At 60.7% G+C, this 57,104-nt stretch carries 52 protein-coding genes and 1 tRNA gene (1 of these 53 running past the window's edge); 29 read left to right on the top strand and 24 right to left on the bottom strand.

Going from position 1 to position 57,104, the window contains the following annotated elements:
- The 3 genes from HK26_RS02795 to HK26_RS02805 form a co-directional block, all read left to right on the top strand.
- A partial coding sequence (locus HK26_RS02795; protein ID WP_143296279.1) for a hypothetical protein occupies positions 1-959 on the top strand: 959 nt, incomplete at its 5' end.
- The gene (locus HK26_RS02800; RefSeq protein ID WP_086638408.1) at positions 959-2,455 is read left to right on the top strand and encodes an NADH-quinone oxidoreductase subunit D-related protein; all 1,497 of its coding nucleotides are present in this window, start codon (positions 959-961) and stop codon (positions 2,453-2,455) included. The genes HK26_RS02795 and HK26_RS02800, both read left to right, overlap by 1 nt.
- Before the next feature lie 36 nt (positions 2,456-2,491).
- Complete coding sequence (locus tag HK26_RS02805; protein ID WP_025827236.1) at positions 2,492-2,989, top strand: NADH-quinone oxidoreductase subunit B family protein; 498 nt, start codon at positions 2,492-2,494, stop codon at positions 2,987-2,989.
- Here the strand turns inward: HK26_RS02805 and HK26_RS02810 are convergent.
- The 6 genes from HK26_RS02810 to aroB all read right to left on the bottom strand — a co-directional run bounded on the left by HK26_RS02810 (position 2,978) and on the right by aroB (position 11,636).
- A complete protein-coding gene (locus HK26_RS02810; protein ID WP_086638409.1) occupies positions 2,978-3,862 on the bottom strand; it encodes a CDP-alcohol phosphatidyltransferase family protein in 885 nt (294 codons plus the stop codon). The two genes, HK26_RS02805 and HK26_RS02810, sit on opposite strands and share 12 nt — an antisense overlap.
- A 7-nt stretch (positions 3,863-3,869) precedes the next feature.
- The gene (locus HK26_RS02815; RefSeq protein WP_025827232.1) at positions 3,870-4,559 is read right to left on the bottom strand and encodes a phosphatidylserine decarboxylase; all 690 of its coding nucleotides are present in this window, start codon (positions 4,557-4,559) and stop codon (positions 3,870-3,872) included.
- Between the two features lie 92 nt (positions 4,560-4,651).
- Positions 4,652-7,297 (bottom strand): alanine--tRNA ligase, encoded by a 2,646-nt coding sequence (alaS, locus tag HK26_RS02820; protein ID WP_086638410.1) that lies wholly within the window; start codon positions 7,295-7,297, stop codon positions 4,652-4,654.
- A gap of 152 nt (positions 7,298-7,449) precedes the next feature.
- On the bottom strand, positions 7,450-7,947 hold the full coding sequence (locus HK26_RS02825) for a GtrA family protein (protein WP_086638411.1): 498 nt from the start codon (positions 7,945-7,947) through the stop codon (positions 7,450-7,452).
- Positions 7,948-8,439: 492 nt separating this feature from the next.
- Positions 8,440-9,552 carry an OmpA family protein gene (locus HK26_RS02830; RefSeq protein WP_086638412.1) on the bottom strand — a complete coding sequence of 371 codons (1,113 nt, stop codon included), beginning with the start codon at positions 9,550-9,552 and terminating at the stop codon, positions 8,440-8,442.
- Between the two features lie 353 nt (positions 9,553-9,905).
- A complete protein-coding gene (aroB, locus tag HK26_RS02835) occupies positions 9,906-11,636 on the bottom strand; it encodes a 3-dehydroquinate synthase (protein WP_086638699.1) in 1,731 nt (576 codons plus the stop codon).
- Positions 11,637-11,701: 65 nt separating this feature from the next.
- On the opposite strand from aroB, the gene HK26_RS02840 reads away from it, so the two are divergent.
- The 3 genes from HK26_RS02840 (at position 11,702) to HK26_RS02850 (ending at position 13,929) form a co-directional block, all read left to right on the top strand.
- On the top strand, positions 11,702-11,962 hold the full coding sequence (locus HK26_RS02840) for a hypothetical protein (protein ID WP_086638700.1): 261 nt from the start codon (positions 11,702-11,704) through the stop codon (positions 11,960-11,962).
- Entirely contained in the window at positions 11,959-12,891 is a 933-nt protein-coding gene (locus HK26_RS02845; protein ID WP_086638413.1) for a tyrosine recombinase, read from the top strand. Before HK26_RS02840 ends, HK26_RS02845 begins: the two co-directional genes overlap by 4 nt.
- An 81-nt stretch (positions 12,892-12,972) precedes the next feature.
- Entirely contained in the window at positions 12,973-13,929 is a 957-nt protein-coding gene (locus tag HK26_RS02850) for an acetyl-CoA carboxylase carboxyltransferase subunit alpha (RefSeq protein WP_086638701.1), read from the top strand.
- 56 nt (positions 13,930-13,985) lie between these two features.
- On the opposite strand, the gene HK26_RS02855 is transcribed toward HK26_RS02850, so the two are convergent.
- Entirely contained in the window at positions 13,986-14,741 is a 756-nt protein-coding gene (locus HK26_RS02855) for a competence/damage-inducible protein A (RefSeq protein WP_086638414.1), read from the bottom strand.
- 157 nt (positions 14,742-14,898) lie between these two features.
- Between HK26_RS02855 and HK26_RS02860 the strand changes: the two genes are divergently transcribed.
- From HK26_RS02860 to HK26_RS02870, 3 genes are read left to right on the top strand one after another with little or no spacing between them, the layout of a single operon-like run.
- Entirely contained in the window at positions 14,899-16,518 is a 1,620-nt protein-coding gene (locus tag HK26_RS02860) for a lysine--tRNA ligase (protein ID WP_086638702.1), read from the top strand.
- A gap of 17 nt (positions 16,519-16,535) precedes the next feature.
- On the top strand, positions 16,536-18,602 hold the full coding sequence (locus HK26_RS02865; RefSeq protein WP_257640833.1) for a lysylphosphatidylglycerol synthase domain-containing protein: 2,067 nt from the start codon (positions 16,536-16,538) through the stop codon (positions 18,600-18,602).
- A 46-nt stretch (positions 18,603-18,648) separates the two neighbouring features.
- The gene (locus tag HK26_RS02870; protein ID WP_086638415.1) at positions 18,649-19,389 is read left to right on the top strand and encodes a MarC family protein; all 741 of its coding nucleotides are present in this window, start codon (positions 18,649-18,651) and stop codon (positions 19,387-19,389) included.
- 51 nt (positions 19,390-19,440) lie between these two features.
- Here HK26_RS02870 and HK26_RS02875 read toward each other — a convergent pair whose 3' ends face one another.
- Positions 19,441-20,262 (bottom strand): 23S rRNA (adenine(2030)-N(6))-methyltransferase RlmJ, encoded by an 822-nt coding sequence (locus HK26_RS02875; protein WP_086638416.1) that lies wholly within the window; start codon positions 20,260-20,262, stop codon positions 19,441-19,443.
- On the bottom strand, positions 20,259-21,365 hold the full coding sequence (tsaD, locus tag HK26_RS02880) for a tRNA (adenosine(37)-N6)-threonylcarbamoyltransferase complex transferase subunit TsaD (protein WP_086638417.1): 1,107 nt from the start codon (positions 21,363-21,365) through the stop codon (positions 20,259-20,261). Before tsaD ends, HK26_RS02875 begins: the two co-directional genes overlap by 4 nt.
- Positions 21,366-21,511: 146 nt before the next feature.
- Between tsaD and hemC the strand changes: the two genes are divergently transcribed.
- Both hemC and HK26_RS02890 read left to right on the top strand, forming a co-directional pair.
- Positions 21,512-22,588, top strand: a complete 1,077-nt coding sequence (hemC, locus tag HK26_RS02885; RefSeq protein ID WP_086638418.1) for a hydroxymethylbilane synthase — start codon at positions 21,512-21,514, stop codon at positions 22,586-22,588.
- 15 nt (positions 22,589-22,603) lie between these two features.
- Entirely contained in the window at positions 22,604-23,326 is a 723-nt protein-coding gene (locus HK26_RS02890; RefSeq protein WP_086638419.1) for a uroporphyrinogen-III synthase, read from the top strand.
- Between the two features lie 63 nt (positions 23,327-23,389).
- Here the strand turns inward: HK26_RS02890 and secB are convergent, their stop codons facing one another.
- Positions 23,390-23,887, bottom strand: a complete 498-nt coding sequence (gene secB / locus HK26_RS02895) for a protein-export chaperone SecB (protein WP_086638420.1) — start codon at positions 23,885-23,887, stop codon at positions 23,390-23,392.
- 333 nt (positions 23,888-24,220) lie between these two features.
- Between secB and HK26_RS02900 the strand changes: the two genes are divergently transcribed.
- From HK26_RS02900 to HK26_RS02915, 4 genes are all read left to right on the top strand, one after another.
- Entirely contained in the window at positions 24,221-24,901 is a 681-nt protein-coding gene (locus tag HK26_RS02900; RefSeq protein WP_086638421.1) for a Tim44/TimA family putative adaptor protein, read from the top strand.
- Positions 24,898-25,752, top strand: coding sequence for a DNA-methyltransferase (locus HK26_RS02905; protein WP_086638422.1), 855 nt, complete (start codon positions 24,898-24,900; stop codon positions 25,750-25,752). Before HK26_RS02900 ends, HK26_RS02905 begins: the two co-directional genes overlap by 4 nt.
- A gap of 122 nt (positions 25,753-25,874) precedes the next feature.
- Positions 25,875-27,293, top strand: a complete 1,419-nt coding sequence (locus HK26_RS02910) for a cytochrome-c peroxidase (RefSeq protein ID WP_086638423.1) — start codon at positions 25,875-25,877, stop codon at positions 27,291-27,293.
- Between the two features lie 161 nt (positions 27,294-27,454).
- Positions 27,455-28,078: a Smr/MutS family protein gene (locus HK26_RS02915; protein ID WP_086638424.1), complete on the top strand. Its 624-nt coding sequence runs from the start codon at positions 27,455-27,457 to the stop codon at positions 28,076-28,078.
- Here the strand turns inward: HK26_RS02915 and HK26_RS02920 are convergent.
- Entirely contained in the window at positions 28,058-29,200 is a 1,143-nt protein-coding gene (locus HK26_RS02920; protein ID WP_143296280.1) for a hypothetical protein, read from the bottom strand. The two genes, HK26_RS02915 and HK26_RS02920, sit on opposite strands and share 21 nt — an antisense overlap.
- 100 nt (positions 29,201-29,300) lie before the next feature.
- Positions 29,301-30,215 (bottom strand): oxygen-dependent coproporphyrinogen oxidase, encoded by a 915-nt coding sequence (hemF, locus tag HK26_RS02925; RefSeq protein ID WP_086638426.1) that lies wholly within the window; start codon positions 30,213-30,215, stop codon positions 29,301-29,303.
- 165 nt (positions 30,216-30,380) lie between these two features.
- Here hemF and HK26_RS02930 point away from each other — a divergent pair, with 165 nt between their 5' ends.
- Genes HK26_RS02930 through HK26_RS02940 form a run of 3 tightly spaced genes read left to right on the top strand, consistent with a single transcriptional unit; the run spans position 30,381 to position 33,191 of the window.
- Positions 30,381-31,559, top strand: coding sequence for a cytochrome b (locus HK26_RS02930; RefSeq protein ID WP_086638427.1), 1,179 nt, complete (start codon positions 30,381-30,383; stop codon positions 31,557-31,559).
- Positions 31,556-32,317 (top strand): cytochrome c1, encoded by a 762-nt coding sequence (locus tag HK26_RS02935; RefSeq protein WP_086638428.1) that lies wholly within the window; start codon positions 31,556-31,558, stop codon positions 32,315-32,317. Before HK26_RS02930 ends, HK26_RS02935 begins: the two co-directional genes overlap by 4 nt.
- A complete protein-coding gene (locus HK26_RS02940) occupies positions 32,304-33,191 on the top strand; it encodes an S-methyl-5'-thioadenosine phosphorylase (RefSeq protein WP_025827611.1) in 888 nt (295 codons plus the stop codon). Before HK26_RS02935 ends, HK26_RS02940 begins: the two co-directional genes overlap by 14 nt.
- A 203-nt stretch (positions 33,192-33,394) precedes the next feature.
- Here HK26_RS02940 and HK26_RS02945 read toward each other — a convergent pair.
- Positions 33,395-33,480 (bottom strand) — tRNA-Tyr (locus tag HK26_RS02945).
- 213 nt (positions 33,481-33,693) lie between these two features.
- On the opposite strand from HK26_RS02945, the gene panB reads away from it, so the two are divergent.
- Positions 33,694-34,512 (top strand): 3-methyl-2-oxobutanoate hydroxymethyltransferase, encoded by an 819-nt coding sequence (gene panB, locus HK26_RS02950; RefSeq protein WP_086638429.1) that lies wholly within the window; start codon positions 33,694-33,696, stop codon positions 34,510-34,512.
- A gap of 118 nt (positions 34,513-34,630) precedes the next feature.
- Here panB and HK26_RS02955 read toward each other — a convergent pair whose 3' ends face one another.
- Positions 34,631-35,722, bottom strand: a complete 1,092-nt coding sequence (locus HK26_RS02955; RefSeq protein ID WP_086638430.1) for an NADH:flavin oxidoreductase/NADH oxidase — start codon at positions 35,720-35,722, stop codon at positions 34,631-34,633.
- A 95-nt stretch (positions 35,723-35,817) separates the two neighbouring features.
- On the opposite strand from HK26_RS02955, the gene HK26_RS02960 reads away from it, so the two are divergent.
- Positions 35,818-36,138, top strand: a complete 321-nt coding sequence (locus HK26_RS02960; protein WP_025827618.1) for an ArsR/SmtB family transcription factor — start codon at positions 35,818-35,820, stop codon at positions 36,136-36,138.
- Positions 36,139-36,148: 10 nt separating this feature from the next.
- Here HK26_RS02960 and HK26_RS02965 read toward each other — a convergent pair whose 3' ends face one another.
- The 5 genes from HK26_RS02965 to argH all read right to left on the bottom strand — a co-directional run bounded on the left by HK26_RS02965 (position 36,149) and on the right by argH (position 43,193).
- Positions 36,149-37,132: a zinc-dependent alcohol dehydrogenase family protein gene (locus HK26_RS02965; RefSeq protein ID WP_086638431.1), complete on the bottom strand. Its 984-nt coding sequence runs from the start codon at positions 37,130-37,132 to the stop codon at positions 36,149-36,151.
- A 194-nt stretch (positions 37,133-37,326) separates the two neighbouring features.
- On the bottom strand, positions 37,327-40,131 hold the full coding sequence (locus HK26_RS02970) for a DUF4175 domain-containing protein (protein ID WP_086638432.1): 2,805 nt from the start codon (positions 40,129-40,131) through the stop codon (positions 37,327-37,329).
- Positions 40,132-40,134: 3 nt separating this feature from the next.
- Positions 40,135-41,478: a diaminopimelate decarboxylase gene (gene lysA, locus HK26_RS02975; protein WP_086638433.1), complete on the bottom strand. Its 1,344-nt coding sequence runs from the start codon at positions 41,476-41,478 to the stop codon at positions 40,135-40,137.
- Positions 41,479-41,595: 117 nt separating this feature from the next.
- Positions 41,596-41,736, bottom strand: a complete 141-nt coding sequence (locus tag HK26_RS13400) for a hypothetical protein (protein WP_180539284.1) — start codon at positions 41,734-41,736, stop codon at positions 41,596-41,598.
- Positions 41,737-41,741: 5 nt separating this feature from the next.
- Positions 41,742-43,193 carry an argininosuccinate lyase gene (argH, locus tag HK26_RS02980; RefSeq protein WP_086638434.1) on the bottom strand — a complete coding sequence of 484 codons (1,452 nt, stop codon included), beginning with the start codon at positions 43,191-43,193 and terminating at the stop codon, positions 41,742-41,744.
- A gap of 245 nt (positions 43,194-43,438) precedes the next feature.
- Between argH and HK26_RS02985 the strand changes: the two genes are divergently transcribed.
- From HK26_RS02985 to HK26_RS03010, 6 genes are all read left to right on the top strand, one after another.
- Positions 43,439-43,747 carry a hypothetical protein gene (locus HK26_RS02985; protein ID WP_086638704.1) on the top strand — a complete coding sequence of 103 codons (309 nt, stop codon included), beginning with the start codon at positions 43,439-43,441 and terminating at the stop codon, positions 43,745-43,747.
- Between the two features lie 88 nt (positions 43,748-43,835).
- On the top strand, positions 43,836-44,606 hold the full coding sequence (locus HK26_RS02990; protein ID WP_086638435.1) for an N-formylglutamate amidohydrolase: 771 nt from the start codon (positions 43,836-43,838) through the stop codon (positions 44,604-44,606).
- Positions 44,603-45,472: a shikimate dehydrogenase gene (locus HK26_RS02995; protein WP_086638436.1), complete on the top strand. Its 870-nt coding sequence runs from the start codon at positions 44,603-44,605 to the stop codon at positions 45,470-45,472. Before HK26_RS02990 ends, HK26_RS02995 begins: the two co-directional genes overlap by 4 nt.
- Positions 45,473-45,510: 38 nt before the next feature.
- A complete protein-coding gene (gene coaE, locus HK26_RS03000; RefSeq protein WP_086638437.1) occupies positions 45,511-46,098 on the top strand; it encodes a dephospho-CoA kinase in 588 nt (195 codons plus the stop codon).
- Positions 46,095-46,769, top strand: a complete 675-nt coding sequence (gene dnaQ, locus HK26_RS03005; protein ID WP_086638438.1) for a DNA polymerase III subunit epsilon — start codon at positions 46,095-46,097, stop codon at positions 46,767-46,769. The genes coaE and dnaQ overlap by 4 nt, the downstream gene beginning before the upstream one ends.
- Positions 46,770-46,867: 98 nt before the next feature.
- Complete coding sequence (locus tag HK26_RS03010; protein ID WP_086638705.1) at positions 46,868-47,356, top strand: hypothetical protein; 489 nt, start codon at positions 46,868-46,870, stop codon at positions 47,354-47,356.
- Between the two features lie 299 nt (positions 47,357-47,655).
- Here HK26_RS03010 and HK26_RS03015 read toward each other — a convergent pair whose 3' ends face one another.
- The 5 genes from HK26_RS03015 to purM form a co-directional block, all read right to left on the bottom strand.
- Complete coding sequence (locus tag HK26_RS03015) at positions 47,656-49,542, bottom strand: heparinase II/III family protein (RefSeq protein ID WP_086638439.1); 1,887 nt, start codon at positions 49,540-49,542, stop codon at positions 47,656-47,658.
- Positions 49,543-49,641: 99 nt separating this feature from the next.
- Positions 49,642-50,304, bottom strand: coding sequence for a ribulose-phosphate 3-epimerase (rpe, locus tag HK26_RS03020; protein WP_086638440.1), 663 nt, complete (start codon positions 50,302-50,304; stop codon positions 49,642-49,644).
- Between the two features lie 94 nt (positions 50,305-50,398).
- Positions 50,399-51,721 carry an RsmB/NOP family class I SAM-dependent RNA methyltransferase gene (locus HK26_RS03025; protein ID WP_086638706.1) on the bottom strand — a complete coding sequence of 441 codons (1,323 nt, stop codon included), beginning with the start codon at positions 51,719-51,721 and terminating at the stop codon, positions 50,399-50,401.
- Between the two features lie 40 nt (positions 51,722-51,761).
- Entirely contained in the window at positions 51,762-52,385 is a 624-nt protein-coding gene (gene purN / locus HK26_RS03030) for a phosphoribosylglycinamide formyltransferase (RefSeq protein ID WP_086638441.1), read from the bottom strand.
- Positions 52,382-53,464: a phosphoribosylformylglycinamidine cyclo-ligase gene (purM, locus tag HK26_RS03035; RefSeq protein WP_086638442.1), complete on the bottom strand. Its 1,083-nt coding sequence runs from the start codon at positions 53,462-53,464 to the stop codon at positions 52,382-52,384. The genes purN and purM overlap by 4 nt, the downstream gene beginning before the upstream one ends.
- Before the next feature lie 107 nt (positions 53,465-53,571).
- On the opposite strand from purM, the gene HK26_RS03040 reads away from it, so the two are divergent.
- The 3 genes from HK26_RS03040 to HK26_RS03050 all read left to right on the top strand — a co-directional run.
- Positions 53,572-54,351 (top strand): P-loop NTPase family protein, encoded by a 780-nt coding sequence (locus tag HK26_RS03040; protein WP_086638443.1) that lies wholly within the window; start codon positions 53,572-53,574, stop codon positions 54,349-54,351.
- 155 nt (positions 54,352-54,506) lie between these two features.
- Positions 54,507-56,792: an RNA degradosome polyphosphate kinase gene (locus HK26_RS03045; protein WP_086638444.1), complete on the top strand. Its 2,286-nt coding sequence runs from the start codon at positions 54,507-54,509 to the stop codon at positions 56,790-56,792.
- Between the two features lie 90 nt (positions 56,793-56,882).
- On the top strand, positions 56,883-57,104 hold the start of the coding sequence (locus HK26_RS03050) for a Ppx/GppA family phosphatase (protein WP_086638445.1). It continues 1,269 nt past the right edge of the window; 222 of the gene's 1,491 nt are visible here — the first part of the coding sequence; it begins with the start codon at positions 56,883-56,885; the stop codon falls past the right edge of the window.

Here is a 57,104-nt window from a genome sequence, read left to right on the forward strand (position 1 = left end):
GGGGGGGGGGCAGTGGCTGGGATGATGACCCGGTGCAACGGGCTGGCCGCGTTATGCTGGCGTTTGGCCTGCTGCTTATGGTGCTGGAAAACGGCATTCAGCCAGACCGCCTGCTCCGCAGCCTGCCACATGTGTGTACTGCGCTGGCGGGGCTTGCCTGCGTTGCCCCCGAGCCTGCGGTGGGGCTGGGTATTCTGGAACTGGCACTGGCGTGGGGTGTTTTTGTTTTCACCCGCCCTGCCGGGCAGGCCAAAACCGGGTGGGGGCTGATCCGCACCGGCTCGGTGGGGACGGTGCTTGTGCTCTCCGGTCTGTTGTTGCCGCAGGGGAGCGTTGTGTCGGGCCTGATGATGGCCTGCGGCCTTGTCATTTTAACCGGGCTGGCCCCGTTTGGTCAGTTCTGGCGTGATGAGAACGATAGCTTTCTGTTCCTCCCCTTTGCGGGTGCGTCCATTCTGCTGGCCATGCGTTTGCGCGGGCATGGCGGTATGGCGTTTGAAATGGCTTTGGTGGCGGCGGGGCTTGTCTCGGTCTGGCTAACGGCCTGCGCAGGCCGCTCGCGCGACAGACAAAGGCTGTTCCGTACCTTTCCATCAGCGCTGGCGCTTATGGCGGTGGGGGTGGAGGCGGATGTTGCGGCTCTGCTGTTCCTGTGCGGGTGGTGTCTGGCCGGGGGGAACCGTAGCGGGCGTGGCTGGGCGATAAATGTTCTGGCGTGCTTCCCCCCCGGTGCGCCGTTTGTGGGGTGCCTGCTTCTGCTTTCCGTCATGACCGACTGGTCGTGGTCTGTGGCGGTGCTGACCGTATGCGGCATTTTGGCCGCCGTGCTGCGCGCCGTACCTGACCGCGAGGCGGCGCGCCTGTTCTGGCCGGAGGATACAGCCGGGCGTGTGGCATGCTCTGTTCTTACGGTCATGGGTTTTCTGGTGCCGCTGGCCATGATGCTCGGAGCGTTCTGATGGATGTTGTCGCCCATATTCAGGCTGGGGAGCAGACGGACACGCCATGGCGCTTCCGGCTGGATGAACTGGCCTGGCGGGACATGGTGGATCTGCTCAGGCATGATGATCTGCCCTTTGTCGGCCTGTGGTGCGATGGGGTGGACGTGCATGCCCTGTTCCTCCCCGATGGCTACCCGCTTGCCGCCACACTGGCGCTGGAGGGCGGGCGCTACCCGGCTCTCTCCCCTGCACGGGTTGCCTCCAGCCTGTATGAGCGTACGATTTACGACCTGTATGGCGCAGAGGCCATGTGGGCGGTGGATGTACGCCCCCTGCTAGACCATGACGTCTGGTCCGCAACCGCCCCTTTGTCCGCGGCCCCCGGGCGCGGCGGGCAACACAAGGGGCTTGTGAGCTTCCAGCCATCCGATGCCATGAGTGCCGCCAAGGGCCGGGTCGATGGGCGCGGACCGGCCACGGGTGGTCTGGCTCCGCCGTTTTATACGCGGCTCGTTCTGTCCGGCTCTTTAGTCGCCTGTGGTGAAACACAGACGGGGTATGCCCATCGTGGGGTTGCCGCACGTGCGCGCCATGCGCGGGTGGAGGATGTCTGCCGCCTGAGTGCTCGCGTTGCGGCTGGGTGTTCGGTTGCCCATCAGGTCGCCTTCTGTCTGGCGGTGGAAAATGCCTGTGGTCAGAGTGTGGGGGCCGAAATTGCATTGCTCAGGGTCGCTCTGCTGGAAATGGAGCGCCTGTTCCAGCATCTTTACACGCTTGCAGCACTGGCGCGGCTGGCGGGGGCGCATCTTGTGGCGTCGCACTGCATGGCCCTGCGTGAAAAACTGGTGGCCGAGGCAGCACCCGTAACCGGGTCGCGGTTGTTGATGGATGTGTGCATACCCGGCGGTCTGTCCGTGCGGGAGACGGCGCAGATGGCGCAGCTCTGCACACAACTGTACGAGATAGGGCAGCAGGCCTACCCCCAACTGGTGCTGTTATGGCGCGAATACCCCGGTCTTTCCGCGTTGCTGGCTGGGGTGGGGCAGGTGCAGGCCGATGATCTGGAACGTATAGGACTTGATGGGCCCGTTGCCCGCGCCGCAGGGTGGGATTGCGATGGCAGGCGCATTATGCCCGCATATGACGGGCTGTGGCGCTACACATCGGGCAGGCAGGGCGGTACGGCGGAAGACCGCGCGCTCCTTCTGCTGGACGAGGTGGAGGAAAGCCTGCGGATACTCGATCTGGCGTCCGCCCGTATTGGCCTTGCACCTGCGGCCAATCATACCCTGTCCGTGCAGGATGGGGAGGGCACAGGTCTGGTAGAGGGGCCATGGGGCGGGGTGCTGTACTGGGTACGTCTGGCGCATGGTCGTGTGGCAGAAGCATTCTGCCGCAAACCCGAAACCGCCGCCCTGCTGGTGTTTGAGCAGGTATTGCCCACCCATGCGGCAGAAGATGTAGAGCTACTGGCGTGCTCACTGGGTGTGAATGCAGCAGCGCTGGATGGCTAGGAGAATGCATATGAACACGCATACGGCAGAACTGCCATGGGGCTGATCCGTGCGGTTATGGATACGGCGTTCTGGAAGGGGAGGCAAAAACGCAAACCCCTTGGCCCACGTTGGCCTTTGCTGCTGTTTCATGTGGATACTGGGGGGTGTGGTGGCTGTGGCATGGAGCTACAGGCCATGACCTGCCTGCCGTATGATATGCAGGGTGCGGGCTTCGGGTTTGTAACGTCCCCGCGTTCCGCCGATGTGCTGCTGGTTACAGGCCCGCTTACGCGCACCATGGCACCGGTTTTGCAGGCTGCGTGGGAGGCCATGCCAGACCCCAAAGGTCTTATCAGCGTTGGCGCCTGCGCACTTGATGGCGGACTGTTTGGCGAAAATTATGCCGTTATGGGGGGGCTGGAGCGCAGGGTTTCCGTCGATCTGGCCATTGCTGGCTGCCCGCCTAGCCCGCAGGAGATTCTCAACGGCCTTTGCGCTTTGCTGGGCAGTGCCGCACAGGGCAAGGAAAAGGAAACGCCCTCAAGGGGTTGAGGGCGTTTCGGTATCATCCTTTTGCAAATCTTCCGCAGCTTTTTTCAGTTTAAGAAAGCTGCGGCGGCTGAGTGGCAGCAGCACCATGTAAATAATGCCTGCCGTAGCGAGCGCTGCCCATGGGTCCGCGACTAGAATAACGGCGTAAATGCCCGTTCCCAGCATAAGCGGCAGCACAAACTGCGCAGGGACCTTGAAGTTCTTGAACGACCAGACCGGCAGGGTAGAGACCAGCAGCAACGCGGTACTGGTTAGTGTAAAGTCTGGCAGCCAGGGCAGGCGGGTCAGGTTATACAGCCAGTCGATGCCCAGCTTTTGCGCCTCCAGCCCCAGAAAAAGAGGGAAAAGAGCCAGACCCGCCCCTGCGGGGGCCGGTACGCCCGTAAAAAAGTTGCTGGCGTATTTGGGCTTGAGTTCCTCACCATCCAGATTGGCGTTAAAACGTGCCAGTCTGAGCGCCATGCACACCGTAAACAGCAGGCAGGGTAGGAACGCGTACCGATTGCTGTCCTTGATCGCCCAGAAATACAGCAAAAAGGAAGGGGCAACCCCAAAGCACAAAAAGTCTGAAAGACTGTCAAACTCCGCGCCAAACCGCGTAGCACCACGCAGCATGCGCGCAATGCGGCCATCCAGCCCGTCTATGAACGCGGAAATAAGCAGAGCCGCCGCTGCGGCCTGAAAGCGCCCTTCAATAGCAAAGCGCATGCCGGTCAGCCCCGCGCAAAGCCCCAGCATTGTCAGAATATTGGGGATCAGGCGGTTAAAGGAGGGGCCACGGCTCTTGTTGCGCACACGCCGCTTGCGGCGGCGTGGGGGCTGCTGGGCGTCTTTGGTCTGCGGCGGAGGGGATATGGGGGCAGGGAGTGTCACGGTCTTATCAGAGACGGGCCATAACGGTTTCACCACCCACCATGGTCTGGCCGACGGCTACAAGCGGCTCCACACCCGGTGGCAGGTACAGGTCAGTACGTGAGCCAAAGCGGATAAGGCCAAAGCGTTCGCCTGCTTCCATCTGCATGCCTTCGCTTACGGAGCAGACAATGCGGCGTGCAACCAGCCCTGCAATCTGCACCACGGCAAGCATGCGGCCATCGGGCAGGGTCAGGCTAAGGGCATTACGCTCATTCTGCTCGGAGGCCTTGTCCAGACTGGCGTTCAGGAACAGGCCGGGGTGGTAGGCAATGCGGGTTACGGTCCCGGCGGCAGGCATGCGGTTAACGTGCACATCCAGCACGGACAGGAAGGTGGCAATCCGCCATACGGGGGTTTCCCCCATGCCCAGTTCGGCGGGAGGGGCAATTTTTTCGATGGAGACAATATGACCATCGGCAGGGGCCACCGCGACGTCACTGCGTGCAGGTGTTACCCGTTCCGGATCGCGGAAAAAATAGAGGCAGAAGCCAAAAAAACCTGTGCTGGCATGGCCAAGCAGGCGCAGCTTGGGGCATCGCAGCTTGCGGCCAAGCAGGTAAGACACAACAGATGCTGCACCCGAGGCCAGCAGAAAAGGGCGCGCTTCCGGGTGGGGGCGCGACACAACAAGTTTAAGGGATTCAAGTAAAGACATAACGCAATCCTTACGCCAAAAGCAGACCAAGAGGAAGCGGCAGAACAGGGACGCACGCCCCCATTCCGCGCTTGGGTTTATGGCCGGATGTGTCAGACAGTGTTTTTAAGCACGTCACGCACGGCGGCAAATGCGGCATCGGCCGCCTGGCCATCCGGTCCACCGGCCTGCGCCATGTCAGCACGGCCACCACCGCCCTTGCCGCCCATGGCAATGCTGGCTGCCTTGACCAGTGCTACAGCATCTACCTTGTCTGTCAGGGTAGGGGCTACGGCTGCAACAACGCTCCCTTTGCCCTCGGTGCAGGAGATCAGGACCACCACATTGGCCTCGCCCTGCTTGAGAATGGTTTCGGCCAGCCCCTTGAGTTCGCGCGCAGGTGTTTCACCCACGTTGCGCGCGGCCAGACTTGCGGCCCCCACTTTTTCCACCCCGGCGGCGGCAACGCTGCCGGTCGCCATCTGGCGTTGCAGGTTGGCAATCTGGCGCTCCATGGCACGCCGTTCTTCCAGCAGGGTTGCCAGACGTTCGGGTGCTTCGGCAACGCTGACCTTCATCATGCTGGCGAGCTGGAGCAGTCTTTGTTCGTTTGTGGCCGTCAGGGTTTCGGCTGCCTTGCCGGCTACGGCTTCAATACGCCGCACACCGGCGGAAACACCGTTTTCGGCGACAATGCGGAACTGGCCAATATCCCCCGTGCGGCTGACATGCGTGCCACCACACAGTTCCATGGACCACGCTCCCTTGCCATCTTCCGCCGGACCCATCGCCACAACGCGGACCTCGTCACCATATTTTTCGCCAAACAGGGCGGTCGCCCCTTCGGCAATGGCTTCTTCCGGGGTCATGGAGCGGGTGGTTACAGCCGCATTCTGGCGGATGCGGTGGTTGACCTCGGCTTCTATGTCGGCCAGTTCTTCCGCCGTAATGGGGCGGGGCTGGCTGACGTCAAAGCGCAGGCGGTCTGGTGTGTTCAGGCTGCCTTTCTGTGCCACATGCGCACCAAGGCGGCGGCGCATGGCCTCATGCAGCAGGTGGGTGGCAGAGTGGTGTGCACGAATGGCCGAGCGGCGGTCATGGTCCACAGTAGCGGTGACAGCCATGCCGGGCTTGAGCGTACCTTCGGTCACTGTGCCGTAATGTACGATCAGGTCTCCCGCCTTTTTCTGCGTATCGCGGATAGCGACTTTAAGCCCCTTGGCGCTCAAAAAGCCTGTATCCCCGGCCTGACCACCACTTTCGCCGTAAAAGGGGGTCTGGTTGAGCAGGATGGCAACATCCTGACCGATTGTGGCTTCTGGCACAAACGCATTGCCTGCGATAATGCCCAGAACCTCACCATCGGCCTGTTCGGTGGAATAGCCCAGGAATTCGGATGCCCCGAATTTGTCACGGGCTTCAAACCAGACAGTTTCAACCGCGGTATCACCAGAGCCGGTCCATGCCGCACGCGCACGCTGGCGCTGGATGGCCATGGCGTCGTCAAAGCCTTTGACGTCCACATCATGCCCGCTGCCGCGCAGGGCGTCCTGCGTCAGGTCCAGCGGAAAGCCGAATGTGTCATACAGGCGGAAGGCCACGTCACCGGGGAGCGGTGCGCCCGAGGCAAGCTTGCTTTTTTCGTCGTCCAACAGGTGCAGGCCACGGTCGAGCATGGCTTTGAAGCGTTCTTCCTCACCACGCATGGTTTCGCGGATCAGGGCTTCACCCTGCACCAGTTCGGGGTAGGCAGTACCCATCTGCTGAATGAGTGCGGGCAGCAGCTTGTAAAAAACAGGGTCGGTTGTACCCATCATGTGCAAATGGCGCATGGCGCGGCGCATGATCCGGCGCAGCACATACCCACGGCCATCCTTGGCGGGCAGAACGCCATCAGCGATCAGGAATGCGGTGGAGCGCAGATGGTCAGCCACAACGCGGTGGCTGGCCTTGAAGGGGCCATCCACAGCCTGATGTGTCAGGTCCGATGAGGCGTTGATGAGCGAGACAAATGTGTCGGTATCATAGTTGTCGCGCTTGCCCTGCATGATGGCGGCAAAGCGTTCCAGCCCCAGCCCCGTATCAATGGAGGGGCGTGGCAGGGGGGAGCGGGTGCCCGGCGGGTCCTCGAAATACTGCATGAACACAAGGTTCCAGATTTCGACAAACCGGTCGCCATCCTCATCAGGTGAGCCGGGGGGGCCACCGGGGACATCGGGGCCGTGATCATAAAAAATTTCGGAACAGGGGCCGCAGGGGCCCGTATCACCCATCCGCCAGAAGTTGTCGGAGGTGGGGATGCGAATAATACGGCTGTCATCAAGCCCGGCAATGGAGCGCCACAGACCGGCCGCTTCCTCGTCCTCGGCATAGACAGTGACGAGCAGCTTGTCCTTGTGGAGGCCAAACCCTTTGGTAATCAGGTTCCATGCCAGCTCTATGGCCAGTGGCTTGAAGTAATCCCCAAAGGAGAAATTCCCCATCATTTCAAAAAATGTATGGTGCCGGGCTGTGTAGCCTACATTGTCCAGATCATTGTGTTTGCCGCCTGCGCGGACCACTTTCTGCGCGGTTGTCGCGCGTGAATAGGGGCGCGTTTCCTGCCCTGTAAACACGTTTTTGAACTGGACCATGCCTGCGTTGGTAAACAGCAGGGTCGGGTCATTGCTCGGCACGAGGGACGAGGAGGGGACGATCTGATGGCCCTTGCTGGCAAAATAGTCCAGAAAAGCGGTGCGGATTTCATTTGTTGTCAGCATGGCGTGAGGCAGCAAAGTCCTGAAAACTGGTTGGGCGCGCCACACCTTGCCACACAGCGCAGGGCGATGCTCAAGGCCGGGTGATCGCGCGGTATTCTCTTAATCTGTTGGTAAATGTAGCGCACCCCGTGCATCTCTGAAAGAGGGCAGGATTATGGCCCTGCATCATGGGTGTGGTCGGTGGGGGATATCTCCACCGTCATTTCGGCCAGATCAAGCGCGGAGGATGGGGGTTTTGTGCGGAAAACCATCTTCTGGCTGAGTTTGAAATTGGCGATCAGCCCCGCAAAACTGCCAGCCGCAAGTGCTATAACCGGGTGCCGGATGCACAGCGGAAATGCGTAAAACAGTGTGTAAACCGTTCCACGGTTAAGAAAAAAGCCAAGGCTGTTAGCCGAGAGGAATCGTAGCCATTGCAAAACGGGGTGGTCGTGGTGGCCCATGCCACGGAACGTCCACAAGCGGTTGAGAATCCAGTTGAGTGTCGCCGCAAAAAAATAGGCGATCAGAGTGGCTGCCGTCAGCCCGATGAAGGGGCGCAGCCCATAAACCGCACCTGTATCCCAGATAAAACCAAGACTGCCGACAACGCCAAATTTTAAAAAGCGCAGCAGACGGTGCGGAGCAATGGATGGAGGAGTAAGGCGCATGAGTGTGCAAAGGTCAGAAAAACAGAATCTGGGCAAGACCTAAAACGCAAGGCGCGCTTTTGTACGCGTCCTTCCATGCTGTTGAGGTCTTTTATCTAGCATGAAAAAGTGGGTGCGGAGTAGGTGGCGCCCATTGTGCTTTTAACGCGGTAGAGGCTGTGCTGCTCGGGGGAAAAGCTGGGGCGGTTTGCCAGAAACTGTGTTCTGTTTGCAACAGCCTGCGGGGCCTGAAACTACGCCTTGCTAGTGAGGTGAGGGGCAGTGTCCGCCAGATGTTTTTGTTTGCGAATACAAAACATGTGCCAACTCTTCTTGGAGTCAGCTTTATATAAGGTATAAAAAATAGGTTTTATTAACTTTTACAGGCTGAGCTTGGGCTGTGAGAGTATTTTTGCTTGTGGCAGCCTGTTTGCACATGTGTGCTGCACATAAAAAAAGAGGTGCCCGAAGGCACCTCCCTTTTCTGTTCCGAAGCAACCCGGAGCAGACCGATTAGTGGAGGATGATTTCCACGCGGCGGTTCTGCGGTTCGCGGGTGTTCGGGCCGGTCGGGACCAGCGGGTGAGCTTCACCGTAACCATGGATGTCGATGGCAGCAGCCGGAACACCGTCATGGATCAGTTCAGCCTTCACGCTTTCAGCACGATGCAGGGACAGGCCCAGATTGTACTTTTCGCCGCGCGGGCCGGGGTGTGCAGCGGAGTTATCGGTGTAACCGTTAACTTCAATGCGGGTGGTCTGCACGTGGGTGGAAGCCTGAGCAGCTTCAGCCACGATCTGACGTGCACGTGCGCTCAGGACAGATTTGTCCCAATCGAAGAACACGAGGTAGGAACGTGCGGGCAGCGGAGCAGGAGCAGCCACGATCGGAGCAGCCGGCGGCGGGGGCGGGGGAGCCGTGTCGAACGCATAACGCAGGCCAACCATGAACAGGTGGTTGAAGCGATGGTCAACGCTGGTGTCGCGAGCTGCCGGATCGTAGGATTCGTCACGGAACTGGCCGTTACGGAAGGTGCCCGGCTGACCGATCATGCGGTACTGCGCGGTTACCTGGAAGCCAGGGATGCCCGTGTCGAATGCTGCACCAACAATGGCCTGGTAAGCAAAGCCACCCTTTGTGCCACGGTAGCCAGCAGTAGAGTCACCGCCGTATGTGAAGCTGTGGTGTTCCTGCGTCCACAGGTAGCCAGCGCCAACGCCGATGAACGGAGTGACAGGCACATTGTTGATGCCGAACTTGGCCAGATCGAAGTCATACAGCGCGTTGATGAAACCGCCGTAGGACGAATCCTTGCCTTTGTTGCGGACGCCATCGTTGCCCGTGTTGCCGCTCAGGTTGGAGCGCAGGTAGGTGCCTTCAACTTCAGCGCGCAGGCCGTTGCCAAAGCCCCAGCCGACGGAGCCGTAACCGGTCCAGCCGCTCTTGTGGCCAACTTTGTTGCGATCGATATCGCCATCGCCACCGTTGGTTTTGAAGTGCTGGGTCTGGGTCAGGTCGTAGCCGCCGCCAAGGTCGACATACGGGCCGGTGATGGTGGTGGCAGATGCGGCCGCCGGAGCCGCTGCCATCAGGGTTGTTACGAGTAACGCCGTGCGGAGACGCATTTTTTGCCCTCAATATTTCATTTAGGTGACGCTGTTCTACCAATTACTGGCGTAACTGACCACCCAATGCACCAAAAAATCGTATAGAGCGATAACTGAAGCCCTGAGTGGCTTCAAGCACATCACTCATACTCTTGTCGACTAAAAGACACAGCAGTGATTTAGTTGCAACAGATCATTTTGCAGCATGAACATGAACTGACTGCATGCGGCATGTTGTTGCGTCATTTACTGCGTCCAATAGCTCTGCAATAGCAGATGTGAGGCATGCTCTCGCGCCAGAATAAGGCGGAATTGAGGCTGGGTTGCAAATTTGCAACGCCCCAAAAATAAAGTGCATGCCCCCCTGCAAATCACCCCCGTGCGCCATCGGCAATCAGAACTTCCCTTACCGCATCAGCAGGAACGTCCTGCGTGGTAAAGGCGCGACCGATTCCGTGCACCAGTACAAAGGACAGACGACCGTCCTGCATCTTCTTGTCGCGCTGCATGTGGGCCATCAGAGCCTCCACATCAAAAGTCTGGGGCAGTTCGTGAATATGGGCCGGCATGCCCAGACTCTCCAGATGACGTGTCACGCGGATTTGATCTTCCACCGGGCACAGCCCGAGCCTGACCGATAGCGCAAATGCCAGATGCAGCCCGATGGATACGGCCTCGCCATGCAGCAGGCGACCATCGTAGCCGAGCTCTGCTTCCAGCGCGTGACCAAAAGTGTGCCCAAGGTTGAGCAGGGCGCGGCCGTTGCTTTTTTGCTCCTCGCGTTCGTCTGCGGCGACCACGCGGGCCTTGAAGGCGCATGCCTGCCGTACCGCTTCGGCCAGTGCCTCGGGGGCTTGGTCCAGCACGTCGGCACCGTGTTTTTCGCACCAGTCAAATAGAGCCGGGTCACCGATCAGCCCGGATTTGACAATCTCGGCATAGCCCGCGACCAGCTCGCGCCGGGGGAGGGTACCAAGTGTTGTCACATCGGCAAGCACGCACAGGGGTTGATGGAAGGCTCCAAGCAGGTTTTTGCCCCAGCGTGTGTTAATGCCGGTTTTGCCACCCACGGAGGAATCGACCTGCGAGAGCAGGGTGGTCGGGATTTGTATAAAGGGCAGACCGCGCAATGTGGTGGCGGCGACAAACCCGGCCAGATCGCCCACGACTCCCCCGCCAAGAGCGATAATGCTGGTGCGCCGCTCCACTCCCTGTTCCAGAATGGCATCGGTCAGATGCTGGTAAACGGTCAGGCACTTGCTCTGCTCGCCCGGTGTTACGCGCAGGCTGCGGGTGCGCACGCCTGTATCGTGCAGCGAATCCTCAAGCGTTTTCAGGTAAAGCGGGGCGACCGTGCTGTCGGTGATGATTATGGCGTTTTTCTGGGGGAGCACAGGAGCCAAAAGACCGCCTGCGCGCGCAAGCAGGTCCGTGCCGATCACCACATCATAGGACGCTCTGTCCAAAGAGACGGGAAGCCGCAGCGGGCGGCGGGACAGGGCAAGCGCTTCCATAACGCGGGTTGTGGTGTGTTCCACGTTGTTGTCTCCACAATCGACTATAATCTCGGCTTCGGCATAAACCGGGTGGCGTATGGTCATCAGCCTGTCCAGCACATCCCGTGGAGATGCGGTGTTGAGCAGGGGGCGGTGGGTGCGCCCGGCCACACGGCGGAGCAGGACGGGCAGCGGGCAGCGCAGCCAGACCGAAACTGCCTGCCTGCGTACCAGCGCACGGGTCTGGGAATCCATGAAGGCACCGCCCCCCGTGGCCAGTACCATGGGTGGGCCTTCAAGCAGGCGGCGGATGACCCTGCGCTCACCATCACGGAACGCACTTTCGCCATAGAGTTCGAACACATCGGCAATGGAGCAGCCTGCCGCCCGTTCGATCTCCACATCGGCGTCAACAAAGGGCAGGCCGAGTCTGGTGGCAAGGTGGCGGCCAACGGTGGTTTTGCCCGCTCCCATCAGCCCGACCAGCACAATACTGCGGCCTGACGTCATGCCGTTGCTGCCGGGGGTGCGGACAATCCGCTCCAGGTCAAGCGGGATGGGTGGTGGGTCGGTTGGTTGGGGGGGGGAGGAGATACGTGATGACATAAAGCCTAGCTTAACATAGAGCAGAAAGAACACACCTATATCTGTTGTTAGGGGAGCCTGCCTGTATGAGCCGTACGGTTCTGATTGTTTTTGCCGTTGTTGTGCTTGGTGCCGTGGGGGGCTTTGCCGCTCTGGGGCTGACCGGTCGGCCACCTGTGCAGCAGCAGGTACACCGTGACCTGCCATTTGCTGCGGATGTAGTGGCGGCAACCCCGTCTGTTGCCGTACCTCCGCCCCCCGCTGCACCGGTTGTAACACCCGTTGTGCCTGCGGCTCCGGCCCAGATCAGCGTTGCTCCCACGGGACCGGCCCCCGCCCACCCGTGAGCGGGACGGAAGGCAGCGTAGAGCTTTTTTTGGAGATGCAGGCGGCTGAACGTGCCGCCGCGCCCAATACGCTGGCTGCGTATCAGGCCGACCTCGAATCCTGCACGCATAGTCTCGCCCTAGCAGGGCAGAGCCTGCGCACAGCCGGGACCGAAGATTTGCGGGGCTGGCTGGCAGATCTGTCCGCTCAGGGGCAGTCGCGCCGGACCGTTGCGCGCCGTCTGTCCTGTATCAGGCAGTTTTATCTGTTTTTGCTGCGTGAGGGCCTGCGGGCAGATAACCCGGCAGAGCATCTCGATTCGCCACGGGCGGAGCAATCCCTGCCACGGTTTTTATCCGAATCGGAGGTGCTGGCGCTGCTCGATGCCTGCGAGGAGCCAGAGGGAGCCTCGGCCGCCAAAACGCGCCGTGCGCTGGTGGGGCGGGCTGCGCTGGAACTGCTGTATGCGTCGGGGTTGCGTATTTCCGAGCTGCTGGCGTTACCGCGGCAGGCTCTGGCGGGGGACCAGCGTATGCTCAGTGTCCGGGGTAAAGGCGGGCGGGAGCGGCTTGTACCTTTGTCTGATAGTGCGCGCCTTGCCGCGCAAGCCCTTGTTGCTGCGGATGCGGGGCTTGGGAGCCCGTATCTTTTCCCCGGGCGTGACCCCCAGCGCGCCATGACCCGGCAGGCTTTTGACCGGATTTTGCATGATATTGGGCGCAAGGCCGGGTTGGAGCCTGAGCGCCTCTCCCCTCATGTGCTACGTCATTCCTTTGCCACCCATCTGCTCGCGCATGGGGCGGACCTGCGGGCGCTGCAAATGCTGCTGGGGCATGCGGACATTGCGACCACCCAGATTTACACGCATGTGCAGACCGAGCGATTGCAGCGTGCTGTGGCTGAACACCACCCGCTTTCTACCTCCCAAACAGGGAATTCGGAGGGGTGAAGGCTAAAAAGCACGTCCAGAACACATTTGGATGCACGAAGTGACTTGGCTTTAAGCGCCATTGTGCTATCGGCTTTGCTCATGCGTCAGTTCCTGGATTTTGAAAAGCCCGTCGCCGAACTTGAGAACAAGATCGACGAACTGCGGCAGATGACCGACCCCGAAGGGGTCAACATTGAAGAAGAAACGGCCCGCCTTTCTGACAAGGCGGAAAAGCACCTGCGCACGATCTACGCCAAGCTTACGCCATGGCAGAAAGTGCAGGTGGCCCGTCATGCCCAGCGTCCGCACACGCAGGACTATATTGGTCGGCTGATAACGGATTTTACACCGTTGGCAGGTGACCGGCTGTTTGGTGATGACAAGGCCATTATCGGTGGTATTGGCCGTTTTGATGGCATGCCCGTGGTCGTGATCGGGACCGAGCGTGGCTCGGATCTGGAAACACGGCTCCAGCACAACTTTGGCATGGCCAGACCAGAAGGCTACCGCAAGGCCCAGCGGCTGATGAAGATGGCTGGCCAGTTTAAAATGCCGATTCTCACCTTTATTGACACAGCAGGTGCGTGGCCCGGTATTGATGCGGAACAGCGTGGGCAAGCCGAGGCCATTGCCCGTTCCATCGCCACCTGTTTTGATGCCCCGGTCCCCCTGATTGCGACAGTGATTGGCGAGGGTGGGTCTGGTGGCGCGGTGGCTCTGGGCGCGGGTGATCGGGTGCTTATGCTCGAACACGCCATTTATTCCGTTATCTCGCCCGAGGCCTGTGCCTCCATTTTGTGGCGTGACCCCAAGCAGGCCAGCACAGCGGCGGAAACCCTGCGCCTGACGGCTCAGGACCTCAAACGCCTTGGGCTGATTGACCAGATTATTCCCGAACCCGTTGGCGGTGCACAGCGCGACCCCGCTGCCGCCATGGATGGTGTGCGTAGCGTGCTGGCTACAATGCTCAAGGACCTGCTGCCATTGGCACCGGGGAAGCTGAAGGAATTGCGGCGCGAGAAGTTTTTGGCCATGGGGCGTGAAGCCCTGCACTGACCACTCTGTCAGAACTTTTTTGAGTGCGGTTGGCCAGCGTTTGCTGGCCAGTCGGGTTACGCAGGCGGTTCACCTTCCACGGGTGAGCCGCCTTTTGCGTTGAGCAGGTCATGAATAGCCTGTGCCGCAGCATTGACGCGCTGCATGTCCTGCCCCTTGGCGACCAGAGCCACGCCATGGCGGCCATCCTCACGGTGGAAGGGGTAGGAGCCAAGGTCCAGATCGCTGAACTGGTCCTGAATGGCTTCCAGCCCATCTGCCAGAGCGCCTTCGCCCAGTAATGTCGTGTGCCATGTGCGCGAAAAGACGGGCGCGCCTTTTTGCAGGGTTGGGGCCAGCTCCTCAAACATGGCACGCATGATTCGGGGGACCCCGGCCAGCACATGCACATTGCCAATGCTAAAGCCCGGCGCAATGGATACCGGGTTGGCAATGGGGGTAGCCCCTCTGGGCAGCTTGGCCATGCGCTGGCGCGCGGTATTGAAGTTTTCAGCCCCAAAGCGCTCTTCGAGCACGGCAAAGGTTGGGGGATGAATTTCCCACGGCACGCCAAAGGCTTCGGCCACGCAGGGGGATGTAATGTCATCATGCGTGGGGCCAATGCCACCTGTTGTAAACACCTCGTCAAAGCGGGCGCGTAGCTCGGTCACCGTGTTGACGATGGTCGCGCGAATGTCGGGAATGACACGGATTTCGACCAGTGGAATACCCATCTCCCCCAGTCGTAGAGCCAGAAACTGGATGTTGTCGTCCCGTGTGCGGCCAGAAAGGATTTCGTTACCAATAAGGATGAGTGCGGAAGTGCGGCGCATGACTCGGGTTTGACCTTCTTGTTCTGGGCTTCTTGAATACGGGTAAAGGATGGAGCGGAGTGTTTGCGGGGTCAATGGGCGTAAAAATTACACTCAGGGGGGTGTCCTGCGCGTTTTTGCATTGACCGGGTGCTGTGCAATTCATAGCTTCCCGCGCATGTCAGACAGCCAAACAGCATCCGCTTCCGATCTTCCGCGCGCGTGGCCTTTTGAAGAGGCACGCAAACTGGCCGATCACGTTGCAACGCGTAGCAGCACAGGCGCCGATGAGCGCCCGGCCCTGCTGGAAACCGGGTATGGTCCCTCGGGCCTGCCCCATATCGGCACCTTTGGTGAGGTCGCCCGCACATCCTGGGTGCGGCAGGCCTATACCGCCCTTACGGGTCGTCCTTCCCGTCTGCTGGCTTTTTCGGACGATATGGACGCCCTGCGCAAGGTGCCCGATAACGTGCCCCAGCGTGAGATGCTGCAAAAATATATTGGCCAGCCGCTCTCCCGCGTGCCGGACCCGTTTGGCACGCACGACTCGTTTGCGGCCCATAACAACGCGCGGCTGTGCGCGTTCCTCGACAGTTTCGGGTTTGAATACGAGTTTGCGTCGTCCACCCAGTATTATACGTCCGGCCGGTTTGATGCGGCTTTGCTGCGCGTGCTGGAAGTGCATGACCAGATTCTGGCCGTGATCCTGCCCACACTGGGGCCGGACCGCCGGGCAACCTATTCCCCCGTTCTGCCGCTGCACCCCCACACGGGGGAGGTCATGCAGGTTAAGATGGACGCCATTGACGCGGTCGCAGGCACCGTGCGCTGGACAGACCCCACCACGGGTGAGGTGTTTGAAACACCAGTAACGGGTGGCCATGCCAAAATGCAGTGGAAGGCCGACTGGGCCATGCGCTGGTATGCACTTGGCGTGGATTACGAAATGTCGGGCAAGGATTTGATCGACAGTGTGCGCCTGTCTGGCCGTATCTGCAAAATTCTGGGCGGCACGCCGCCTGCGGGCCTGACATACGAACTGTTTTTGGATGAGCAGGGGCAGAAAATCTCCAAGTCCAAGGGCAATGGCCTGTCGGTGGAGGAATGGCTGCGTTACGCCCCGCCGGAAAGTCTGGGCCAGTTCATGTTCAACCAGCCCCAGCGCGCCAAACGGCTGTATTTTGACGTGATTCCCAAAACGGCGGACGACTATCTGACGCATGCCGACAAGGCACGTGCATTGCAGGTGGAAAACCCGGCAGGCAATGACCTGCGCGCCAACCCTGCGTGGTTTATCCACAAAGGGAGTGTGCCGCAGGATGCAGGCAGCCCGGTGCCATTTGGCATGCTGCTCAACCTTGCCAGTGTTGCCAATGCCGACACGCCCGAAGTGCTGTGGGGCTTTATCCGCCGTTACGATGCGGCTGTCTCTCCCCAGACGCACCCCATGCTGGCGGAACTGGTCAAACACGCCATCGCCTATTACGCGGACTTTGTGCGCCCTGCCAAAACCTTCCGTGCCCCTGATGAGAAGGAGCGCGCAGCACTGGTTGACCTTGCCGAAACCCTGCGGGGTTTTGAAGGGGAGGCGGCGGATGCCTCCACCTTGCAGAATCTGGTGTTTGAAATTGGCAAAAGGCACGGATTTGAACCGCTGAGAAGCTGGTTTGGCTGCCTGTACGAAGTGCTGCTGGGGCAAAAGGAAGGGCCACGTTTTGGTGGGTTTGTTGCGCTGTATGGCGTGGCAGAGACCATCGCCCTGATTGACGCTGCCCTCCTGCGAGATACGCAGGTCTAAGCAGGGTCTGGCCGCAGATGACGCAGATGCCTCAGCCCCCCAGCCAGCAACCGGACCTCCATGAAGGGGGCAAGGGGTGGAAAAAAAGGCTGAAGCATCTGCCCCATCTGCTCGGGCTGGTGTTGATGGTGGCAGCCATTGTGGTGGTGCAGCATGAGCTGCGACACCTTAAAATGGCCGACATCCGCATGGCCATGGAGGCTATTCCCCCCTCCCAGCTCTGGGTGGCGGTTGGCTGCACGCTGCTGTCCTACTTTATTCTCTCTTTTTATGACCGGCTGGCCGTTATTCAGGTCGGGTATGGGCAGTTGCCGTTCCGCAGAGCAGCTTTTGCGGCTTTCTGCTCTTATGTGTTGTCGCATAATCTGGGATTTTCTGCGGTTTCTGGCGCTGCGGTGCGGTATCGGCTGTACCGGAACTGGGGCGTTAATGCTTTTGCCATTACCCAGATTATTGCCTTTTGCTCTGCAACATATCTGCTTGGTGCGGCAGTCCTGATTGGTGCGGTGCTTATTCTGGAACCCTCTGTTCTGCCCGGTGTGGGTCACCGTGTGCCGCAGTGGGTTCTGGCCTGTGTGGGTGGGTTCTTGTGGCTGGCGGTGGCCGGGTATGTCGGGCTTGCCTTTTGGGTGCGTGAGTTCCGGTTCCGCAAATGGGTGGTTGCACTCCCATCTCCTCGCATGGCCATCATGCAGACCGTGGTTGCTGCGGCCGAGGTTGCGGCAACGGCCAGCATTGCGTTTGTGCTGCTGCCCAAAGGGTGTGGGGTAGATTTCGGGTCTTTTCTGGCTATTTACATCGCGTCTTACACGGCGGGGCTGGTGGCCAGCGTGCCCGGTGGGCTGGGGGTGTTTGACGGGGCCATGCTGCTGGCGCTCGGCCCTTACATGCCCGCTCCCCAGATTTTGGGTGTCGTCCTGATTTTCAGGCTTTTTTACTACATTATTCCCCTTTTTATGGCTGGCATCATGTTTGCAGGGCATGAGCTTTTCCTGCGTGGGGATGCAGCGCTTGCCAAAAAGAAGAACCCCGGCCAGAGCACGGACGCGCAGCTTGTCAGGCGCAGGCCCAGCCAGGTCGTGCGTGAGAGCGAGGCGGCTTTTTCCGTCGCTGTGGCAACAGGTACGGTCACTCTTTGTGGCGTGCTGCTGCTCTGCCTTGTGTTGATGGAGCCTGTGCCCAAGTTCTCCATGCTACCAGACACGTTTGCGGGGCTGGTGCATGTGGGGGGGAACTACCTGCTCTCGCTCATGGGGGTGGCGCTTATCAGCCTTGCCATTGGCCTTTCGCAGCGGGTGACGCTGGCGTGGCGCGGTGCACTGGGGCTGCTGCTGCTGGCAACGGTCATGACCTTTTTGCGCGGCAACACCATTTTGGTGCCGTTCATGCTGGGGCTGTCCGCGCTGTTTATTGCGCCCTTCCGCACCTGTTATTACCGCCATGCCAAGTTGCTGAGTGAGCCGCTCTCGCTTTCCAACCTGTTGTGTCTGCTGCTGTTTTTTTGCTGCATTATTGCCTTGGCCACCCGCAATGCGGGGGAGGGGAGCTGGTGGCAGCTTATGCTTGCCTCCCCCACGCATGGAGCCGTGCGCTGGACTGTAGCCCTTGCTGTGCTGCTGGCGCTGGTGGTGCTGGCCCGGCTGATGTGGCCTGCCAGAATTCCCATCCAGCCATGGACGCAGGACATTGCCGAGTATTACAAAACACTCGAACACGCCCTGCCTGACATTGCAGACATGAACCCCGAAGGCTTTGTGGAAGGGGAGGCAGGCGAGGCTGTTATTCCCTTTACGCACCGTGAGAACATGCTGATCGGTCTGGGCGACCCCGCGGGGGGCGAGGATGACAGCATTTCCGCCATCTGGCGGCTGCGCGATCTGGCCCTGCAGCAGGGGTTGCGGCTGGCTTTCTGGCAGGTGGGGGACAGTTTTGTCCGGATATATAACGATATCGGGCTTAACGTCTGGCCGCTGGAGGATGGTAGCAGGACGCATCTGTGCTACCCGCCCGGTGATATTGCTCTGGTATCACGGTTTGTGAAAACATATACGGACAACAAGACCGCGCCCAACGTGCCTCTCTGAGCGGTTTGGGGCGGCTGCTTTTGGTGTTGGAGTGCTGGGCGGGGTCATGTCGGTTCATCTTCCCGAGGTTCTGTTAAGCGGCAGTATGGTCCGGACTGGTGTTTCGGCCTTTCTGCTGGCCTTTCCCGCACTTTTTTCCATTGTTAATCCGTTTGGCGCGGCCCTTATTTTTGCGCAGGCATCTGCTGGGCGGTCCCAAAAAGAGATTATGGCCCTTGCGCGGCTGGTCTCTTTTTACTCCTTTATGATTGTGGTCATCTCCCTCTGGCTGGGGGGGATTGTACTGGCGTTTTTTGGTGTAACCGTGAACGCGCTGCGCGTTGCAGGCGGTCTGGTTGTGGCCGTGCGGGCATGGGACCTGCTGCAAAGCCCGGAAAGCGTGGAAGCGCAGAAGGAAAAACAGGCCCTACAGGGCGGGCGTACAGTTATGGCCCCCAACTGGGCAGATTCCGCGTTTTTTCCGCTGGCCATGCCCTTTACCGTGGGGCCGGGTACTATTGCCGTGGCTATTGCTCTGGGGTCTGGCTGTCCGTCGGGGCATTCGTTCTGGGCTTATACGGCAGGCACCACCGCCGCTGCCGTGGGTGTGGTGCTGATCGTGTGGGCAGCTTATTCCAGTTCCGAAAAACTGGTTGCCATGCTGGGCGTGACCGGCACGCGTATTGTCAGCCGTATGGCGGCTCTGGTCCTGCTGTGTATTGGTGTGCAGATTTTGGCCGCAGGCGTGCAGGGCTTTGCAACCGATATGTGGCACAACCTGCTCAAGGACATACGCCACCCAGCCTGACCCGAGGGGACATGGTTGCCCCCTGCGCGTTGCAGGGGGAGGCTGTTGTGCTTATTCAGGTACAAGCTCACTGACGATGGCTTCAAACGCACCAAGGGCGGTTTTCAGCCGGTTGAGCTGTGCCTTGGCCTGCTCGGCAAAACCATAAGGCGGTTTGATCACCAAAAGACCTGCGCCGTTAAGGGCATCGGGGTTATGGGGTGGGCGCATCAGCAGTTCGGCAACCAGAACATTGCGATACCCTGCCTGCTCCACATTGGTGTGGAACTGGCGCACCGGAGTTCTGTGCTTGATGGGGTACCACACTGCAATCATGCCTGCGGCAAAGCGGGTGTGAATGGTCTGGAGCGCCTGAGCCAGGCGGTCAAACTCTCCGGGTTCTTCAAACGGAGGGTCGATGAGCACAAGGCCACGTCGGGCGGTTTTGGGGGGGAGGAGTGCGCGCAGGCTCTCATACGCATCGCGCTCATGCACACTGATGTTGGGCTGGCCTGCAAAAAGCCGGTAGAGCGCGCGCTTGTCCACGGGGTGTTTTTCGCAGCAGATCAACTGGTCCTGTGGGCGGAGCATAAGGGAGGCCAGCAGGGGCGAGCCGGGATAAAAGCGCGGCCCCCCGGCTTTGCGTACCAGTTCCAGCCATGGGGTAAGCGGGCTGTCAGGCGCTTCTGCCCAGAGCTTGCCAATACCATCGTGGTATTCGCCCGTTTTTTCGGCCTCCGGGCTTTCAAGGTCGTAGCGGCCAATGCCTGCGTGGGTGTCCAGCACGACAAAGGGCGAATCCTTGCGCAAAAAATGCTGGAGCAGGCTTACCAGCAGCGTGTGCTTCATGCAGTCGGCAAAATTGCCGGCGTGGTAGATGTGGCGGTAATTCATGCTTGGGTCAGACCGGGTTCAAAGCGCTGGGCCATGTCTTCAAGCGGCCAGCGCGGGCGGGGGCGCAGGGTGGTGTTGTTGGGGGTGGGCAGGCCGCGCTCTGCACTCTCCCGCCATGTTTCAAGCGCTGCCCAACCGACCATGACGGCATTGTCAGTGCAGAGTTTGAGCGGTGGAGCCGCAAAGCGCAGGCCGCGCTGCTGGGCAACCTCTTCCAACCGGGTGCGTAGGGCGGTGTTGGCCGCAACCCCGCCCGCTGCGACCAGCAGACGGGCCTGTGGCATCATGTCCAGCGCATGGTTGATGCGATCGGCCACAACATCGGCCACAGCCTGCTGGAAGGAGGCTGCCAGATCGGCGGCAAACTGGTGGGGTAGGGGGGCCTGACCAAAAGGGGCCAGTTTTTGTGCAATGGCGGTTTTAAGCCCGGAGAACGAAAAATCGCAGCCGGGGCGGCGCAGGAGCGGGCGGGGTAGGGGAATGGCGTTGGGGTTGCCCTGTTGGGCCAGTTTTTCCAGTGCCGGGCCGCCGGGCCAGCCAAGGCCGAGCATTTTTGCAACCTTGTCAAAGGCCTCCCCCGCCGCATCGTCTATGGTGCCGCCCAGTTTGCGGTAATGGCCGACACCATCCACAGCAATGCACTGGCAGTGCCCGCCCGAAACCAGCAGCAGCAGGTAGGGAAAAGGCGCGCCATCAGGCACAATACCGGGCAGGCGGGCGGTGAGCGCATGGGCCTCTACATGGTTGACGGCAACAAAGGGAATATCGAGCGCTAGAGCCAGACCCTTGGCAAAACTTGTGCCAACGATCAGCCCGCCAATCAGCCCCGGCCCGGTGCTGGCGGCTACAAAACCCAGATCTGTTGTGCTCAGCCCTGCATCGGCCAGCGTGGCCTCGACCAGACCGGGTAGGAGGGCCAGATGGGCGCGTGCTGCAATCTCTGGCACCACGCCCCCAAAGTCTGCATGCCCATCTTGCGAGACAACACGCTGGGCAAGGCAGGCACCCGTGGGGGAGAGAATGGCGCAGGCGGTCTCATCACATGAAGATTCGATGGCCAGAACAGGCCCGGGGGGCTGAGCTGTGGCGGAAAGGTGACTCATGGACGCACCATAAAAAAAACGGTATTCTTGCACGAATGCAACGGATGGGGAGGGGCGGAATGTTTTTCCGGTCGCGCAAGTTTTTCAGACCAGCCGGGCTTCATCGTATCTTGTCCTTTCTCCATTCCCGGTAATAGACACATCTTATGGATTCAGCCTACCCTTCCTCACCCGTCCTTTCTCCCGCTTTGCAGGAGATCGCCGCGGAAGCCGCCGCACGCCAGAAAAAAGCGGGCAGTCATTCGGGGCGTCATTCCTTGCCCTTGCGCGTGGGTACGCGTGGCTCCCCTCTGGCGCTGGTCCAGACGCGTGCCTTCCTGACCACGTTGACCCGCTTTTGCCCTGTTCTGCGTGACATGAACGCTTTTCAGGAACACCAGATCAACACCACAGGTGATCAGGTGCAAAACCGGCGGTTGGCGGAAATTGGCGGTAAGGGCCTGTTTGCAAAAGAAATTCATGAAGCACTGGCCGACCGGCGGATTGATTTTGCCGTGCACAGCCTCAAGGACCTGGAGACAACACTCCCCCCGGGGCTGGTGCTGGCCTGCACGCTCAAGCGTGAAGATGCGCGTGATGCGCTGATCCTTGGCCCCCGGCTGGAACAGTCCGATCCGGATGATCCGTACTCGGCCCTGCCCGAGGGCGCACTGGTCGGCTGTGCTTCTGTCCGCCGTCAGGCGCAGATGCTGCATGTCCGCCCGGACCTGAAGTTTGGCCTGCTGCGTGGCAACGTGCAGACCCGACTCGACAAGCTTGCCGCCCGCCAATGCGATGCCACCCTGCTTGCGCTGGCAGGCCTGCGCCGCCTTGGCATGGCGGAGCGCGCAAGCATTGTGCTGTCCCCCACCATTATGGTGCCCGCCGCAGGGCAGGGCATTGTGGGTGTTACAGTGCGCGAGGACGATGTGGAACTGCGCGAACTGCTGGCAGCTATTGAGGATTACGAGGCCCGCGCCGTCGCAACGGCAGAGCGCGCCCTGCTGGCCGAGCTTGATGGTTCCTGCCGGACTCCCATTGGCGGTTATGCCCAGATGATCCCCGTTGTGGCTGGGGATGCACCCAAACTCCACCTGACCGGCCTTGTCGCGCGGGAGGATGGGTCCTTCCTGCTCAAACGCAGTGTGAGTGGCGCGCCAGAAGATGCAGCCCGCCTTGGGCGTGAACTGGGGTGCAGCCTGCGTAAGGACAGCCCGGCAGATATTTTTGAGGAAAACGCATAAAAGCAGGCCATACCCATGCCAGTGCCGCGTGGCGTTATTATCACCCGGCCGGAGCCGGGGCTGGGTGAGACGGCATCCGCTGTTGCGGAGCTTGGCTGGGAGCCTGTTCTTGCTCCCGCACTTTCTGTACGGTCCTGTCAGGTGGGCGTACTGCCACGGCGGGTGGCGGCCTTGTTGCTCACCAGCGGGCAGGCGGTTGCCATGGCGGCGGCATGCGTGCCGCTATCTGTTCCTGTCTTTGCTGTTGGTGACCGCACGGCGCAAAAAGCGCGGGAGGCAGGGTTTACTACTGTCCATAGTGCTCATGGCAATGCGCAGGCGCTTGAGCATCTGTTATGCCAGCAGTGTGCGCCAGCACTGGGTAGTCTGCTGCTGTTTTCGGGCGTGGGGCAGGGTATGGAACTGGCCGCCAGCCTGCGTGCGCAAGGCTTCAGGGTTGTGCGGCGGATCGCTTATCGGGCGGACCCTGTGGAGGCACTGCCTGCAGTGGTGGATCACGCGTTACTGGCCGGACAGATTGCGGCTATCCTGTTTTTTTCTGCCCGGAGCGCACAAAGCTGGCTAAAGCGGGCTCCCTCGGTTGGTATGGGCGCGCGGGTGCGGGGAGTGCGTGCGGTTGTCATATCCGATGCCGTGCTCAAAACACTGCGTCAGGCAGGTTGGCAGGGGGGCGTCAGTGTTGCGGCAACTCCTGATGCACCAGCCATGCTGGAGGCCCTTGGAGCATGGAGCGCATAAAAAAAACCGGCACCACAGGGATGCCGGTTTTTTTGTAAGTAACGCCACAAAAGCCGGATAGGCTTATGCGTTGCCTGCCGCTTCGGGGAATTCCGCACGGCGTTCCTGCCAGAGTGCGACAAAGTCGATGGGCTGGAGCACAATGGGGGGAAAACCACCATCGCGCGTCACATCGCTGATGATGTTCCGTGCGAAGGGGAAGATCAGGCGGGGGACTTCCACCAGCAGGATCGGCTCGATCAACTCGGCAGGCGGGTTGGTCAGGGTGACGACAGCGGCATAAACCAGTTCGGTCAGGAACACGGTGCGCCCGGCGGGGCCGTTTTCCGTTGCCGGGGCTTCCTTGGCTTCAGCCTTGATGCTCAGGGTGACCTCGTAAACCATCTGGTCATCCTGCAGGCGGTTGGCCTGCACATCAATGTTCACACCGATCTGGGGCTGTGCGCGCAGAGTGGCAAAAATTTCTGCCCCAACGGGCACTTCAAACGAAAGATCGCGCGTGTACTGGAGGTTAATAGCCAGTGGCAGGGCGGGCGGAACGGACTGGGCAGTATCGGACATTGATGACAGCTTCCTGCTCTCAAACGTATTGGGTTCCTCTAAGGCGGTAGCATGACCTGCGGGGTTAGCCAACACTCCAATCCGGGTATGTTGGGGCCGCGGTCTCCTGCGTGGCAGGTTCAGGCGGTCAGGCAATGTGGGGGCGGCTGCAAATGCCCGCGTGGTTTTTTTAAAACACGAATGCTCTTTTACAAGGGCGGATGGGCTGGTAATCATTGTATCCGCACTCGGTCATGACTATGTGATGACAAGAGCCTGAGGGAAAGAGCGTTTTCCCTGTAATAGACAACCCTGCAAACAGTGTGTGCAGGCAGTTTGGTGGACGGTTAACAGATGGATTTTTCTCTCGACCACTTTCCGGTCGATCTGGTTCTTCTGGCTTTGGTAGCCGCTTTTCTGGCGCTGCGGTTGCGCAGTGTTCTGGGCAAGCGCGTTGGCATCCAGCCCCCTCCCATGCCTGTCACTGCGCGCGCGGATGTGCCGCCACGTGTGGCGGAAAACAAGGTGGAGCCCACAGGCCCCGCCGTTGAATATGATGTTCCTGCCCCCGGCACCAGAGTTGGGCAGTTGCTGGTGGATATTCACCAGCAGGATGCCACCTTTACGCCCCAGCAGTTCCTGATGAGCGTGCAGACTGTCTTTGCACAGGTCGTGGGTGCTTATGCGCAGGGCAACCGTGATGTGCTTAAAACCTACCTGACCCCTGCGGTCTATGCATCGTTTGATGCGGCAATTACCGCGCGGGAGGCAGCAGGTCAAAAGCAGCGGACCGAAATTCAGACCGTGCGCGCGCTGGCGATTGAAGATGTGCGGCTGACGCAGCTGGATGTCGGGCTGGGTGCTGCGGTTGATGTGCGCATTGTGTCTGACCAGATCAGTCTGGTGGAAGATCAGGCGGGGCAGCCTGTGACCGGTACGGATGCAGTAACCGAGTTCTCCGACCTGTGGACACTGGAGCGCCTTCTGGGCGTTGGTGGCAGCGGCTGGCGTCTTGCGGCGGCGCGTAGTGCGTGAGTGCGCATACACCGGCCGGGAAGGCGCTAGCGCCTCCGGCAAGGGCAAAACGGTATAAGGTTGGTCGTCAGGACATTGTTCAGGGCGATTGCCTGCGGGCGCTGCGGCGCATGCAGGCGGAAAGTGTGGATGTTATTGTAACATCTCCCCCCTACAATATTGGCTTGTCCTACCGGAGTTACCCCGACCGGCGGGAGGAAGACGACTATCTGGACTGGATGATGCAGGTTGCAACCCAGTTACAGCGGGTGCTCCGGCCTGATGGGTCTTTTTTTCTCAATATTTCCGGCTCATCCGCCATGCCCTGGCTGCCGTTTGAGCTGGCCGTGCGGCTGCGCGCGTTGTTTGTGCTGCAAAACCATATTTCGTGGGTCAAATCCATTTCCGTGGGGGAGGACAGCTTCGGCCATTTCAAACCCATGAACAGCCAGCGCTATCTGCACCGTGGGCATGAGCATCTTTTCCACTTTACGCTGGAAGGCGATGTGCCGCTGGACCGGCTGAGTGCAGGCGTGCCTTACAAGGATAAAACCAATATTGCCCGTCGGGGCCACCGTCTGGACCGCCGCTGCCGGGGGGATGCATGGTTTATCCCATACGAGACAGTGCGCGGACGGGCAGAAAAATTTGACCATCCCGGCACTTTTCCCATAGCGCTGCCCGAGCAGTGCATTCTGCTCCATGGCAAGAGCGGGGGCAGGGTGCTGGACCCGTTCATGGGTACGGGTACCACCCTGCTGGCGGCCCAACGTCTGGGGTGCAGCGGCATGGGGATGGAAATAGACGCCGACTATGTGGCCATAGCCCGTGCGCGGCTGATGCATGATCTGGTAAACAGCCCCCTCACCTGATCGGTTTTATCAATTATTACGATAAAAATAATCGCTTTGACATTTTGATGTGTATCAAACACAACAGGCCAAAGAATGAATAAAACGTATAAGAGAAAGAAATAGAACCGGGGGATCGGGGTTTGAAACGTATATTGGTATCTTTGGCTGGTGCGGGTTTATTGGCGTATGGTGGTACAGTTGCTTTTTTGCAGCATTACGACCATGTAACGGCAACGGAGTTGGTGGCCAGTTCTCCAACACATAAGGACCCTGTTGCTCTGGCAGCATTTAATGCGCTCAACGAGGCGCGTTGTGATTACTGCCACGCAACCAAGCGTGACCTGCCATTTTACTTCCATCTGCCTGTAGCCAACGCCATTATGGAAAAAGACCTCCATGAAGGCTTGCGCCACTTCCGCATTGAGCCCGTTCTGCATGCGTTTGAGCACGGCACGCCCCCATCGGAGGAGGAACTGTCCCGCATTGAGGAAGTCATTGTGCAGAACCGCATGCCGCCCGCGCAGTACCTGCTGCTGCACTGGCATGCCCATCTGTCCAACGCCGAGCGGCAGGCTATTCTCACATGGGTGCAGCAGACCCGGCGCAAGTATTACGCCAATACAGGTGCGACCGAAGCACTGGCGGCGGAGCCCATACGCCCTGTGCCAGAAAGTGTGCCGGTGGACCCCGTAAAGGTGGCGCTGGGTAAAAAGCTGTTTTTTGATAAAAAACTGTCTGGCGACAACACACTCAACTGCGCAAGCTGCCATGGTCTGGACAAGGGGGGCGTGGATAATCTGGTCACGGCAACAGGGATTGGCGGCCAGAAGGGGCCGATCAATGTGCCCACCGTGTACGATGCCTACTTCAAGGTGGCCCAGTTCTGGAACGCCCGTGCGCCTGACCTTGCAGCACAGGCGGCAGGTCCGGTTATGAACCCGCTGGAAATGGGCTCGCACGACTGGTCGGAAGTGGCGACAAAGCTGGCGGCTGACCCCGACTACGCAGCCATGTTCAAGGCAGCCTTCGGCCCGGATGTGCAGGTTGGCCAGCAGAGCATTACGCAGGCTATCGCAGAGTTTGAAAAAACCCTGATTACGCCCGACAGCCCGTTTGATGAATACCTCAAGGGCAAGGAAGATGCGATCAGTGCGCAGGCCAAACGGGGTTACGAGCGGTTCAAGGCCATTGGCTGCTCGGGTTGCCACAGCGGCATTGGTGTTGGTGGCGGCGGCTACGAGGTTATGGGGCTGGAGGGTGATTACTTCAAAGACCGTGGCCGCAAGCAGACCGATGCGGACGAGGGGATGTATGCTGTCAGCCACAACTCTGCGGACCAGAACCGTTTTGTCGTGCCGACCTTGCGCAATATTGCCCTGAGCGCTCCGTACTTCCACGACGGCAGCGTGAAAACACTGGATGAGGCCGTGCGTAAAATGGCGCGCTACCAGACGCCCGATAGCAACCCGTCCGATCAGGATGTGGCGGATATTGTTGCGTTCCTCAAAAGCCTGACCGGCAAGTATGACGGTCATGACCTGACGGATATCAAACAGTAAAATAACAGCAGGTGGAGCGGGTGCCGTTACTGGCACCCGCTTTCTTTGCTTGAACAACGGCTCGTTCACAGGTGATAAAGCCTGTTGGGCGGGCCGTTTGTGTTTACGGTTACCCTGCACGGGCCAGATCGGTTGGAATAAAGCGCGGTGGGTAAGACAGGGTGGTAAAAAGGCGGCGTCAGTTACAGGAGGCAGAAAAACAGCTCTGGGCGCTGGTGGTGCGGGATGTCGCTCCCCTGAGCGGGGCCAGCCTTGTTCCCCCTACGGCAGACACAGCTTTTGTGGTGGAAGGCGATGTTCCACCCCCCGCCATTCCACAAAAAAACTATAAAAAAGGCTACACGCGGGCCAAGCCGGTGGGGGGGCTGCTGTGGGCAGAACGTCCGCTGGCGGCCGTGGCTCCGGCTCCGCCTCCACTCACCGTGCAGCGTATGCCCCCGGTTGCGGAAAAAATTGGTCAGCGCCAGCCCGGTGTGGATGATTATAGCTGGCGGCGTTTCCAGCAAGGGGACATGCGGGTGGAAAAACGGCTCGACCTGCACGGTATGGTGGCGCAGGAAGCGTTTGTCCGCCTGATGGAATTTATGGATGTCGCCGCCCATCGTGGCCTGCGCTGTGTGGAAATTATTACCGGGCTAGGCACAGGGCAGGAAGGGGGTATTTTGCGGCGCGAACTGCCCTACTGGCTGGAGCGCGCGGAAATACGCACCCGTATTCTGGGGCTGGCTTACCCGCATGTGGGCAACAAAGGGTCCGTACGGATTTTACTGCGCAAGCGCAGGTAGCTGGGGTGGTGCGGAGGCAGCACTTTTCCAGCGTGGCAGGTTCAGCGCCAGCCAGCGGCGGAGCGCCATGCCCACATTCACATCCGGGGTCGCCATATTGTAAAAAGCAATACACTTTGCTCCCGACAGAACCGTCTGCTCACTGGCGAGCGCAATCTGTTGCAGGCTCAGCCGGGCCGCACAGGCTTCTGCCGCATGGCGCCAGCGTGCTACTTTGGCGGGTGGGGTCAGCAGGGGAAGCACAAGTGCGGCTTTAAGGCTGGCGGCTGTTGCAATGGCCTGCCACGCAAGGGGCAGAAAAGCCGGGGTGGATGTCCTGCGCTCACGTAGCAGAACGGTAGGAAATGTGGGGGGCAGAACCATATCCGCCGGTGCGGGAGCCTGCTGCGTGACCGTGTTGAGGAAAAGTGGTGTAAAACCTTTTGCCCCCAGCATGGCCAGCCGCTCCCTGAGTGCTGCATCCATGGGGAGCTGGATGGCATCCACCACACCGCTGGTCAGTGCGGCCATGGCGGTATCCGGTGTTGCATAACCGCTGACGGGCAAAGGCCGCAGTGCCAGCAGGTCAAATGCCAAAAGGGTGGGGAGTTCCGGCCCGCTGGGGGTGGAAACGGCAATGCGGGTGGTCTTGCTGCCCAGAATGACCCCCAGTGAACGGTGGAGGTTAACATGCCCGACAACCACGCTGGGCTGGCAGACACTCAGCACTGGTAGCCAGCGCTGGTAGGCGTAATGGACGCGGCTGTCCCCGGTCATGGAGGCCATGAGCGCGGTGCCGGGTACCAGCAGGCTGCTGGAGGCGCTGCTCAATTGTTCCTGTGCATCAAACAGATTGGCCCCGGTTACCCCGTCCCACCCGGTGGTGAAGGAGAGGTCAAAGGGGGGCTGCCCCAGTTCTTCCGCCATTTGAGGGGCCAGATGGCTGGCCCATGTGCCGCACGGTGTTTCCGCACTGCCAGCAACGATCAGCCTTGTGGTCTGCTCGGAGGTTGAGGTGGCAACCGGACCAACGAGAATGTCATCTGCCGCCCGGGCTGCTGTGGCGGTTGCCGCCAGACACCCCACAGCGCCCCCCAAAAACAGACGGCGGGAGAGGGCGGCACCCTGGCGTTGATGCATCATGGATGAGGCAGGAAGGAGATCAGACAAACACCAGGAGCCTTATTAAAGTTATTGCCGTCTCATATTATGCGAAATTAACGGCAGAAACACGGCCATTTTATTACGGCCATTTAACCTCTGGCGGCATGCTCATCAGAATGGCTTCTGTATGCCCCCCGGTTTTGAGCCCGAACAAGGTGCCCCGGTCGTGCAGAAGGTTGAACTCCACGTAACGGCCACGGCGTACAAGCTGGGCGTCACGCTGTTCGGGGGTCCATGGTTCCATCATGCGGCCACGGATAATGCGCGGATAAGCGTCCAGAAAAGCCAGCCCGACGTCCTTGGTAAAAGCAAAGTCGGCCTGCGCATTGCCGCTATCCAGCCGGTCATAAAAAATGCCGCCAAGGCCGCGCGGTTCGTTGCGGTGGGGCAGGTAGAAGTATTTGTCACACCATGCCTTGAAGCGGGGGTAATACTCCGGGTCATGCGTATTGCATGCCTGCGCAAAGGCGGCATGGAACGTGGCGGCATCATCCTGTGCCTCGTCACTGGCGGGAAACATGGGGGTAATGTCCCCCCCACCGCCAAACCAGCCCTGCGTTGTAATAATCATGCGGGTGTTAAAATGGGCCGCAGGCACAAGCGGATTGCACATATGCGCAACAAGGCTGATGCCGGTTGCAAAAAAATGCGGGTTTTCGCTGGCACCGGGGATGCTGGCGGCAAAGTCGGGTGAAAATGTGCCTTCTACAGTAGAGACATTCACCCCCACTTTTTCAAACACCCGCCCACGCATCAGGCTCATGACCCCGCCGCCACCGGGGGTTTTGTCCTCGTTCTGGCGGGTCCAGCTTTTGCGCTCAAAGCGGCCGGGCTGCTCGTGGCCGGGAAGAATGGGGCTGTTCTGGGCCGCCGCGTCTGTCTCAATCGCTTCAAAAGCGGCGCAGATGCGGTCACGCAGGGTTTCAAACCATGTGCTGGCCGCTTCCCTGAGTGTGTCGTGCGTGGGAACAGAGGCGGGCTTGGTTGGCGTCATGTATCAGGCTCTTTCCATAACAGGTCTGCTGCCTGAGGGGCAGAGAATCGGTTTTGGGTATTTTTCCAAGGGGTGCGCCTTAGGGGCGGTCATTGCAAGATCACGCGGTTCGTCGTTAAACGGAAACCTCGTTCGCCGGGTGGCGGGTCATGGGGGAGAGGTGCAATGGCTGCTAAACCAGTCTGCCACAACGCGCAGGAGGCGGCGCCAACACGACGGGGCCAGCTTGGCGCACGTGTTGCGGCCTATGGTGGTCTGCCGTTACCTGCGGATTTGAACTGGTTGTGGACCGTGGGCGCCATCCTGTGCGCCATACTGGCCCTTATGCTGCTCAGCGGGCTAACTCTTACGTTGGCCTATACGCCTGATGCGGGGTTGGCCTTTGGCTCGGTCGAAGGGATCGAACGCCGCTTGCCCGCAGGTTGGCTGCTGCGCGCCATGCACATGACGGGCGCATCCTTTTTTATGCTGGCTCTGTATGTCCATCTTTTGCGCGGCCTCTATTACCGTTCCTACCAGCCGCCGCGCCGGGCGGTGTGGATGAGCGGGTGCACCCTGCTGGTCATGGTCATGGTTACGGCATTTGCCGGTTACGTGCTGCCATGGGGGCAGATGTCCTACTGGGGGGCGGATGTGGCGGGCAAGGCCGTGGGGGCGTTGCCGCTGGTGGGTGGCTGGTTGGAAGGTCTTTTTCTGGGAGGGGATGCACCGGGTACTCCAACCCTGCACCGTATGTTTGCCCTGCACTTTGGGCTGGCGTTCCTGATTGTAGGCATGGTTGTGGGGCATATTGCGTGTGTGCATGCGCGGGGGAGTTCCAGCCCCTCAGCCTCTGCGGTGCCGGAGCGTGGGATGCTGCCCTTCCACCCGTATTTTACGGTGCGCGACATGCTGGCCATTGTGCTGGTTGCACTCGCATTTGTCGCGGTCATGTGTCTTTGGCCGGAGCTGATTACAGAGCCCGCCAATTACCGCCCGGCCAACCCGCTGCACACGCCAGCCGATATTGAGCCTGAATGGTATTTTCTGCCTTTTTACGGAATGATGCAGGCTGTGCCGTTCAAACTGGGTGGTCTTTTGCTGTCTGGTGGCGCGGTGGCCGTGCTGTTTGCCGTGCCATGGCTGGACCCGGCACACGGTGCCGGGCGACGCACACCTGCTCTGCTGCGGTTTGGCGCCGTGGTGGTCCTTGCTGGTTCGGCCGTGGCAACTGCCTGTGCGGGCCTGCACCACATGCAGGGCGGCTGGCTGCTTGTGGCCCGGTTGGGAATGGTGGGGTACTACGCGTATTTTCTGGTTTTTCTGCCTTTGTCGGGCAGGTGTGGGCAGGGGGCGCAGGTATGATGCGCCGCCAGTTTGCAGCCATTGGCGCAGGTATGCTGTGGGCCTGTAGCGCATGGGCGCAGCCTGCGGGCGGTCCGGCGCATGCGCCCCGGCAGCACTGGTCCTTTGCGGGGCCATTGGGGTCTTTTGACCTGAGCGCGGTGCAGCGGGGCTATGCAGTTTTTGCTGGCTCCTGCGCGTCATGCCACAGCCTGTCCCAACTGCATTTTTCCGATTTTTCGGGCATGGGTCTGAGCGCATCGGAGGTGGTAGCACTGGCGGCGACATGGCAGGTGCCAGACGGGCTGGATGCGGAAGGTCGGCTGAAGCACCGCACTGCCCGCCCGGATGACGCCCTGCCATCGCCCTATTCCGGGCCGGAGGCGGCTCTTGCGGCCAATCAGGGCGTTGTTCCTCCCGACCTTTCACGCATTCTCAAGGTCTATCCCGGCGGGCCAGACAGGCTGTATGGGCTGTTGAGCGGATATGCCCCACAGGCTGAACGGCAGAAAGGGCGCGGTTTTTTTAACCCCTATGCAATTGGTCACTTTACGGCCATGCCCCCGCCGTTGCATGGCAACGAGGTCAAATACGCGGACGGCACGGTGCCGGATGTGCAGGCCGAAGCGCGGGACGTTACGACGTTTCTCGCATGGGTTTCTGCCCCCCATCAGGACCAGCGCCGCAGGTTGGGTGTGGGAGCGGGGCTGTATCTGTGCTTTCTTGCCGTGCTGTTTGCCCTCTTAAACCGGAGAATCTGGTCTGATGTCAGAAAATGAAGTTGTGGAACCCGTTATCGGTCTGGTTGGCGGGTCCGGCCTGTATGATATTGACGGTCTGGAAGACAAGGAATGGCGCACGGTGGAAACGCCGTGGGGCATGCCCTCCGACCAGCTTCTGTTTGGTCGGCTTGATGGCGTAAAATGCGTATTTCTGCCCCGCCACGGTCGGGGGCACCCCATTCCGCCTTCACGGCTGAACTACAAGGCCAATATTGCCGCGCTTAAAATTTCTGGCGTGACCGATATTGTCTCCCTTTCCGCCGTGGGCTCCCTCAAGGAGGAACTGCCGCCCGGCCGGTTTGTGATTATCGACCAGTTTATTGACCGCACCATTGCGCGCGATAAGAGCTTTTTTGATACCGGCTGTGTTGCCCATATTTCCATGGCGGACCCGCTGTGCAACCGCGTAGGTGATGTGCTCAAGGCCGAAGCTGACAAGCTGGGCATTGAGGCGACACGCAAAGGCACGTATCTGGTCATGGAAGGCCCGCAGTTTTCCACACGGGCGGAGAGTGAGCTTTACCGCACATGGGGCTGCTCGGTTATTGGTATGACCAACATGCCCGAAGCCAGCCTGGCCCGTGAAGCCGAGATCTGCTACGCGACCGTCGCCATGGTGACCGATTATGATTGCTGGCACACCGAGCATGATAACGTTACCGTGGACAGTGTTGTCAAAATCATGCAGGCCAACTCCGCCAAGGCCAAGGCGCTGGTCAAGGCGGTTATTCCTGCACTGGGTGGCAAAAAGCGTGGCCTGTGCAGCGCGGGCTGCGACCGTGCACTGGAATACGCCCTGATTACCGCGCCTGACGCGCGTGACCCGGAACTGATGGGTAAGCTTAAAACCATTGCAGGCCGGGTGATTTAAACCACCACAATGCTGCTGGCCCGCAGGAGAACTGCCTGCGGAGCCACGGCTTGAGTTTTTGCTGTGCGGGCAGGTCTGGTTGGGGCCTGTCTGTTCTGCTTTGTGGGGAATGGCGCTCTGGGTGTTGCACGGACCCCAAATGCCAGACGCACGACATTTGATGAAATGCCATGTGCAAACAGAGAATTTTTTATTTGGAAACATGGTGGAGGGGGTTGGATTCGAACCAACGTAGGCGTACGCCAGCGGATTTACAGTCCGCCCCCTTTAGCCACTCGGGCACCCCTCCGACTTGTTGAGCACTGATCTAAAGCCTGATCTGGGGGGTGTCAATGGCTTTGATGAATATTCTTTGCTCATGGTGGGTTAGGGGCTTTTGCCCCGTGTTGTCGTATGGGCGGGCTGGTAAAAGATTTACAGTCATTGGGGTGGACATCCACCAAGGTTCGGGGAAAAGCTGCACCCGGTTTTGAGTGTCCGATAGCTACGGGGAGTTCAGGTTTTGAGCAAACACCACACAGTCCGGCGGCATACGCCCCGCTCGCTGGCGGCACTGGATGCGCCCATTGTCTCCCTGACTGCCTACACGGCACCCATGGCCCGCCTGCTGGACCCGCATTGCGACCTGCTTCTGGTAGGGGATTCGCTGGGTATGGTGGTGTATGGCATGGACTCCACTCTGGCCGTGAGCGTGGAGATGATGATTGCCCACGGGCAGGCGGTTGTGCGCGGCAGCCAGACGGCCTGCGTTGCAGTGGACATGCCGTTTGGCAGTTATCAGGAAAGCCCGCAGCAGGCGTTCCGGGTTGCGGCGGACATTATGGCCCGGACGGGGGCAGGCTGCGTCAAGCTTGAAGGCGGGCGCGAAATGGCGCCGACCATTGCCTTTCTGGTCCAGCGTGGCATTCCGGTTATCGGGCATATCGGGCTTAAACCGCAGGCAGTGCATGCACATGGGGGCTTCCGCACCGTGGGGCGTGGGGATGAGGCCGAGCAGATCATGGCCGACGCGCTGGCGGTGGAGCAGGCAGGAGCCTTTGCCGTGGTGATTGAAAGCACGATGGAGCCGCTCTCGCGCGCGATTACCGAGGCATTGAGCATTCTGACTATAGGCATAGGGGCGTCCCCCATGTGCGATGGGCAGGTGCTGGTGGCCGAGGACATGCTGGGCCTGTTCCCCGACTTTACACCACGGTTTGTACGTAAATTTGCCAATCTGGGGCAGGAGGTAGAGCGTGCAGCGGCGGACTACGCCCATGCCGTGCGCACACGCAGTTTTCCCGGCCCTGCGGAATGTGTGGGCATGCCCAAGGCGGACTGACCTGCCAGTCAGTACCCCTCCGGTGTTGGGGGGGGCTGCACAGGATTTACCCCGCGCAACCGGCGGGGCAAACCTTCCGCACAGGCAGGTTGCCCGTGCGGAAGGGGCGACATACCCGTTACTGGTAGCGTGAGAGCCACCAGGCGTAGGAGGGTGGCAGAATGGTTTTTGCATCTTTTGCGTGCAGGATGCGTGCTGCCTCATGCGGCCAGTGCGGGTTGGCCAGCAGCGGGCGGCCTAGTGTGGCCACATCCACAATGTTGTTGCGGATCAGCGCATCGGCCTGACGCCCTTCGCTGATATACCATGAGGTGGTGACAGGCAGCCCTGCCTCCTGCCGGACCCGGTGCGCATAAGGGGCCATAAAGCCTGCACTCCACGGAATGTTGGCATCAGGTGTGGAAAAACCGATGCTGACATCTATGAAGTCCAGCCCGTGCTCTTTCATCTTACGCACAAGGGCAATGGACTCCTCGAGTGTCTGCTCGTCGTTCCCGTCAAATTCGATCACGCCAAAACGTGCGCTCAGTGGCCGGTCTTCGGGCCAGACAGCACGGACAGCGGCCAGAGTTTCCAGCAAAAAGCGTCCCCGGTTTTCTGCCGAACCGCCATACTGGTCAGTGCGTTTGTTGGAATGCGTGGACCAGAAGCTCTGCGCCAGATAACCGTGGGCAAAATGCAGCATCAGCCACTCAAAGCCCGCATCGCGCGCACGGATTGCAGCCGCCACAAAGTCGCTTTTAACGCGTTCAATGTCCTCAAGGGTCATCTCATGCGGCACGCGGGACAGGGCAGGGCCAAATGCTATGGGGGAGGGGGCAATGGGCTGCCAGCCACGCGGGTCGGAAGGGGGGATATGGTCATCACCTTCCCACGGTATATTGGCGCTGGCCTTGCGGCCCGCATGGGCGATCTGAATACCCGGAGTGGCACCGGTTTTGCGGATACTGGCAACAATGGGGGCAAAGGCCTGCGCCTGTGTATCGTTCCAAAGGCCAAGGCAGTTGGGGGTAATGCGCCCTTCGGGGGAGACAGCGGTGGCTTCCAGCGTGACCAGCCCTGCTCCGCCACGCGCGAGGGAAGCATAATGCACAGAGTGCCAGTCATTGGGTATGCCGTCCTGCGCCTGATACTGGCACATAGGGCCAACAGCAATGCGGTTGCGCAGAGTGCTGCCTTTTAGGGTATAAGGGTCAAAAAGCGTGGGCATGGACCATGTTCCTGCTTACGGGGCGTGATTGCCCGTTAGTTCGAATATAATCGAACTAACGGGCAAAGCAAGAGAAAGACAGGCCAGATCGTGACATGAAGCAGTATGACCACCCCTTGGCGCAGGACCTGCAACTGCCCTGCCTGCTTTACGCCCTGTCCGACCCGTTCCGGCTGGAGGTGGTGCGCAAGCTTGCCCTGTGCCAGCCCCAACCCTGCGCCCCCTTGCAGGACGGGCGGCCAAAATCCTCCGTGTCCCACCATTTTTCGGTCTTGCGCAAGGCAGGCATTATCCGCACCGAGGTGGTGGGCGTAACCCATATGAATTCCCTACGTGAGCGGGAGCTTGAAGAGCGCTTCCCCGGTGTGCTGCGCGCAATTATGGCCGTAGCCATGGCGGAGAGCGCACAGGGGTAGGTGCCTGCGGTCAGGGCACCAGCACGGCCGCACCGTCAAACCGCCCGTGGCGCAGGTCGTCCAGTGCCGTGTTGGCGTCCTTGAGTGCGTAAGTGGTTGTGGTGGTGTGAATGCCGATTCGAGGAGCGAGGGAGAGAAAATCCAGCCCATCCTCCCTGGTCAGGTTGGCGACCGAGACAATCTCGCGCTCCTCCCACAGGCTGTCGTAGGAAAAAGCGGGAATTTCACTCATATGAATGCCCGCACAGACCACGCGGCCCCCTTTGCGCAGGGTTTTAAGGGCAGCGGGGACCAGCGCGCCATCGGGGGCAAAAATAATGGCGGCATCCAGTGGCTCAGGTGGCAGGTCATTGGACCCACCAGCCCATTTTGCCCCCAGAGAGCGGGCAAAATCCTGTGTTTTTGTATCTCCAGAGCGGGTAAAGGCGTACACCTCGCGTTTTTGCCACACCAGCACCTGCGCAATAATATGGGCCGCCGCCCCAAAGCCATACAGACCAACCTTTTGGGCATTGCCTGTTTTGCTCAGTGAGCGCCAGCCGATCAGCCCCGCGCACAGCAGCGGCGCGAGAGAGACATCGGAACCCTCCTCCCCCATGGGGAAGGCAAAATGCGCATCGGCCACCGCCATTGTGGCGTAGCCACCATCACGCGTGTAGCCGGTAAAAACGGGGTGGTCACACAGGTTTTCGTGGTCGCTGACACAATAGGGGCAATGGCCGCATGTGTGGCCAAGCCACGGAATACCCACGCGTTGGCCAACCTGAAGGGAGGTCACACCACTGCCCAGCATGTCCACCCGGCCAATAATTTCATGCCCCGGTGTTACGGGCAGTTTGGGGTGTGTCAGATCGCCATCGACCACATGCAGGTCTGTGCGGCACACGCCGCAGGCCAGCACCTTGACGCGGATCTGCCCGGGGCCGGGTGTGGGGTCTGGCAGTTCCTCCCATTGCAGTGGCGTGCGTGGGCTGTGCAGGCGCATGGCATACATGAAAGCTCTCCCTTTATGGGGCTGCGGGTTTGCAGGCTGGCATGCCGCATTCCCCCGTGGCCGGGCCACGGTGTGGTGGCCTTGTTCCAGTATGTGCCGCCATGACGGGGTGCGCAAAGGTCGGGTCTGTGCATTGCCGGGTTACTGTGGCGGCATAACCGTGTGGCCAGTACCCCAAGGGCGTGGCTGGTGGGTTAGAAAGGTTTGAGCAGACGGTCCAGATAATCCAGTTCCTGCTGCGGGCGGGTCCGTTCTGAATCGCGGCGGCGCAGTTCCTGTTCAATCTCACGCGCGCGCTGGCGGGCTACCGTGTCGGGAATATGGGTGCTGTCATCGGTGTTCTGGTCCGTGCCTTCACCCTCCTTGCGGCCGAGCGGGTCTTTGCCTGTTGTGGTGTCGTCATCCCCGCTGTCGCCCGCGTTGTCTGTCGGCTGGCCGTTATCACTTTGCCCCGCATTGCCCGAACCGGAGGTTCCCTCGCCACTGCCCCCAAAGGAGGGCAGGAAGCTGGGGGGCGCGTTCTGGCCGCTGCCCTTCATGCTGTCCTGCATCTGCTTGCGGCTCTGGCGCAGGGCTTCCAGTGCTTTTTCTTCCGCATTGGCGGCGGCGGCATCATCCCCATCGGCCAGCGCCTTGCGGGCTGCGGCCATGTTTTTACGGGCGGCCTCAAACGCATCGGGGGTTTTGCCGGTGAGTTCTTTGAACTCGTCCTTCAACTCGCTCAGGGCCTGTTCCAGCGCATGCTGGGTCGCACGCTCCGTGCGGCGTGCGGCAGCCTGTGCCTCGGCCTTGGCCGGGTCGGGCAGCCCTGCGGGGGGCTGGTGGGCGCCGGTTGCGCCGGGGCTACCGGTTCCACCCATGTTCTGGGTACTGGCATCGGGCGGGGCGGGGAGCCCCAGCCTGCGCAGTAGTTCGGATGTGGGCAGGTTGGCGTATTCCGCCGCCTCTCCATCCCCATCATCCGCCAGATCGCTCTGTTGTTGGGAGAGGCTGCGCAGGTGTTCGTCAAGGCGGGACTGGGCGTGGTCCAGCAGGCTGGATTCTTTTGTTGTCAGGTCGTGCAGGGCGGCGGCCTGTTCGCGCGCTTTCTGCTGGGCCTGCATCTGCTGGGCCAGAGCGGCAAGGTCCTGCGGTGTGGCGTTGCGCATGCGCTCGGTTGCATTTTCCATATCCTGCAAGCGTTGCATGGCATCGCCTGCGCGGCCATTGGCGGCATCGGAGCGTAACTGCTGCATCAGCCGCTCAAACGCCTTGTTCCCGGCGGCAGAAAAACCGGGCAGGTCGGGGATGGCCGTGTGGTTGCGCAAAGCACTCTCGGCCAGAGCCTGCATTTTGCGGGCAATGGCATCCTGTAGCGCCTTCAGGCTCTGTTCCAGCTCTTCCTGTGCCTGCTGGTTATGGGTGCCGTTACGCTTCATCTCCGCCAGCTTCTGGGCGACGTCGGCCTGTGCTGCCCGTACGTCAATGGAGGCCTGCGCACTGGCATTGTCGCCCGTGCGCCGGTCTTCTATGTCCAGCGCCAGATCCCACAGCAGATTGGTCGCACTTGTGCGTGCGGTCTCGGCGTCTATGTCGGCATTGTCGAGCAGGGCCACAATGCTGGTCATGTTGAGGAACATGCCCGTATGCTCACGCACTGGCCCCGGAGCCTCGCCCAGTGCTTCCAGATCCTGTGCTGTGTCCTCACGCGTTTCCTGCTCCAGTGCAAAGCGACGGCGAACATCCAGAATGGCGCGGGCGATGGGGGAGTGGAAAACCCGGCCCCCAAGCCTGAACGTAACGGGAGCGCTCTCAGCCTTATGCCCGCTGGTGGCGGTGCCGACAATTTGCCCCGTGACCTCCTGCCCGGCCCATGGGTCCTCCGACAGGTCGGGGGATACAACATTTTTAACGGATTTAGGGTGCCCGGTTAAAGGCAGCGGCAAGCTCAGTTCCCGCTTTGGGTTGGCGCCACGGGCAGGGTGGGCTGCGTGCAGCACAACCTGAAGGTTGGATAGCCCATAGGCATGGCTGGCCGTGTAAGGCAGTCTGGTATGCCAGTCACCCTTTGGCCCGGCTCCGGGGGAGGGACCCCATGCAACCTGTGGTGCCAGATCGGGCAGTACGGTAATGGGCCAGCTTGCAAGTGTGCGCCCACGACCACTCAGGCGGAGTACGCCACTGTGGGTCAGTGTGGCTTCCAGCTTCCAGCTATGTGGGTCCAGCTTCTGGCGTTTTGCATCCTGCGCCACCATGCCCCGCAGCCCTTGCAGTGCGGGGTGGGAGGCCATGCCGTTGACAATAACGCTCAGGCGCGCCCCTTCCAGCACCTGCGGTATGGGGTGGCCAGCACTTAAAAAGATGGGGGCATCCGGCGCGTAAGGGGGCGGAGTAATCCATGCGTCAATATGGGGGAGGGGGACGTCCGGGTCGTCCCGTCCGGGAATAAAGGCGGCCAGCACACGTCCGGGGGCCGAGGAGCCTGCCATAGCTGTGGCCAGACCCAGTGCCAGCACCAGAACACCGGCAGTGATCTGGCGGGGGCGACCCTTGGGCATAAGGTGCGGCCAGCCTGCGCGCAATGTACCCAAAGAGGCCAGAAGGCGCTGCCTGTGCGCCTGCCATAAAATGGCGCTGCTGGTATGGGGGAGTGGGGCGGGGGTGTCCGCCAGACTGGCAAGGGGGCGGTTGCGCAGGCCCGATGCCTGCTCGATCCGGTGGTCTATTTCTTCCGGTGTGGCGGGGCGTAGCTGCGCCAGATCGGTGTGGAGCCGCCAGCCACACAGGCTGAGCCAGCCCGCCACACCAACAAGGCGTAAACCATCGGGGAGTTGCTGAGGCAGGCGCAGCAGCCCGGCCAGAGTATAGGCGCCAAGCATGGCCAGCGTGGGCTGGAGTGCTGGCCAGAGCCGCTCGGTGTACAAAACAAGGCCCGCGTGGCGGCGCACATGGGCCAGACGGGCCGCCAGTGTGCCGTCCTGCGCGGTTGACGCGGTCAGATCATGCTTCAGACCGCGCATGCGTCATGCTTTTCCGGTCGGGGGGGCGGGCAGGGTTTCATCCTGCCACATTTCCTCCAGCGTCTGCCGGTGGCGTATGACTGTCCATTGACCGTTCTCCACCAGAACTTCCGAGGCCAGAGGGCGGCTGTTGTAGTTGGAACTCATGACCGTACCATAAGCGCCCGTGTCCAGAATGGCTATACGGGATGCGCGCCCAAGGGGGGGGAGCAGGCGGTCACGCGCAAATGTGTCTCCACTTTCGCACACAGGCCCCACAACATGAATGGGGGCTACAGGCTGGCTAAAGTCCTGTGGCGCAAGGGGGAGAATACCGTGCCATGCCTCATACATGCTGGGGCGGACCAGATCGTTCATTGCGGCATCAAGTACAAGGAAGGGGCTTGGCAGGCCCTCCTCCTTACGCAGGATAACGCTGCTAAGCAGCACGCCAGCCGGGCCGATGGGCCAGCGTCCGGGCTCAATGCTCAGGCGCAGGCCAAGGTCGCCCAGTTCCGCACGCATGGCGCCAGCCAGTGCTTCAGGCTGGCCTTCCACTTCGTTGCGGTAGCTGATGCCAAGCCCGCCGCCGCAATCCACTACCTCAACAGCCAGTCCGCTGGCGCGTACGCTCCGCACCAGATCGGCTATGCGGGCATAGGCGGCATGGTAAGGGGCAGTGGACAGAATCTGGCTGCCAATATGGGTTGCAAACCCGACGGGGCGCAGGCCCGGCAGGGTAAAGGCGCGTGCATACAGGGCGGCCGCATTGGCAAACGGAATGCCGAATTTGTTGTCGGCCAGACCCGTGGTGATTTTTGCGTGGGTCTCGGCATCCACATCGGGGTTGACGCGCAGGGTAATTCTGGCCTGCTTGCCAAGGCGTGTGGCAATGGCCGAGATAATTTCCAGCTCTTCGGCACTTTCCACGTTAATCTGGCCAATGCCCAGACCAATGGCGTGTTCAAGCTCCGCGTCACTTTTGCCCACACCAGAGAACACGACCCGCTGCGCCGGAATTCCCGCCTTTTGTGTGCGGGCCAGTTCGCCACCGCTGACAATATCCGCGCCATACCCTTCCTGCCCGATAATGGACAGGACGGAGAGGTGGTCATTCGCCTTGACAGCATAATGGATGCGTACGTCCAGTCCGGCGTCGGTCATGGCGGTTTGCATGCGTTTGAGACGCTGGCGGAGCGTGTTGGCCCCGATCACCCAGCACGGCGTACCCAGAGCATCGGCAATGGCGTTAAGGGCAACACCCTCCAGCATTAGCCCGCAGAGCGGGTCCGTGCTCAGGTGCGGGTGTGTTGCCAGCAGTTCAGCCAGCGAGGGATCGGCATCGGTATAAACTGGTAAGTCAGCCATGAGGCGAACAGGGCCTTGGAAAAAAGAGGTCAGGGGCAGGGTTGGGCAGGCCGGGTGGCAGGTCAGCCCCCTGCATGTCTGTGCACGGGGGCTGACCTGCCGGACCAGACGTTATGCTCAGTCCGGTGGGTAAACGCGGGGGTAGGTGACATCGCTATGGGGGCCGGGGGGCTGATTTGGCCCTTTTTTGCCGCAGGCGGCCAGTGGCAGGCACAGAGCGGTTGCCAAAAACAGGCCTATAAACAGGCGGGGGGTCATTGCTCTCAGCCTTCTGCGGTCGTGTGTTGGCTGCTGGTCAGGGCCTCCAGCCAGCGGGTGGCCTGGGCCTGCACGTTGGTGGCGGCAGTACCCCCTTCGCTCGTACGCGAGGCGATGGAGGCGTCAACACTCAGCACCGAGTAGATGTCCTGCGTAATGCCCGGTTCCTCGGCCTGCATTTCAGCCAGTGTCAGCTCAGCCAGACCAATGTTCTGGGCTTCGGCCCGCGCAACAAGGCGACCGGTTACGTGGTGGGCCGTGCGGAAGGGCACCTTGAGCACACGGACCAGCCAGTCTGCAATGTCGGTTGCGGTCGAGTAGCCCGAGCCTGCCAGTGCGCGCATCTGCTGGGTGTTTGCCGTCATGTCACGCACCATGCCGTCACACGCGGCAAGGCATAGGGCTGCGGCATCTGTTGCCGCAAAAACGGGTTCCTTGTCCTCCTGCATGTCCTTGGCGTAGGCCAGCGGCAGGCCTTTCATGACCGTCAGCAGGCCGATCAGGCTGCCATTGATGCGGCCTGTTTTGGCGCGGACCAGCTCGGCAGCATCGGGGTTGCGCTTTTGCGGCATGATGGACGAGCCGGTGGTAAAGGCATCGGACAGGCGGATGAAGGAGAAGGGGGAGGAACACCAGATCACGATCTCCTCAGCCATGCGGGAGAGGTGCATGGCCAGAATGGAGAGAGCTGACAGGTATTCAAGCGCAAAATCCCGGTCCGAGACTGCGTCGAGCGAATTGGCTGTCGGGCGCTCAAAATGCAGGAGTTCGGCGGTCATTTTACGATCAATGGGGAAGGACGTGCCAGCAAGTGCCGCCGAGCCAAGGGGGCATTCGTTCAGGCGGCGGCGTGTATCGGCCAGACGTCCGCGGTCGCGGGCCAGCATTTCCACATAGGCCATCAGGTGGTGGCCAAAGGTCACGGGCTGGGCAGTTTGCAGGTGCGTAAAGCCGGGCATGGGGTCTGCCGCATGCTCACGCGCACGCAGGGCCAATGCCCGCATGAGCGAGGCAACCTGCTGGTCCAGCCCGTCTATGGCGTCACGCACCCACAGGCGGAAGTCTGTTGCAACCTGGTCATTGCGCGAGCGTGCGGTGTGCAGCCGTTTGCCTGCCTCGCCTACCCGTTCGGACAGGCGGGCTTCGATATTCATGTGAATATCCTCCAGCGCTTCGGAGAAGGTAAAGCTGCCTGCTGCAATTTCCGAGCCGATTTCGTTCAGCCCTGCGCGGATCGCGGCTTCATCATCCTTGGAGATGATACCCACATGGGCCAGCATGGCGGCATGGGCCAGAGAGCCTGCTATGTCCTGCTTCCACAACGCTTTGTCAAAACTGATGGATGCGTTGATCGCCTGCATGATGTCTGAAGGACCACCGGCAAATCGTCCGCCCCACTGCGCATTGGCATTGGCTGTGGTGGCGGTTTGGGCCGGAGGCTGGTTCGTCAAGGACATGGTTGGCTGACCTGTTTGGTTGCGTGTAGTGTTGAGCCGCAGCCATAATACCGGAGTGGGCTGAATGCAAAGCCCATCCTACCGGCGCATGCCCCATGGCGCAAACCGCCATGTGTGCGCCAGATCATGCCAGCGCTGCGGCGGAAGAGGGCTTTTTATGGCTCATGTGGTGTTTGCAGGGGTGGCTGCACGGGCATTTCTCTGCTTATAAAGTGTTTAAAATACACAGAGTTCAGGAAAAGACCATGGTGCACAAACTTGCAACTTTTGGCGTAATTGACCCGGGCGCAAATGTGCTGCTCGAAGTGATCCGGGCGGAAAACCCGCTTGCCGCAGTGCAGCGGCTGGAAGAAAAGATGCGTGGCCCCGAATACGTGGCGGCCCGCACCTACGCTCAGGGCGGGGAAGAATCGCTTGATGGCACGGACCCGGCTTACCTTGTCTATGCTCTGGATGACAGCGGGCTGGATGCGGAAGGCCTGACGGGGGAAGACGCAGGGCGCGTCAGGGCGCAGGCAGCACTTGCCGCCATTGTTGTCTCTTCCGTTAAATAAGACGCTTGAAAAATTGCAGGTCTGTGTGGGGTGGGGGCGTGCATGGCTCCATGCCCCACCGGGCAGGCAGGCTAATATTTGGGCACTGATGACAGATATACTGGCTGAGAGCTTCAGGGTTTACGGGCGAGACGGGGGTGGCCCCTTTGTGCTGGTCAGTGACCACGCCGGGCAGGCCATTCCTCCTTCACTGGGTGATCTGGGGCTGAGTGATGTTGAGCGCGCGCGCCATATCGGGTGGGATATTGGCATAGACGGCGTTGGCCGCAGGCTGGCGGATGCCCTGCCAGCGGTGCTGGTTGAACAGGTCTATTCCCGCCTTGTTATTGACTGTAACCGCGCGCCCGGCCACCCAACTTCCGTTGTTGTACAAAGTGATGGCACCCTGGTCCCGCGCAACCAGAATCTGGATGCTGCGGATGTGGCATGGCGTGAGCAGACCATCCTGCACCCGTACCATAACCGGATTGCGCAGGAACTGGACGCCCGGCTGGCCCATGGGCGTAGCGTGGTGGTTGTGGCGCTGCACAGCTTTACCCCTGTCATGCACAATGTTGCGCGGCCATGGCATGTGGGGCTGCTGCATAACCATGACCCGCGTCTGGCCCATATCATGATCGAACTGCTGCGGGCTGAAGGGCTGGTCGTAGGGGATAATGAGCCTTACGCCCTGACCGATACATCGGATTACACGGTGCCCCTGCACGGTGAGCAGCGCGCCCTGCCGCATATTGAAATTGAAATCCGTCAGGACCTGATCACCCACCCGGCTGGTCAGGCGGAATGGGCGGCTCGGCTGGCGCGCCTGCTCCCTGAAGCCTGGCAGATTTTTTGCACAAGGTACGAACAGCAGCCATGACCACATCCGCCTCTTCCGTTCCCGAGCAGATCATAACCGGCAAGGCCCGACTGGCAGGGGTGTTGGGCTGGCCGGTTGCTCATTCGCGCTCGCCAGCGCTGCATAACTACTGGTTGCGCCGCTATGGGGTGGATGGGGCCTATGTGCCGCTGCCTGCGGCTCCTGCGCGCTTTGAGGCTGCGGTCAGGGGGTTACAGGCTGCGGGCTTTCGTGGTGCTAACGTGACCATTCCGCATAAGGAGGCGGCCTATAGTCTGGCAGATAAGCTGGACCAGACAGCCCGCCGGGCCGGAGCGGTTAACACGCTTGTATTCCGCGAGGACGGCACAATTCTCGGCCTTTCAACCGATGGGGACGGGTTTGTCGCCAGTCTCGAGGCTGAAGGTCTGCCGCCCCGCCCGCGGACGCGCGCCTTGTTGCTGGGGGCCGGTGGGGCGGCCCGCTCCGTTGCCGCTGCTTTGCAGGACAGGGGGATTGAGGTGTGCATCACCAACCGCACGCAGGAGCGGGCGACCGCCCTTGCAGCCGCCCTGCCGGGTGCGGATGTGCTGCCATGGCCGGTGTGGGAGCGCGAACTGGGGGCGTTTGCCCTGCTGGTCAATACAACTTCTCTGGGTATGGAGGGTGGGCCTGATCCGCTGTTCAGCCCGTCTTTGGCCCATGCGGCGGATGATCTGGTAGTGGCAGACATTGTTTATGTGCCGCGCATGACACCTCTTTTGGCCTCCGCCAGGCAGCAGGGGCTGCGCACGGTGGGGGGCCTGGGCATGCTGCTGCATCAGGCCCGGCTGGGTTTTCGGGAGTGGTTTGGCGTTGACCCGCAGGTGGACAAGGCAACGCAGGACCACGTTCTGGGCAGCTTGTGAGTGCGTGTTACCCCCTTTGATCAGGGCAAGGTCTGAGCATGAAGATACTGGGCCTGACCGGGGGCATGGGCATGGGCAAAAGCACGGTTGCCACCTTGCTGCGCAGGGCAGGGTTGTCGGTGTTTGATGCGGATGCAGTCGTCCACCATCTTCAGGCCCCCGGTGGGGCTGCCCTGCCGCCCATTGCACGGCTTGTGCCCGAGGCCGTAAAGGACGGGCAACTGGACCGTGCGGCATTGCGGCAGGCTGTGCTGGCACACCCGGCGTTGCTGAAAAAGCTGGAAGCCATCATGCATCCGCTCGTGCGTCAGGCGCGTACGTGCTTTTTGCGCCGCTCCCGCCGGCAGGGGGCAGCGTGGGTTGTGCTGGATATTCCCCTGCTCTTTGAAACGGGAGGCAACAGGCTCTGCCACCAGGTGGTGGTGGTCTCTGCCCCCACATGGGTACAGCGCAGGCGTGTGGCGCTCAGGCGGAATATGCCCCATACACAGGCCCGGCGGCTGATTGCCTGCCAGATGCCAGATGCCCGCAGGGTGCAAAAGGCGGATACCGTGATCCGCACGGGGTTATCCATTATGGAAACAGAACGGCAGGTCCGCCGTCTGCTCGGGAGTTTGAGGGCGTGAAGCGATCCATCCTGTTTGATACGGAAACAACGGGTCTGGACCCTGCAACCGGGGACCGGGTGATTGAAATTGCAGCTCTTGAACTGGTAGGTGACCTGCCCACTGGCCGGGAATACCGCACCCTGATCGACCCCGAGCGCGACGTGCCGGAGGAGGCAAGCCGCGTACACGGCTTTACCCGGGCAGACCTTGAAGGCCAGCCAAAATTTGCCGAGATCGTGGACGATTTTCTGGCGTTTGTAGGGGACGATGCGCTGATTGCGCATAACGCCCGCTTCGACTTTGGCTTTTTAAACGCTGAACTCAAACGCATTGGCCGCAAACCGCTGGACATGGAGCGCATGGTGGACACGCTGGACATGGCGCGGGAGCGTTTTCCCGGCATGCCCAATAGTCTGGATGCGTTGTGCCGCCGGTTTGGCGTGGACCTGTCTGCGCGTACAACCCACAATGCGCTGCTGGATTGCAGGTTGCTGGCCGAAGTTTATGTGGAACTCATGGGGGGCCGCCAGCACGGCCTTGGGCTGGTGGCAGAGGGGGAACAGGCTCCAGCAGTGGTGTACGATGGGCCAGCAGAGCGCAGGATTGTGCGGGTTTGCCCCAGTGCGGCCGAGCTGGCAGCCCATGCCGGTTTTGTAGAACAGCTTAAAGACCCGGTTTGGAATAGCTGAGCCGCCCGGTCATTCCCCCACGACCTTGGAATAAGGCTATGCAGCAGCAAAAGCCTATGCCATGTTTTGAAGGTCCCGACTACCAAGGAGCATTTTTGATGCGTTTAGCATCCCGTCATTTTCTTGCGGCTCTGGCCCTCTCCGGCGCATGGGTTCTGCCCGCAGGAGCAGAGACCCTGCTGGGCCCTGTCATGGCGGAGGTCACCTTCAAGACCCGTTCAGCCGATCTGGGCGTGGGTTACACATGGGGGAATGGTGTGTTGACGTACGGCGGGCATGAATACCCGTTTGAGGTCAGCGGGGCTTCGGCTGCGGCTGTTGGCTTTTCCTCCGGCAACAGTGTGGGCAAGGTTTACAACCTGCAACGTCTGGAGGATTTTCCGGGCACATACTGGTCACTTTCGGGCGAGACAACAGTGGGCAAGGGTGTTGCCGGACATCTGATGGAAAATGATTCAGGTGTCCGTATCCGGCTGGATGAAATCCGTACGGGGGGCCGGTTTGCGGCCTCTCCCTCCCGCCTGACCATTCGCTTCCTGCCCGAGGCTAAAAAAACCACGACCAACCCTCCGGCCAAAAAAGACTAAAGTTCTGCTAGCGGGACTTGTGGTTCCGCTGGGCGTCTGTGGCACAGGCAGAGTGTTGAAGAACGTACGGTTATTTATTTTGCGTTCATCAAAACTATTCTGCTGTGCTGGTTGCAGCGTGCCAGATGGCTTGATGCTGTTAGTGGGCGCAGGGTGTCTCGCCATGCCTTCCATGCGCCGCGTGGTCACAGGCTGAACCTCTGTCTCTCCATGATTTGGAATCTACACCCCTCGCAAGGACTGCCCGTTACGCAGTCTTATTGCGTGTGGTGTCCCTGCGCGCTCGGCAGCAATACAGCTTAATCACTCATAAGGGACAGTGCCCAATGGATTGGCTTGGGTGGGGGCTGCCCGATTATGGGGAAAGGCAGCCCGGCTGCGTTATGTGCGGCAGGCAGAGGCTGTGGCGGTGTGGTGGGGAAGGGCGTATGGGCATCCTGCACCATAGGCTGGTCGTTCCCAACTGGTAGTAGCGTTGCGTTGTGAGGTAAGGTTTGCGCATTGTCCAGCGCATGGGCCTGTGTGTCTGGTTCTGTATTCTCAGGCGCAATAGGTGAGTGTGCTGCGCCTTCAGGCTCTATTGGCTGTTCGGGGGCAGCGGGCTCTTCAGTTGTATCGGATTTGGGCAAAGCTGGTGTCTGCGCCTGTGGCAGGGGTGGGGTTAGCACAAGCTGCAATGTTGCCGTGCGCTGACCTTGGCCGAGGTAGATACTTTCTTCCACACTGATCTGCCCATCGGACTGAAAGAGCCAGCTTTCTTCCTCGCTGTGCAGCAGGTACCCGTTTTCTGTCGGTTCCACCATAATGTCGGGGTGGAGGTGGAAGCGCACACAGGGGGCTCGGGCCAGAGTGGCGCCTTCCAGTTTTTCTTCCCCGCGCAGGGTGCGCCCGTCCTTGCCCAGATAAAGCTGGCGGTGGTACACGCCCCCGCCCTGACTTTCGTATCCGTTATGGGTCATATCCAGCCAATGGGCGCCATCTTGCGTGGCATGGGTGCGGCTGACCTGTGGTGGCCTGCTGATGCCCCCACCGGGTTCAAAGGTCATGGGGGCCATGTCCGCCAGTTCCAGCACGGAATGGGCGGCGGGGTAACGCAAAGCTTCCGCCCAGCCTTTTTGTCTGCTGGCACCGCAATTGACGACCAGCCGCTGCTTGCCGGATGAAAACTCGAACGACAGCATGCCAGCATGGGCCGTATGGTCATACCCTTTGGGGGCAGGGGCGGCAGCATCGGCTATGAGCAGGGCGCGGCCACTGCTCAGGCGGGCAAACCCGCTGTCTGGCAGTCCTGCGGCGACAACCCGTGCGCGGGAGGCACGGTTGAGCACAAGCTCCACCAGATGCGGGTCGCGCTCGCTGCTTCCGTTAAACAGGGCCAGCCCGCCATCTCCATGCCGCAGGGCGCGCAGGGCTGGTACCGTGCGGTTTGCCGCTTCGACCAGCGTTGTGGGTAAGGGTAGGCGCGCAACCTGAAGAATATAGAGCATTTCCGCCAGTTCCTTCACGCTCAGGAACAGGCTTTCAGGGTTGCGGGTGATGTGTCCACCATCTGGCAGAATCTGGCTTGTAATCACCTCATCAATCAGCCGGAGGTAGCGGGTCAGGAATTCGGGATAATCGGGAATGGAAACGGCAACCGCCAGCAGTCCTTTGAGCGCGCAAAGCGCCTGCCAGCCGGAGGCCGCCTCGGGCATGAGCACCATGATGGAGCGCGCTTCCATCATGAGTGACGCCATAAGGTGCTGACGAAAGCTGTCGTCTGCCGAGGCAGCAAAAAACTCGTAACAGCCCAACCATGCGCTCAGGCGCGCCCCAGTAATGGAGGGGTCAATAACGGCCCGCTCCGCAGCAGGCAGGCGGATCCAGTGTGAAACAAGGGTACGCGCTTTGATCCGTGCGGATTCAGCACCCAGTTCGCGCAGGTCCTGTAACCAGCCAAAGCTCTGTAACCACCGGCGGTACGCTGCGGGCCATGCCGGGTCGTCCCATACGCCAGACTGGAGTGTGCGTGACACGCCCTCAAACTCCGTCCGGTTCCGGACCAGTTTTTCCCCTATCGTGGCGTTGCCCGGCCATAGGTCACGCAGCACTACCGCCGGTGCGGCAGGAACACGCGCAAATCCACCAAGCGGGTTGCGCATGGCGTAGGCAAGGCGGGGTCCACGGGTCCAGCGGCGAAGGGGCATCAGGCGAGTGTAACTCCAGAGCTGGGGGTAAGTGATGCTACTCTAAGGGCACTTTATGACAATATTGGGTGTAATTTTGTTTAATATGCATACGGCGGCTCAGGCGGGGCGGAGGGCTGCAATGGCGGCGGCGTAATCCGGCTTGCCGTAAACCGCACTGCCCGCAATGAGCACATCCGCCCCGGCCTGTATGGCCAGAGGGGCCGTTTTTGCGTCTATGCCGCCATCAACAGCCAGACGGATATCGCGGCCACTGTGGGTGATCATGTCGCGCAGGCGGGCGATTTTGGGCAACTGGCTGCTCAGGAATTTCTGGCCACCAAAACCGGGGTTTACGGTCATGACCAGAATAACGTCCACAAGGTCCATGACTTCGGCAATGGCGTCTGCCGGGGTTGCGGGGCAGAGCACAATGCCCGGTTTGGCTCCAAGCTGGCGGATTAACTGGAGCGAGCGGTGCGTATGCGGCCCCGCTTCGATATGAATGAGAATCTGGTCCGCCCCGGCCTGTGCAAATGCCTCCAGATAGGGGTCTACCGGGGCGATCATCAGGTGCACGTCAAAGGGTATGGAGGTGTGCTTGCGGAGTGCTTGCACCACGGCTGGTCCAAAGGAAATGTTGGGCACAAAATGGCCGTCCATGACATCCAGATGGATCCAGTCCGCACCGGCTTGGGCAACGGCTTGTACCTCTTCTCCCAGCCGCGCAAAATCAGCGGCCAGAATACTCGGAGCGATCAGGGGGAATGATGCAGAACTCATTCCCCGTTTATCCGCAATAGCAGCCGCCTGCGCAACTGGAGAAAAACGGATTATGCACTTTTACAGGGCATCTGCCCAAGCAGCGGGCAAGCCATTAAAGTGCGCGGGTAAAGCGGGCAGCAAAAAAACCATCCATGCCCCCTTTATCCAGCCACATGCCGGGGTGGGTGCGCAGCCAGCCTTCGGGGGTTAAGGCTTCTGGCAGAAAGGACAGTTCTTCCGCCGTAAACGGCATGGGGACCAGACCCATGGCCTGTGCGGCCCGTGCGCGGGCGGGGCCTTCCTCGTCCTGCAAGGAGCACACAGCATAGACCAGCCTGCCGCCGGGGCGCAGCATATCCCGTGCTGCAGCCAGCAGCTTGTCCTGCATGGCGGTCAGTGTTGTCAGGTCGCGGGGGCGTTTGACCCATAGCACATCTGGGTGGCGTCTGGCTGTGCCGGTGGCCGAGCATGGCGCATCCAGCAAAATAGCGTCTAGCGGGGCGTCCGGCTGCCATGTGGAGGCATCGGCCTGTAAGCAGCGCACGTCCAGCCCAAGGCGGGCCATGTTCTCCTTCAGGCGGAGCAGGCGGGCGGGGTTGTTCTCAACGGCTGTCACTTCAGCCCCGGTTATGGCGAGCTGGGCTGTTTTGCCACCGGGTGCGGCACACAGATCGGCCACGCGTTCGCTGGCCTGCACATTCAAAAGGCGGGCGGGGAGAGTTGCCGCAGCGTCCTGTACCCAGAAAGCCCCTTCTTCATACCCTATCAGTTCGGTCACCCGTGTGCCTGCTGGCAGACGGATGGAGCCATTGGGCAGGGCAATGCCACCTTCTGGCGCCTGTGCGCCGGGGCGTAGGGTTATATCCAGAGGGGCTTCGTGGCTGATGCCCTGCGCTATGGCGCGCGGCACGCCTTTGCCAAGTCCCGCCCATGATGTCCACAGCCATGAGGGGATGTCCAGCCGGGGCTGGTCCAGCCCTTCGAGCACACTGGGGCCGTTGCCAGCAACGCGTCGCAGCACGGCGTTGGCCAGACCGGCAAACGGCGCCAGCTTGCGCCTGCGTAGCAGAGAGACCGTGGTGCCAACCGCTGCATGTGGTGGTGTTTCCAAAAACAGCAGTTGCGCGCAGCCCATCATCAGCGCAACCCGCACGGGTTCGGGTGGTTCCTTTTTCAAAAAAGGTTCCAGCACCGTGCGCAGCGTACCCATGTGGCGCAGGGTTGCCGCTGCCAGACGGTGGGCCGCCGCACGGTCACGCGCTTCGGCCTGATGCGCGGCAGCAGAACGGGAGAGGCTGTTCTCCAGCATCCGGCGGTGCTCCACCACGCCGCATAGAATATCAAACGCCACATCCCGTGTTGGGTCGGGCTGTGGGGGGGCAGGGCGGAACTTGCCACGCGGTTTGGAAGAGGAGGGGCGCGCTGGTGTGGTCATGGGGGCAGAAAAACCGTTCGGAAAGCAGGGTATAAGGTGGCTATGCCACCACAAGCGCAGCACTGTTGGCCGCTGTTGCCGGGTTTTGCGTTAAAAAATGCCGCAAGGCCAGCGGATAAAGCGCATGTTCCTGGCGCAGCACGCGCGCTGCCAGCATATCGGCTGTGTCATCTGGCAGCACAGGGACTGCGGCCTGCCCCAGAATGGGGCCTTCATCCATGCCTTCGGTGACCAGATGCACCGTGCAGCCGTGCAGGCGCACGCCCGCTTCGAGCGCGCGCTCATGCGTGTGCAGGCCGGGGAAGGAGGGCAGGATGCTGGGGTGAATGTTCAGCATCCGCCCGGCCCATGCGTTGGTCAGGTACGGGGTGAGCAGGCGCATGTACCCGGCAAGGCAGACGGCTTTTGCCCCGGCCTCTTCCAGTGCAGCATGAATGGCGTGCTCGTGTGCTGCGCGGTCCTTGCCAAAGAGGCGGTGGTCAATGGCGCGTGTAGGCAGGCCCGCCTGACGTGCCATTTCCAGCCCCGGAGCGTCGGGCTTGTTGCTCAGCACAAGGCAGATACGGGCGGGAAAAGCCGGGTCGCGCGCCGCATCAATCAGGGCCGTGGCATTGCTGCCACGCCCGCTGAGCAGAATGGCGACAGGTGTTTTGGCCGTGCTCATGCCGCCCGGAAATCCGGAGTGACCTGCATTTTAAGGTCGGGCTTGGAATCCGGGCTTTCGGCTTTGGCAATGGAGCCGATACGGAAGGCTGGTTCGCCCTGTTCGGCCAGCATGGCCAGAACTTTTTCTGGTTCGGGGGTAATCAGGATCATGCCAATGCCACAGTTGAACACGCGCAGCATTTCCGCCCCGTCCACATTGCCGGTACGGGCCAGCCATTTGAATACGGGGGGAATGGGCCATGTCTGGTCAATGACCGCGTCCAGCCCTTCTGGCAGCACGCGCGGCAGGTTGCCCGGCAGGCCACCGCCTGTAATATGGGCCGCACCATGCAGCAGGCCTGCCTTGTGCAGGGCCAGCACGGAGCGCACGTACAGGCGTGTGGGCTCCACAAATGCCTCGCCCAGTGTGCGGCCGGGGGCAAAGGCTGCGGGGTCGGTCCATGTCAGATGGGCGTCGGCTACAATGCGGCGCACGAGTGAAAAACCGTTGGAATGCACACCCGAGGAGGGCAGGGCGATGAGCGTATCCCCTGCAGCAATGCCAGCGGGGAGCAGGGCGGTGCGCTCGGCTGCACCAACGGAAAAACCTGCCAGATCGTAGTGACCATCAGCATACATGCCGGGCATTTCGGCCGTTTCACCCCCCACAAGGGCGCAGCCGGAGAGTTCGCACCCTTTGGCAATCCCACGCACCACCTTGGCGGCAGAAGCAACGGACAGACGGCCCGTGGCAAAATAATCGAGGAAGAAAAGCGGCTCGGCCCCCTGCACGATCAGGTCGTTCACGCACATGGCCACAAGGTCAATGCCCACGGTTTCATGCAGGTCGTTATCAATGGCCACGGTCAGCTTGGTGCCCACACCATCGGTGCAGGAGACCAGAACAGGGTCGGTAAAGCCTGCGGCCTTCAGGTCGAACAGAGCGCCAAAGCCGCCAAGTCCACCCATGGTGCCGGGCCGGTCCGTGGCTTTGGCGGCGGGGCGAATGGCGTCAACAAGGGCTTCGCCTGCCTCAATGTCCACGCCGGAATCACGGTAGGTGAGGCCGGAGGAAGGGGTGCTAGGAGAAGACGTCATGGGTGCGCTCTTGGTCCGAATGAGAGTAAGGTCGATGCCGGGAACATGTTCAGTTTAGGATTCCCGCGAACAGTCTTTACGGCAGGAGACGCGGCGCGCAAAGCGGCATGACACGGTTTGATGAAACAAAAGCATCTTCCATGACCTTAAAAGAGGGCGGGAAGCGGCACATAAGCGAAGGAGACGCGGTGGCGCAGATTGCTTTGCCATTTGTGTACCGCCCCCGATTCGGGCGGTCGGATTTTGTTGCGGCCCCCTCCAACGCGGCTGCGCGCGCATGGGTGCTGGACGCGGAAGCCCCGTACCGCTGGCCCGAAGGGCGCTTGGCGCTATGGGGGGAGGGCGGTACGGGCAAGACGCACCTGCTCTCCATCTGGGCCGGGCGGTATGGCGCGCCTGTTATGGCGGGGGAGCAGCTGAACGAGCCTGCAGTGGCCGCCCTGTTTGAGGAGGGAGGGTTTGGTGCCGTTGCGCTGGATAATGCAGACCGCGTGCCCCATGAGCATGACCTGCTGCACCTGATCAATCTGGTGCGTGAGCGCCGCGTGTTCCTGCTCATGGCCGGGCGCGAACCGCCCGCGCGCTGGCCCGCAGCACTGCCAGACCTTGCAAGCCGCCTGCGCGCCACGTCCTCCGTGCCTGTGGGGCAGGCGGAGGAGGATCTGCTGCACAGGCTTTTGCTGCGCTTGCTGGCCGAGCGGCAGATTGTTGTGGCCCCACAGGTAACCCGCTGGCTTTTGCGCCACCTGCCGCGCCGCGCCAGCGCTGTGCGGGACTGTGTTGGCGCGCTGGATCAGGCGGCCATGGCCTCGGGCGGAAAAGTCACACGTGTGCTGGCCGCCAGTGTGCTGGAAGGACTTTTTACTCCCGAAGGGGAGGGAGGATAAGGAATATTTCAGTTTTGTGACATGATAGCGATTTGACGCCTTGGAACATTTCGGCGCTACGGTGTTTAAGATATGCTGAATATGTTCGGTTTTGTGGGCCACACGTGGTCCCGCAGCACGGGCATGTTGATGAGCAGGAAAGGGAGCGCAGGCAAGTGGCGGTACAGGACAAAAAAAAGGCAACCCCCGTCAGTCGCGCACGTGCGCCAGCCAAACGCGCACCCTCCCGTACCAGAACGTCCTCCGCTGCCCGTGCCAAAAAAGTGGTCGAGCAGGCTGTTACGCTGCAAACGCCTTCGCGCTTCATCAACCGCGAACTGTCATGGCTCGACTTTAACCAGCGCGTAGTGGAGGAGGCGGACAATGCCCGCAACCCGCTGCTGGAGCGGCTGCGTTTTCTGTCCATCAGCGCAAGTAATCTGGACGAGTTCTATTCCGTGCGGGTGGCAGGCCTTGTCGGGCAGATACGGGAGGGGCTGACCGCCATTTCCCCCGATGGGCGCACCCCGGCCCAGCAGTTGGAGGCCGTGCGTGAGCGTTGCGCCAGTCTGCTGCGTGAGCAGCAGCGCATATGGGTGGAACTGCGTGGGCTACTGGCGCAGTCCCACGTCACACTGTGCGAGACGCAGGACCTGGACGATACGGACCGTGAGTGGCTGGAAACATGCTTCATGGACCGCATTTTCCCAGTGCTGACCCCCCTTGCGGTAGACCCTGCACACCCGCTCCCCTTTATCCCCAACATGGGGCTGGCTCTGGGCTTGCGGCTTTTGTACGAAGGTACGGGCCTGTTCGCCATGAATGCGCTTATCCTGCTGCCAGCGCAGGTTGAGCGTTTTATCCGCCTGCCGTCATCAGGCGTGCAGGTTGCGGGAGAGCCCGCGCGTGTGCGTTTTATCCGTCTGGAAGACCTGATCTCCCTCTTTATTGACCGGCTCTTTGCAGGGCTTGTTGTGGGCGAGAGCGGCGTGCTGCGCGTTGTGCGCGATACGGACGTGGAATTTGAGGATGAGGCAGAAGACCTTGTCCGCTCGTATGAGAGCGCGCTCAAGCGCCGCCGCCGCGGGGTGGTGATCCATCTGGACATGGAAAAGCGCGTGCCTGCCGAGTTGGCGGACGCCATTGCCTCCGACCTTGACCTGCCTGCGGACGAAATTGCCGTGCACGCAGGCATGATTGGTGTGGCCGACCTGAAGCAGATGATTGTGGATGACAGGCAGGACCTGCTCTTCCCCCCCTACACACCGCGCTTTCCCGAGCGGATACTCGATTTTAACGGGGACTGCTTTGCCGCTATCCGGGCAAAAGACCTGCTGGTCCACCATCCGTTTGAAAGTTTTGACGTGGTGGTCCAGTTCCTGCGGCAGGCCGCACTCGACCCCAACGTAATTGCCATCAAGCAGACGCTGTATCGCACATCGCGCGATTCCCCCATCGTCAAGGCGCTGATCGAGGCGGCAGAGGCGGGCAAGTCCGTAACTGCCATGGTGGAACTGCGCGCACGCTTTGATGAGGAGGCCAATATCCGCCTTGCCCGTGCGCTGGAGGCTGCGGGCGTGCAGGTGGTGTTCGGCTTTGCGGACCTGAAGACCCACGCCAAGCTCAGCCTTGTGGTGCGCAGGGAGGGGGCGCAGGTCCGCTCCTACGCCCATTTTGGCACGGGCAATTACCACCCCATTACGGCGCGTATCTACACCGATCTGTCGTTCTTTACGTGCAACCCGGCCCTTGCACGGGATTCTGCGCGCCTGTTCAACTACGTGACCGGCTACGCCATGCCCGCGCAGATGGAGGAGATCGCTTTCTCCCCCATTACCATCCGCAGCACGCTCAAAACGCTGATCGAGGAGGAGATTGCGCACGTCAAGGCAGGGCGTTCCGGCACGATCTGGCTTAAAATGAACGCGCTGGTGGACCCCGACCTGATTGACTGCCTGTACCGTGCATCCTGCGCCGGGGTTAAGATTGTGGGCGTCATACGCGGCATCTGCTGCCTGCGTCCCGGTGTTGCCGGGCTGTCGGAGAATATCCGCATCAAGTCTGTGGTCGGGCGTTTTCTGGAACATTCGCGGATCTTCGCGTTTGGCAACGGGCACCGCCTGCCCTCGCGCCATGCCAAGGTCTTTATTTCCTCCGCCGACTGGATGACCCGCAACATGGACTGGCGGGTGGAAAGCATGGTGCCCATTACCAACCCCACCGTGCATGCGCAGGTGCTGGACCAGATCATGGTGTCCAACATGCGTGATAACCTTCAGTCATGGATTTTGGAACAAAATGGCGTGTGGCGCAGGCTGAGTGCCGGTGCAAAGCCGTTTTCCTCCCATGAATGGTTCATGACCCATCCCTCTCTGTCCGGGCGGGGGTCCGCTGCGCATGAGAGCCTGTCCAGAGCGCCTGCATCCCTCTCTCAGGCCAAAGACCTGATGCTAGATGACTGAAAACGGGGTTTCTTTTTCCGGTATGTCGCGTATGTCTGTGCACTTTCAGACTGCCGGGCAGCATAATGGCCTGTGCGGGAACGGCTGGTAATGGAGACGGACATGCAGCGTCGTTCAGCGGTGGTTGACCTCGGGTCCAATTCGGTCCGTCTGGTTGTGTTCGAAGGTGTGTCGCGCAATCCGCTGCCCATTTTCAACGAAAAAGCCGTTCTGCGGCTGGGGCGTGGATTGACCACCACAGGCCGCCTGAATGAGGAGGGCGTGGGCATGGCCATGGAGGTGCTCAGCCGCTTCCATGCCATTGCGCGGGCC

Origin of the sequence: Acetobacter okinawensis, assembly GCF_002153655.1 — a bacterium.
Taxonomy (GTDB): Bacteria; Pseudomonadota; Alphaproteobacteria; order Acetobacterales; family Acetobacteraceae; genus Acetobacter; species Acetobacter okinawensis_A.

Bases quoted from the DNA above. Each gene is read 5' to 3' on its own strand.
- purM (WP_086638442.1), bottom strand. From the start codon at position 53,464: ATGACGTCTTCTCCTAGCACCCCTTCCTCCGGCCTCACCTACCGTGAT.
- hemC (WP_086638418.1), top strand. From the start codon at position 21,512: ATGGATTCAGCCTACCCTTCCTCACCCGTCCTTTCTCCCGCTTTGCAG.
- HK26_RS02805 (WP_025827236.1), top strand. From the start codon at position 2,492: ATGGGGCTGATCCGTGCGGTTATGGATACGGCGTTCTGGAAGGGGAGG.
- secB (WP_086638420.1), bottom strand. From the start codon at position 23,887: ATGTCCGATACTGCCCAGTCCGTTCCGCCCGCCCTGCCACTGGCTATT.
- coaE (WP_086638437.1), top strand. From the start codon at position 45,511: ATGAAGATACTGGGCCTGACCGGGGGCATGGGCATGGGCAAAAGCACG.
- HK26_RS02865 (WP_257640833.1), top strand. From the start codon at position 16,536: ATGACGCAGATGCCTCAGCCCCCCAGCCAGCAACCGGACCTCCATGAA.
- HK26_RS02955 (WP_086638430.1), bottom strand. From the start codon at position 35,722: ATGCCCACGCTTTTTGACCCTTATACCCTAAAAGGCAGCACTCTGCGC.
- HK26_RS02995 (WP_086638436.1), top strand. From the start codon at position 44,603: ATGACCACATCCGCCTCTTCCGTTCCCGAGCAGATCATAACCGGCAAG.
- HK26_RS02930 (WP_086638427.1), top strand. From the start codon at position 30,381: ATGGCTGCTAAACCAGTCTGCCACAACGCGCAGGAGGCGGCGCCAACA.
- HK26_RS02920 (WP_143296280.1), bottom strand. From the start codon at position 29,200: ATGATGCATCAACGCCAGGGTGCCGCCCTCTCCCGCCGTCTGTTTTTG.
- HK26_RS02815 (WP_025827232.1), bottom strand. From the start codon at position 4,559: ATGTCTTTACTTGAATCCCTTAAACTTGTTGTGTCGCGCCCCCACCCG.
- HK26_RS13400 (WP_180539284.1), bottom strand. From the start codon at position 41,736: ATGACCCCCCGCCTGTTTATAGGCCTGTTTTTGGCAACCGCTCTGTGC.
- HK26_RS02965 (WP_086638431.1), bottom strand. From the start codon at position 37,132: ATGTATGCCATGCGCCTGCACAGCCCACGCACGCCACTGCAATGGGAG.
- HK26_RS03010 (WP_086638705.1), top strand. From the start codon at position 46,868: ATGCGTTTAGCATCCCGTCATTTTCTTGCGGCTCTGGCCCTCTCCGGC.
- lysA (WP_086638433.1), bottom strand. From the start codon at position 41,478: ATGGCTGACTTACCAGTTTATACCGATGCCGATCCCTCGCTGGCTGAA.
- hemF (WP_086638426.1), bottom strand. From the start codon at position 30,215: ATGACGCCAACCAAGCCCGCCTCTGTTCCCACGCACGACACACTCAGG.
- HK26_RS02830 (WP_086638412.1), bottom strand. From the start codon at position 9,552: ATGCGTCTCCGCACGGCGTTACTCGTAACAACCCTGATGGCAGCGGCT.
- HK26_RS03025 (WP_086638706.1), bottom strand. From the start codon at position 51,721: ATGACCACACCAGCGCGCCCCTCCTCTTCCAAACCGCGTGGCAAGTTC.
- alaS (WP_086638410.1), bottom strand. From the start codon at position 7,297: ATGCTGACAACAAATGAAATCCGCACCGCTTTTCTGGACTATTTTGCC.
- HK26_RS02970 (WP_086638432.1), bottom strand. From the start codon at position 40,131: ATGCGCGGTCTGAAGCATGATCTGACCGCGTCAACCGCGCAGGACGGC.
- HK26_RS02985 (WP_086638704.1), top strand. From the start codon at position 43,439: ATGGTGCACAAACTTGCAACTTTTGGCGTAATTGACCCGGGCGCAAAT.
- HK26_RS02850 (WP_086638701.1), top strand. From the start codon at position 12,973: ATGCGTCAGTTCCTGGATTTTGAAAAGCCCGTCGCCGAACTTGAGAAC.
- HK26_RS02940 (WP_025827611.1), top strand. From the start codon at position 32,304: ATGTCAGAAAATGAAGTTGTGGAACCCGTTATCGGTCTGGTTGGCGGG.
- HK26_RS02875 (WP_086638416.1), bottom strand. From the start codon at position 20,262: ATGAATTACCGCCACATCTACCACGCCGGCAATTTTGCCGACTGCATG.
- HK26_RS02990 (WP_086638435.1), top strand. From the start codon at position 43,836: ATGACAGATATACTGGCTGAGAGCTTCAGGGTTTACGGGCGAGACGGG.
- tsaD (WP_086638417.1), bottom strand. From the start codon at position 21,365: ATGAGTCACCTTTCCGCCACAGCTCAGCCCCCCGGGCCTGTTCTGGCC.
- HK26_RS02890 (WP_086638419.1), top strand. From the start codon at position 22,604: ATGCCAGTGCCGCGTGGCGTTATTATCACCCGGCCGGAGCCGGGGCTG.
- rpe (WP_086638440.1), bottom strand. From the start codon at position 50,304: ATGAGTTCTGCATCATTCCCCCTGATCGCTCCGAGTATTCTGGCCGCT.
- HK26_RS02825 (WP_086638411.1), bottom strand. From the start codon at position 7,947: ATGCGCCTTACTCCTCCATCCATTGCTCCGCACCGTCTGCTGCGCTTT.
- HK26_RS02860 (WP_086638702.1), top strand. From the start codon at position 14,899: ATGTCAGACAGCCAAACAGCATCCGCTTCCGATCTTCCGCGCGCGTGG.
- argH (WP_086638434.1), bottom strand. From the start codon at position 43,193: ATGTCCTTGACGAACCAGCCTCCGGCCCAAACCGCCACCACAGCCAAT.
- HK26_RS03015 (WP_086638439.1), bottom strand. From the start codon at position 49,542: ATGCCCCTTCGCCGCTGGACCCGTGGACCCCGCCTTGCCTACGCCATG.
- HK26_RS03040 (WP_086638443.1), top strand. From the start codon at position 53,572: ATGACACGGTTTGATGAAACAAAAGCATCTTCCATGACCTTAAAAGAG.
- HK26_RS02870 (WP_086638415.1), top strand. From the start codon at position 18,649: ATGTCGGTTCATCTTCCCGAGGTTCTGTTAAGCGGCAGTATGGTCCGG.
- HK26_RS02840 (WP_086638700.1), top strand. From the start codon at position 11,702: ATGAGCCGTACGGTTCTGATTGTTTTTGCCGTTGTTGTGCTTGGTGCC.
- HK26_RS02900 (WP_086638421.1), top strand. From the start codon at position 24,221: ATGGATTTTTCTCTCGACCACTTTCCGGTCGATCTGGTTCTTCTGGCT.
- purN (WP_086638441.1), bottom strand. From the start codon at position 52,385: ATGAGCACGGCCAAAACACCTGTCGCCATTCTGCTCAGCGGGCGTGGC.
- HK26_RS02855 (WP_086638414.1), bottom strand. From the start codon at position 14,741: ATGCGCCGCACTTCCGCACTCATCCTTATTGGTAACGAAATCCTTTCT.
- HK26_RS02960 (WP_025827618.1), top strand. From the start codon at position 35,818: ATGAAGCAGTATGACCACCCCTTGGCGCAGGACCTGCAACTGCCCTGC.
- HK26_RS02800 (WP_086638408.1), top strand. From the start codon at position 959: ATGGATGTTGTCGCCCATATTCAGGCTGGGGAGCAGACGGACACGCCA.
- aroB (WP_086638699.1), bottom strand. From the start codon at position 11,636: ATGTCATCACGTATCTCCTCCCCCCCCCAACCAACCGACCCACCACCC.
- HK26_RS02935 (WP_086638428.1), top strand. From the start codon at position 31,556: ATGATGCGCCGCCAGTTTGCAGCCATTGGCGCAGGTATGCTGTGGGCC.